This is a genomic window from Parafilimonas sp. (assembly GCF_051953455.1).
GTDB lineage: Bacteria > Bacteroidota > Bacteroidia > Chitinophagales > Chitinophagaceae > Parafilimonas.
This window is the reverse complement of sequence record NZ_JBQCIT010000045.1, coordinates 1-49379: the sequence shown is the minus strand read 5'-3', so window position 1 is coordinate 49379 and position 49379 is coordinate 1. Positions and strand designations below refer to the sequence as shown.

Annotated in this window: 44 protein-coding genes and 1 tRNA gene; 21 read left to right on the top strand and 24 right to left on the bottom strand. The window is 39.5% G+C overall.

What is annotated here, in order from left to right:
* The 3 genes from ACTHN6_RS16355 to ACTHN6_RS16345 form a co-directional block, all read right to left on the bottom strand.
* A partial coding sequence (locus tag ACTHN6_RS16355) for a carbohydrate-binding module family 20 domain-containing protein (RefSeq protein WP_440436850.1) occupies nt 1–438 on the bottom strand: 438 nt, incomplete at its 3' end.
* 118 nt (nt 439–556) lie between these two features.
* Nucleotides 557–1381, bottom strand: coding sequence for a 4-(cytidine 5'-diphospho)-2-C-methyl-D-erythritol kinase (gene ispE, locus ACTHN6_RS16350; RefSeq protein WP_440436849.1), 825 nt, complete (start codon nt 1379–1381; stop codon nt 557–559).
* 16 nt (nt 1382–1397) lie between these two features.
* Nucleotides 1398–1985 (bottom strand): bifunctional nuclease family protein, encoded by a 588-nt coding sequence (locus ACTHN6_RS16345; RefSeq protein WP_440436848.1) that lies wholly within the window; start codon nt 1983–1985, stop codon nt 1398–1400.
* 231 nt (nt 1986–2216) lie between these two features.
* Between ACTHN6_RS16345 and ACTHN6_RS16340 the strand changes: the two genes are divergently transcribed.
* From ACTHN6_RS16340 to ACTHN6_RS16330, 3 genes are all read left to right on the top strand, one after another.
* A complete protein-coding gene (locus ACTHN6_RS16340) occupies nt 2217–3203 on the top strand; it encodes an SDR family oxidoreductase (protein WP_440436847.1) in 987 nt (328 codons plus the stop codon).
* A gap of 153 nt (nt 3204–3356) precedes the next feature.
* Nucleotides 3357–4154 (top strand): SDR family NAD(P)-dependent oxidoreductase, encoded by a 798-nt coding sequence (locus ACTHN6_RS16335; RefSeq protein ID WP_440436846.1) that lies wholly within the window; start codon nt 3357–3359, stop codon nt 4152–4154.
* A gap of 64 nt (nt 4155–4218) precedes the next feature.
* Nucleotides 4219–5757, top strand: coding sequence for a S8 family peptidase (locus ACTHN6_RS16330; protein WP_440436845.1), 1539 nt, complete (start codon nt 4219–4221; stop codon nt 5755–5757).
* Nucleotides 5758–5871: 114 nt separating this feature from the next.
* Here ACTHN6_RS16330 and ACTHN6_RS16325 read toward each other — a convergent pair whose 3' ends face one another.
* The 3 genes from ACTHN6_RS16325 to hemA are packed head-to-tail and all read right to left on the bottom strand — an operon-like array spanning nt 5872 to nt 8740.
* Complete coding sequence (locus ACTHN6_RS16325) at nt 5872–6591, bottom strand: uroporphyrinogen-III synthase (protein WP_440436844.1); 720 nt, start codon at nt 6589–6591, stop codon at nt 5872–5874.
* Nucleotides 6563–7528, bottom strand: a complete 966-nt coding sequence (gene hemC / locus ACTHN6_RS16320) for a hydroxymethylbilane synthase (RefSeq protein ID WP_440436843.1) — start codon at nt 7526–7528, stop codon at nt 6563–6565. The genes ACTHN6_RS16325 and hemC overlap by 29 nt, the downstream gene beginning before the upstream one ends.
* Before the next feature lie 3 nt (nt 7529–7531).
* The gene (hemA, locus tag ACTHN6_RS16315) at nt 7532–8740 is read right to left on the bottom strand and encodes a glutamyl-tRNA reductase (protein WP_440436842.1); all 1209 of its coding nucleotides are present in this window, start codon (nt 8738–8740) and stop codon (nt 7532–7534) included.
* A gap of 214 nt (nt 8741–8954) precedes the next feature.
* Between hemA and hemH the strand changes: the two genes are divergently transcribed.
* The 7 genes from hemH to ACTHN6_RS16280 all read left to right on the top strand — a co-directional run bounded on the left by hemH (nt 8955) and on the right by ACTHN6_RS16280 (nt 15485).
* The gene (gene hemH / locus ACTHN6_RS16310) at nt 8955–10007 is read left to right on the top strand and encodes a ferrochelatase (RefSeq protein WP_440436841.1); all 1053 of its coding nucleotides are present in this window, start codon (nt 8955–8957) and stop codon (nt 10005–10007) included.
* Between the two features lie 12 nt (nt 10008–10019).
* Complete coding sequence (locus tag ACTHN6_RS16305) at nt 10020–10580, top strand: CopD family protein (protein ID WP_440436840.1); 561 nt, start codon at nt 10020–10022, stop codon at nt 10578–10580.
* A 185-nt stretch (nt 10581–10765) separates the two neighbouring features.
* Complete coding sequence (gene porV, locus ACTHN6_RS16300; protein WP_440436839.1) at nt 10766–11896, top strand: type IX secretion system outer membrane channel protein PorV; 1131 nt, start codon at nt 10766–10768, stop codon at nt 11894–11896.
* A gap of 368 nt (nt 11897–12264) precedes the next feature.
* Nucleotides 12265–12744, top strand: a complete 480-nt coding sequence (ispF, locus tag ACTHN6_RS16295) for a 2-C-methyl-D-erythritol 2,4-cyclodiphosphate synthase (protein ID WP_440436838.1) — start codon at nt 12265–12267, stop codon at nt 12742–12744.
* A 60-nt stretch (nt 12745–12804) separates the two neighbouring features.
* Nucleotides 12805–13245: a dUTP diphosphatase gene (gene dut, locus ACTHN6_RS16290; RefSeq protein WP_440436837.1), complete on the top strand. Its 441-nt coding sequence runs from the start codon at nt 12805–12807 to the stop codon at nt 13243–13245.
* A complete protein-coding gene (locus tag ACTHN6_RS16285) occupies nt 13199–14059 on the top strand; it encodes a DUF4292 domain-containing protein (protein ID WP_440436836.1) in 861 nt (286 codons plus the stop codon). Before dut ends, ACTHN6_RS16285 begins: the two co-directional genes overlap by 47 nt.
* Before the next feature lie 49 nt (nt 14060–14108).
* Nucleotides 14109–15485 carry a murein hydrolase activator EnvC family protein gene (locus ACTHN6_RS16280; RefSeq protein WP_440436835.1) on the top strand — a complete coding sequence of 459 codons (1377 nt, stop codon included), beginning with the start codon at nt 14109–14111 and terminating at the stop codon, nt 15483–15485.
* A gap of 261 nt (nt 15486–15746) precedes the next feature.
* Here ACTHN6_RS16280 and ACTHN6_RS16275 read toward each other — a convergent pair whose 3' ends face one another.
* Nucleotides 15747–18365, bottom strand: coding sequence for an MGH1-like glycoside hydrolase domain-containing protein (locus ACTHN6_RS16275; protein ID WP_440436834.1), 2619 nt, complete (start codon nt 18363–18365; stop codon nt 15747–15749).
* Nucleotides 18366–18456: 91 nt separating this feature from the next.
* Nucleotides 18457–20139: an NAD+ synthase gene (locus ACTHN6_RS16270; RefSeq protein WP_440436833.1), complete on the bottom strand. Its 1683-nt coding sequence runs from the start codon at nt 20137–20139 to the stop codon at nt 18457–18459.
* A gap of 65 nt (nt 20140–20204) precedes the next feature.
* On the opposite strand from ACTHN6_RS16270, the gene ACTHN6_RS16265 reads away from it, so the two are divergent.
* Nucleotides 20205–21212, top strand: coding sequence for a gliding motility lipoprotein GldB (locus ACTHN6_RS16265; protein ID WP_440436832.1), 1008 nt, complete (start codon nt 20205–20207; stop codon nt 21210–21212).
* Between the two features lie 97 nt (nt 21213–21309).
* Here ACTHN6_RS16265 and apaG read toward each other — a convergent pair whose 3' ends face one another.
* The 4 genes from apaG to ACTHN6_RS16245 form a co-directional block, all read right to left on the bottom strand.
* Nucleotides 21310–21696 (bottom strand): Co2+/Mg2+ efflux protein ApaG, encoded by a 387-nt coding sequence (gene apaG / locus ACTHN6_RS16260; RefSeq protein ID WP_440436831.1) that lies wholly within the window; start codon nt 21694–21696, stop codon nt 21310–21312.
* A 198-nt stretch (nt 21697–21894) separates the two neighbouring features.
* Nucleotides 21895–23532 (bottom strand): OstA-like protein, encoded by a 1638-nt coding sequence (locus ACTHN6_RS16255; protein ID WP_440436830.1) that lies wholly within the window; start codon nt 23530–23532, stop codon nt 21895–21897.
* Nucleotides 23529–24539, bottom strand: a complete 1011-nt coding sequence (locus ACTHN6_RS16250; protein ID WP_440436829.1) for an MlaD family protein — start codon at nt 24537–24539, stop codon at nt 23529–23531. The genes ACTHN6_RS16255 and ACTHN6_RS16250 overlap by 4 nt, the downstream gene beginning before the upstream one ends.
* A gap of 174 nt (nt 24540–24713) precedes the next feature.
* Complete coding sequence (locus ACTHN6_RS16245) at nt 24714–25688, bottom strand: N-acetylmuramoyl-L-alanine amidase family protein (RefSeq protein WP_440436828.1); 975 nt, start codon at nt 25686–25688, stop codon at nt 24714–24716.
* Between the two features lie 70 nt (nt 25689–25758).
* Here ACTHN6_RS16245 and ACTHN6_RS16240 point away from each other — a divergent pair, with 70 nt between their 5' ends.
* Together ACTHN6_RS16240 and ACTHN6_RS16235 are read left to right on the top strand one after the other, a co-directional pair.
* On the top strand, nt 25759–28497 hold the full coding sequence (locus ACTHN6_RS16240) for a putative LPS assembly protein LptD (protein ID WP_440436827.1): 2739 nt from the start codon (nt 25759–25761) through the stop codon (nt 28495–28497).
* A 60-nt stretch (nt 28498–28557) separates the two neighbouring features.
* Entirely contained in the window at nt 28558–28779 is a 222-nt protein-coding gene (locus tag ACTHN6_RS16235; RefSeq protein WP_440436826.1) for a YtxH domain-containing protein, read from the top strand.
* A gap of 86 nt (nt 28780–28865) precedes the next feature.
* On the opposite strand, the gene ACTHN6_RS16230 is transcribed toward ACTHN6_RS16235, so the two are convergent.
* On the bottom strand, nt 28866–29582 hold the full coding sequence (locus ACTHN6_RS16230) for a head GIN domain-containing protein (protein ID WP_440436825.1): 717 nt from the start codon (nt 29580–29582) through the stop codon (nt 28866–28868).
* 287 nt (nt 29583–29869) lie between these two features.
* Between ACTHN6_RS16230 and ACTHN6_RS16225 the strand changes: the two genes are divergently transcribed.
* Entirely contained in the window at nt 29870–31714 is a 1845-nt protein-coding gene (locus ACTHN6_RS16225; RefSeq protein WP_440436824.1) for an ABC transporter ATP-binding protein, read from the top strand.
* A 197-nt stretch (nt 31715–31911) separates the two neighbouring features.
* Here ACTHN6_RS16225 and ACTHN6_RS16220 read toward each other — a convergent pair whose 3' ends face one another.
* A complete protein-coding gene (locus ACTHN6_RS16220; RefSeq protein WP_440436823.1) occupies nt 31912–32259 on the bottom strand; it encodes a 4Fe-4S dicluster domain-containing protein in 348 nt (115 codons plus the stop codon).
* 55 nt (nt 32260–32314) lie between these two features.
* Here ACTHN6_RS16220 and ACTHN6_RS16215 point away from each other — a divergent pair, with 55 nt between their 5' ends.
* Both ACTHN6_RS16215 and ACTHN6_RS16210 read left to right on the top strand, forming a co-directional pair.
* Complete coding sequence (locus ACTHN6_RS16215; RefSeq protein ID WP_440436822.1) at nt 32315–33316, top strand: acyl-CoA reductase; 1002 nt, start codon at nt 32315–32317, stop codon at nt 33314–33316.
* Nucleotides 33317–33352: 36 nt separating this feature from the next.
* On the top strand, nt 33353–33850 hold the full coding sequence (locus tag ACTHN6_RS16210; protein WP_440436821.1) for a TlpA family protein disulfide reductase: 498 nt from the start codon (nt 33353–33355) through the stop codon (nt 33848–33850).
* 103 nt (nt 33851–33953) lie between these two features.
* Here ACTHN6_RS16210 and ACTHN6_RS16205 read toward each other — a convergent pair whose 3' ends face one another.
* The 6 genes from ACTHN6_RS16205 to ACTHN6_RS16180 form a co-directional block, all read right to left on the bottom strand.
* Nucleotides 33954–34895, bottom strand: coding sequence for an NAD(P)-dependent oxidoreductase (locus ACTHN6_RS16205; RefSeq protein ID WP_440436820.1), 942 nt, complete (start codon nt 34893–34895; stop codon nt 33954–33956).
* Between the two features lie 23 nt (nt 34896–34918).
* The gene (gene rsmA, locus ACTHN6_RS16200) at nt 34919–35674 is read right to left on the bottom strand and encodes a 16S rRNA (adenine(1518)-N(6)/adenine(1519)-N(6))-dimethyltransferase RsmA (protein ID WP_440436819.1); all 756 of its coding nucleotides are present in this window, start codon (nt 35672–35674) and stop codon (nt 34919–34921) included.
* Between the two features lie 97 nt (nt 35675–35771).
* Nucleotides 35772–37082: an ammonium transporter gene (locus tag ACTHN6_RS16195; RefSeq protein ID WP_440436818.1), complete on the bottom strand. Its 1311-nt coding sequence runs from the start codon at nt 37080–37082 to the stop codon at nt 35772–35774.
* Between the two features lie 26 nt (nt 37083–37108).
* On the bottom strand, nt 37109–38176 hold the full coding sequence (locus tag ACTHN6_RS16190; protein WP_440436817.1) for an outer membrane beta-barrel protein: 1068 nt from the start codon (nt 38174–38176) through the stop codon (nt 37109–37111).
* Between the two features lie 335 nt (nt 38177–38511).
* Entirely contained in the window at nt 38512–38904 is a 393-nt protein-coding gene (locus tag ACTHN6_RS16185; protein WP_440436816.1) for a hypothetical protein, read from the bottom strand.
* Nucleotides 38905–38968: 64 nt separating this feature from the next.
* Nucleotides 38969–39039, bottom strand: a tRNA-Cys gene (locus ACTHN6_RS16180).
* A gap of 99 nt (nt 39040–39138) precedes the next feature.
* Between ACTHN6_RS16180 and ACTHN6_RS16175 the strand changes: the two genes are divergently transcribed.
* The 3 genes from ACTHN6_RS16175 to ACTHN6_RS16165 are packed head-to-tail and all read left to right on the top strand — an operon-like array spanning nt 39139 to nt 41803.
* Complete coding sequence (locus tag ACTHN6_RS16175) at nt 39139–40017, top strand: nucleoside phosphorylase (RefSeq protein WP_440436815.1); 879 nt, start codon at nt 39139–39141, stop codon at nt 40015–40017.
* A gap of 1 nt (nt 40018) precedes the next feature.
* A complete protein-coding gene (gene dapF / locus ACTHN6_RS16170; RefSeq protein ID WP_440436814.1) occupies nt 40019–40804 on the top strand; it encodes a diaminopimelate epimerase in 786 nt (261 codons plus the stop codon).
* 60 nt (nt 40805–40864) lie between these two features.
* The gene (locus ACTHN6_RS16165; protein WP_440436813.1) at nt 40865–41803 is read left to right on the top strand and encodes a magnesium transporter CorA family protein; all 939 of its coding nucleotides are present in this window, start codon (nt 40865–40867) and stop codon (nt 41801–41803) included.
* Nucleotides 41804–41937: 134 nt separating this feature from the next.
* Here ACTHN6_RS16165 and ACTHN6_RS16160 read toward each other — a convergent pair whose 3' ends face one another.
* Complete coding sequence (locus tag ACTHN6_RS16160) at nt 41938–42522, bottom strand: RNA polymerase sigma factor (protein WP_440436812.1); 585 nt, start codon at nt 42520–42522, stop codon at nt 41938–41940.
* Between the two features lie 217 nt (nt 42523–42739).
* Here ACTHN6_RS16160 and uvrA point away from each other — a divergent pair, with 217 nt between their 5' ends.
* Both uvrA and ACTHN6_RS16150 read left to right on the top strand, forming a co-directional pair.
* Nucleotides 42740–45619 carry an excinuclease ABC subunit UvrA gene (gene uvrA / locus ACTHN6_RS16155; protein WP_440436811.1) on the top strand — a complete coding sequence of 960 codons (2880 nt, stop codon included), beginning with the start codon at nt 42740–42742 and terminating at the stop codon, nt 45617–45619.
* A gap of 361 nt (nt 45620–45980) precedes the next feature.
* On the top strand, nt 45981–46442 hold the full coding sequence (locus ACTHN6_RS16150; protein ID WP_440436810.1) for a hypothetical protein: 462 nt from the start codon (nt 45981–45983) through the stop codon (nt 46440–46442).
* Nucleotides 46443–46528: 86 nt separating this feature from the next.
* Here the strand turns inward: ACTHN6_RS16150 and ACTHN6_RS16145 are convergent, their stop codons facing one another.
* The 3 genes from ACTHN6_RS16145 to ACTHN6_RS16135 all read right to left on the bottom strand — a co-directional run.
* On the bottom strand, nt 46529–47362 hold the full coding sequence (locus ACTHN6_RS16145) for a universal stress protein (RefSeq protein ID WP_440436809.1): 834 nt from the start codon (nt 47360–47362) through the stop codon (nt 46529–46531).
* A 60-nt stretch (nt 47363–47422) separates the two neighbouring features.
* Nucleotides 47423–49003 carry a DHA2 family efflux MFS transporter permease subunit gene (locus ACTHN6_RS16140; RefSeq protein WP_440436808.1) on the bottom strand — a complete coding sequence of 527 codons (1581 nt, stop codon included), beginning with the start codon at nt 49001–49003 and terminating at the stop codon, nt 47423–47425.
* A 190-nt stretch (nt 49004–49193) separates the two neighbouring features.
* Nucleotides 49194–49379: HlyD family secretion protein (locus ACTHN6_RS16135; RefSeq protein ID WP_440436807.1), on the bottom strand; the 186-nt coding region annotated here is incomplete at its 5' end.

Below are 49379 nucleotides of genomic sequence, written 5' to 3'. Positions count from 1 at the left end.
AGGCACAGATGCTGCATCTATGTCAACTGAAGCAGCCCAGGTTTCTTCATTAAGATATTGAAGCGGTAGCGCATTTGCAATATTTTCATTGCCAAGTATCGGATGATCGCCCGTAACAAATAGCAACTGGCCAGGTTTAGTATGAAATTTTAGCTGAAAAATTATTTTTGTTGCAGCCGTTTTTTTAACTGGTTTAGCGGCTTTTTTAAGAACTTTTGCTTTGGTTGCAACAGAGGAAACCTTTTTTGGAGTTGGCTTCTTAGCTGCAGCTTTGGGCTTGATGGCTTCAGCCTGTTTGGCGGCCTTTTTAGGCCGGTCAGATTTTGCTTTTTTTTCCGCTGATTTTTTTACTGATTTCGGGGCGGATAGGCTTTCATCCGGGTTATTTATGGAAACAGCATTTTGCTGTTTGTCATTGTTTTGCTGTCCAGTTTCCAACGAATAAAATTTTAATTTTTAATAATACAAGCTATGCCATGTTTTTCAGGGGGCTTATTAACGAAAGTATGTATAGTGTAATAAATACACAAATATTAAAATAAGCGTAAAATGATTGTCACAGAACTAATTGCTTTATAAAGTAATGCGGCGGAAACATATTGTGGTTAACATTGGCCGGATTGCTGAAAATGCCATATACGCTGCTGCCGCTTCCACTCATTGAAGCAAACAATGCGCCGTTTTTAAGAAGCAGTTCTTTAATTGTTTTGACCTCGGGATATTTTTCAAAAACAGGTTTTTCAAAAGCGTTTTCCAGTTTTCCCTGCCAGTTTTCCATGGGCTGTTCAACAATGTTGCTGATATTATTTTGGCATGAATAATTAACCTGTGAAAATGCCCAGCCTGTGTTTACGTGAATACGGGGGTTAATCAACATTAAATGATATCCTGATAAATTAAGCTGAACCGGCTGCATTACTTCGCCGCGTTGTGTAGCAAAAGCAGGTTTGTTGATAATAAAGAAAGGGCAATCGCTGCCAAGCCTCAGCGCATAATGTAACAGTTTCTCTTCCGTAAGGTGCAGTTTGAATTTATCATTTAAAAGCATCAGCATAAAGGCGCCATCGGCACTGCCACCGCCCAGGCCTGCACCTGCAGGAATTGTTTTATGAAGATGAATTTTTACAGAAGGCAATTGCGGAAAATCATGTTTTAAAAGCCGGTATGCTTTTACACAGAGATTGGTTTCAGGCGGGCCTTCAATTTCAATTCCAGAAGTTATTAATGTACAATCCTCATCCTGGTGAGCATGATGAATTACTTCCAGCACATCATAAAAAGGCAAGGGATAAAAAAAGGTTTCAAGGTTATGATACCCGTCGCTTCTTTTGCCAATAATGCTTAGGCCGAGATTTATTTTGCAATTGGGAAAAACTATCAAAACAAAAAATTGAATATTACTTGCGCTTGTTTATTTCATCCCTTATTTCAATAGCGCGGATGTAATCTTCATGTTCCAAAACTTCGGAAAGCAGTTTCTGCAGGTCTTCCAGGCTCATCTTGCTTAAATCTTTATCACCGGCAGAAGCACCCGGCTCTTCAACGGTAATGTCAGATTTTTTTTGCCTTGCTTCGTCCTCCATTAAAATGCCTGCATTTTCCAGTATATTTTCATAGGTGTAAATGGGGCATCCAAACCGTACGGCAAGCGCTAAAGCATCGCTGGTGCGGCTGTCAATCTCAATGGTATCATGTTCATTTACGCATACGAGCTTTGAATAAAAAATGCCTTCCTGCAAATCGTTGATCACTATTTCCATCAACTCTATATTAAAGGCATACATAAAATTTTTCATAAGGTCGTGTGTAAGCGGGCGGCTGGGCTGCATGCGCTCAAGTGCAACGGCGATGGCCTGGGCTTCAAAACCGCCAATAACAATGGGCAAACGCCGCAACCCATTTACTTCACCCAAAACAACTGCATACGAATGCGTTTGTGTAATGCTATGCGATAATGCAACAATTTCAAGTTCTATCTTCTTCATGCAAAAAATTTCCTTTCGTAAGCAGCAAAAATAAAGATTTACAGCCCATATAAAATTTTTCAATCCTATATACTTTAGGCTTATTTAATAAGCAATGAAAATATTTTTTATATAATTTTTTTCATAATAAAAATTTTTCGATAGTCAATTACTTGCTTATCCTTGCAGCAGGGTAACAATAATAATGCTGCTTTTTTTCAAGCTCAGTATTTTATTCAGAACAATTGATTGATGAAAATTTTTATAACAGGTGCCACCGGTTATGTTGGAAATAACCTTGCTAAAAAGCTTGCCGGTGATGGAAATATTGTACATGCCTTATGCCGGGACGTAAATACCCCGGTTTTGCAGCATTCCAACATAAAAATTTTTAAGGGAGATATTACGGATGCTGCTTCAATGCATGAAGCCATGCAGGGATGCGAACAGGTTTATCACCTGGCTGCTTATGCGCGGGTGTGGGCGAAGGATGCTTCCATTTTTTACAGGCTTAATGTAGAAGGCGCCAAAAATGTGTTTGATGCTGCACGGAAAAACAACATTAATAATATTGTATTCACGTCAACCGGCGGCACGCTTGGGCCATCGGGCCAAAGGCCTGTGAAAGAAGAGGATAGAAGAATAGGCAAGCCTTTTACAATTTATGAAACCACGAAAACGCAGGCCGAAGAACTGGCAAAAGAATATTGTAACAAATATGGCCTGCGCATCGTTACAGTAAACCCGCCCCGTATTTATGGGCCGGGGATTATAACAGAAAGCAATGCTGTTACAAGGCTGGTAAAATTATATATGTCGGGCAAATGGAAAGTTATGCCGGGCGATGGCAAACGCACCGGAAGCTATGTGTATATTGATGATATTGTGAACGGCCATATTCTTGCCATGCAGAAAGGAAGGGCAGGGGAGCGGTATAACCTGGGTGGCGTAAATGCATCGTACGTTGAATTCTTTAATATGCTGGCGCAGATAACAGGTGAAAAACATACGTTGATAAAATTCCCTGTATGGACAATGATGTTTGCAGGTAATGTAATTGAATTGTATTCGAAACTAACGGGCAGGCCACCATTACTTACGCCGCCATGGATAAGAAAATATTACTACAACTGGGATGTTGACAGCAGTAAAGCGCAGCGTGAACTTGGTTATAGTTTTATATCGCTGGACGAAGGGTTAAAGAAAACGGTTGAATGGCTGAAAAATAATCCGGGCTGAGTGCTGTAATGAAAATTGATAGCTTTGAATTATACTTTTAAAGTTTATCCTGCGTTTGGGTTAATTATTCTTTCTCTTCACATTATTTATAAGAAGAATCTTATTAACCTGTTTAATTTGCTCTTAACAATATAAAATAAAGAAGCGGCAATAATGAAGATGTACACTTTGATTACAGGTGCAGGAGCTGGTATAGGTAAAGCGCTTGCTTTTGAGTGCGCTAAAAAGAATATGAATGTATTGCTGGTTGCACTACCCGGCGCTGAATTGGAAAGCACGGTTAATGAAATACAATCAACTTTTAAGCATATAGATTGCTGCGGTTTGGGTGCTGATTTAAGCAAGCCGCAATCTTTTTGTGCTGTATATAAATGGGTGAAGGAAAATAATTTCAACATTAATATCCTTATTAACAATGTAGGCATTGGCAGCAAAGGCGATTTTGAACACACCGAAACTATTTTTTACGAACGCCAGCTTGAACTAAACATTCATGCCGCCACCATGCTTACACGTTTGTTTTTACCGGACCTAAAAGCCAATGCGCCATCGCATATAATGAACACAAGCAGCATGGGCGGTTTTTATATGATTCCCGGTAAAACAGTTTATATAGCATCCAAAGCATACATTTATTATTTCAGCCGTTCCCTGCGGCTTGAACTGAAACGACATAATATCAATGTAAGCGTTTTATGCCCCGGCGGCACCGACAGTAATGCCAACACCATTGCCTGCAATAAAGAATTAAAAGGAATGGCAAAACGCTCCATCTTGCTGCCTGAAGAAGTAGCAGAAGAAGCTATTGATAAAATGCTGAAAGGAAAGGCGAGAATTATCCCGGGTTTCATCAATAAATTATCTTATCACATCAGCAGGCTTATACCGGAGTTTATTCAGCAAATGGTTATATCCAATGCTTTCAAGCATGTGGAGAACCACAAATATTAATTTGTATTAAAAACGAATACGTGTAACTTACTGCTTTATCAACTGCTACTTTAACGCAACTACTATGAAAAAACTTTCTCCTGCACTGCTTGTATGTGTATTATTTTTTGCCGCCTGTAATAAAATGTCAACTTCAAATGAGGTTAACAGCGCATCGGTTGAAAAGGTGCAAACGCAACTAATGACACCCGCGCAAATAAATGCTTTCATTACAAAAACAATTAACGAAAAAGGCGAATTTAACTGGAGCGATGCATCAGATTTAATGGCATTCAGCGCCATTATGCATAGTCCTGATCATATTGTTTCCGTGGGGTATAAACCTTTAAATGAAAAAAATGTTGAAGAGCGTCTTGCAAAAATTAATATTCATGATAATAAATGGAGCGCTGTAAAAGCGCAGGTTATACTAATGATTCTGCAGCAGGAAAGATTGCTGCATCCTGGTTTAAAAGCAGAAGATATAGAAGTTTGGAAAGAATACAAATTGCCGGTTATTGATGTGCGTATTGATAATTTCAGCACGTTTAAAATGCTGCGCAACAGTAAGCTCATCCGTTATGCTGAACCAATAGGTTACGAGCCCGGAAATTATGATGCTGATCTGGACGCGCAGGTAAGAGCTTCGCTTGGTGCGGGTTGCGGCGGTTATACTGGTGTCACCAATTTGCAGGAAGGCGACGATTATACAACCATTGCACCGGGCGCAAAACAATCGTGGAATTACAGTTATCATAACATACCGGCAGCATGGGCATTAAGCACCGGATCAGGCATTAAAATAATGGTAATTGATACCGGCCTTAGCCCTGACCAGGATAATATGAACAACGGTTTTAACCAGGGTTATTCTTCCGGCAGGACTTTAGAGAAAATAGTTACGCTTCCTAAAACAGCCAATACAAATGATAATTGTGGCCATGGCACTACAATGACGAGTACAGCAACTGCACCGCGTTGCACAAATGGCAACTCATGCGGCGTAGCTTATAACAGCAGCCTCGTTGTTTGTAAAGCCGCTAACGATGTGGTAATTGACGGCTCAGAAGTTAAAGGTGTTGCAGATGCTTATACGTATGCAGCAGATGATGCTTCCATTAAAATAATCAGTTTAAGCCTTGGCCGCGTAACAGCCGCTTCTCAAATAAAAGATGCCATTATGTATGCTTACAATAAAGGAAAACTGATGTTTTGTGCAGGCGGAACTTCAACCGATTTTACTTCATGGTTTGGCGTAACCTTTCCTGCAACTTTACCGCAGGTACAGGCGATAACCGGTGTAAAAAATACAGCTACCTTAAAAGCATGTGGCGATTGCCATAAAGGCCGGCAGATTGATTTTGTGATTGTGATGAATAAAACGAGCGACAATATGAGCCCCATCGCCAATGCCATAAGCGGCAATGTGCCAACAACAGTTGGTGGATCTTCTGTTGCAACTGCAACATCAGCTGGCGTTGCGGCGCTGGTGTGGGCCGCACATCCAACAGAAACAAGAGAGCAAATTATAGAACGGCTTACCACAACAGCGAGCGGTTATCCAAAAAAGAACAATAACTTCGGGTATGGTAAATTAAATGCGCTTGCTGCAATCAATCAATAAATTTTACACACAAAACAAAGTGCACACAGATGATGATATAACCTGTATTAGCTCTGTGTTGCTGTCTGAAGATTTTAAGCAGTTTTCCGGATGCACTGATTAACCAAAACATGGTTACTCATTAAAAAAAGCAACCAGTTTTTTAATCATTAATTCCTTCGACGGATTTTCAGTTACGATAAGCTTGTTTGAAGAATAATTTTTTATCTCGCCCGTTGTTGTGTGGCCAATGGAAAATAAAACCGTTTTTGTATTTAAACCATTATAGGCAAACAAACCTTTTACTGCGCTTGGGCTAAAAAATAAAACAGCATCGTATTCCTTCGTAAGTGTATGTTGAAAGATAGTGGTGGTATATACTTTCACTTCATGCACCGTAATGTTAGCTGTGTCAAGCAAGTGTGGTAATGTGTCCCTTCTTTTATCACCGCAGAAAAAATAAACCTCATTTATATTATTGGCGCTGGTTATTTTTTGTGAAAGATGAACCGCATCATCAGCTACACCAATAACGTTAGCACCTGTCAGCAATTTTTCAATCACTGATTTTGTTTGTTCGCCAACGCAATAAATTTTCCAGTTAATTTTTTTATTTGATAAAGATTGATGCACTGCCTCAACAGCATTGGCACTTGTGAAAATAACGGTTGCATCAAGTGTTGAGATATGCTCAACTTGCTGTTGAACGATTGCTGAATTAATGCTTGCTGTTTTGATGAATGGAATAACATCAACAGTAAAACCTTTGGAAGTAAGTTGCTCAACCAAGGCTTTGTCAATGTCGCCTGTAATTAATATGGAAATATTATTTGCCGGCATTGCGAATCTGCTCAATAATTTTATCACCGCCTTTTTTTAAAACCTCCTCACCGGCGATTGTACCAAGCGATGCGGCTTCACTTAATGGAGCGGTTTTACTTATCTCCGCTTTTTGCTTTCCATCTGTTGATAATATATTTCCATTGAACATAACAGTATTGTCTTCAACTTTTGTCAATGCACTTACCGGCGTTGAACACCCGCCCATTAAGGTTTTCAGAAAATCTCTTTCAATTTTTACACACAGGGCTGTTCCTTTATCATTAAAATTGCTGCATACATTAAATATCGCTTCATCATCTTTTTTGCAAACCACCACAATAGCGCCTTGTGCAGGCGCAGGCAGCATCCAGTCAATATCAACTGAATTTTCAGGCCTTAAATTAATACGCTCAATACCGGCGGCAGCGAAAATGGCGCCATTCCAGTTATTAGTTTTTACTTTATTCAAACGGGTATTTACATTACCACGCAGGTTTTCAATAATAGTATCAGGATAACGGTTCAGCCATTGTGCAATACGTCGAACGCTGCTGGTAGCAATAGTGAGTGGTGAATAAGATACTTGCAATGGATCGGTCCACACATTGTTTATATAACCAATCTTTTCAAGATCAGTTTTGTTTTTATAAACAAATACATCTTTATAAGAGGCACGTTTTAAAACAGCAGCCTGCACAATGCCTTCCGCCATCTGCACAGGCACATCTTTCATGGAATGAACAGCTATATCAATCCGGTTATTCAGCAAAGCTGCATCCAGTGCTTTTGTAAAAATGCCCTGAACCCCCAAAGCATATAAAGGCGTAATCAAATCTGTATCGCCTTCACTCTTTATATATACCAGTTCAGATTGTACGTTCTGTGAAGTAAGCAGGTTTTGCACCTGTGTTGCCTGCCAAACGGCCAGTGGGCTTTCTCTTGTACCTATTCTTATAATTGTATTCGCCATGATTTATGCAGTGCAAATAAAATCATTTATTGCAGCAATGTAATGGCAGCCTTTGGTATTTGTTTCTTTTATCCTGCACGCTGTTTCGTTTACCACACGCTGAATTTTAATATTGATCCTGGATTCACAAAGCGGGTTATCTGCATCAGCAATAAAAGTATAAGAGTGCAGTTCTTTTAATTTTAACTTCAGATCTTTCAGCATAGGCACATGCCTGCGCATATAATACCATTCAATAAAATCCTGCATCGATTCGGCAATAATGGCTTTTGCCTTTGGCACTTCGGCCTCACGCTTTTTAAGCGTTTCGTCTTTCAGCTTAGATAATTCATCCACATTTACCAGTTGTATATTGGATAAATGCCGAACGCTTTCTTCCACATTAAACGGAATAGAAAGATCAATTATTAATTTGGGTTGATGTGAAGTTATATGTGAAGCAAGTATTACCGGCTGTGCACCATTGGTAGCTACCACTATAATATCGGCTGCGTTCACTTCTGTTTCAACATTATCAATGGAAGCCGTTTTTAAGCCAAGCTCTGTTGCAAGCCCTATCGCTTTTTCAGGAGAACGGTTTATGAGTGTAATGTTTTTTGTGTCAAGATAATCCACCAGGTTTTTGCAGGCGCTGCTGCCAATTTTTCCGGTGCCCAGCAATAATATTTTTTTATCGCTGATATCTTTTACATGCTTTTTAATGTACTGTGTCGCAGCAAATGCAACAGAAACAGTGCCACCGCTTAATGCCGTATTATTTTTAATTAGTTTGGAAGATTGTAAAACACTGTTCACCAGGCGGTCTAAATAGGCACCGAGAAAACCATGCTGTCTTGCAAACTTGACGGCCAATTTTATCTGCCCCACAATTTCATAATCACCGAGAATCTGGGAATCGAGCCCGGCAGCCACATCAAAAAGATGTTCTATGGCTTCACGCCCTTTTTTTATATAAGCCGATTTTGCAAAAACTTCCACGCTGCCCGGCGTTTCGGCGCAAAGCAGGCTGATGAGGTCAGTAACATTTTCAGTGAGACCGTATATTTCTGTCCTGTTGCAGGTGGAAAGCACAAAAACTTCTTTCAATCCAAATGAAGGGGCATTTTTAAGAATAGAAGCATATTGATCATTATTTACAGCAAAAGAGCTGCGTAATTCAGCATCTGCTTTTTTGTAATTTATTCCTGCTACGCAAAATTTATATATATCCATCCTGTTATATCAAACGTCGCAAAATTAGTTTGCAACCATCCTATAAACATGATTAAAATCAGTTGAAGTGTCATTTATATGTCATGTTTTGATAAAATTGCGGCTGAGGCAATTTTTTCAATGGCGGCAGGTGTCATTGCTTTTGCATGGAATTTATGTTTTGAGCATACATAAAGTATTGTTTCAGCAAAACAGGGTTTACTTTTGCTGCCTTATGAACCAGCATACCCGTGCGATAATATTAATGAATCTTGGTTCGCCCGATTCAACAGACGTAAAAGATGTAAAGAGATTTCTCAATGAATTTTTAATGGACGGGCGGGTGATTGATAAACCTTTTTTATTAAGGACTTTGCTTGTAAGAGGCATTATTGTTCCTTTCAGGGCGAAAAATTCTGCCGAAGCTTATAACAAAATATGGACGAAAGAAGGCTCGCCTCTAATTGTGATAAGCAAGCAATTGCAAAAAGCGGTGCAGGCAAATTTTGAAGAGCCTGTTGAACTGGTGATGCGTTATCAAAATCCTGCTGCGGCAGCCGTATTAAAAAAGCTGCATGAAGAAAACCCGCAGCTAAAAGAAATTCTGATATTGCCTTTATACCCCCATTATGCCATGAGCAGTTATGAAACTGCGGTTGAGGACATTAAACATCAGCATAAGAAAAAGAATTATGCTTCCGTGCTGAAAGTGGTAAAACCGTTTTATAATAATGAACAATTTGTTTATGCTTTAAGCGAAAGTATAAAGCCCTATCTGCAAAAAGAATATGATAAGATTTTATTCAGCTATCATGGCGTGCCCGAACGGCATATCAGGAAGAGCGATATAACCGGCCAGCATTGCCTGCAGGTAAACCGGTGCTGTCATATAGCCTCACCGGCGCATAAATTCTGCTATCGCCATCAAACTATTGTTACAACTGAACTTGTAACAAAAACATTAAATATACCGGAAGAAAAAGTAGAGCAAACTTACCAGTCGAGGCTGGGCAAAGATCCCTGGTTATTACCTTCTACCCAGGAGCGCCTCCCTAAATTGCCCGGTGAAGGTGTAAAAAGATTGCTGGTTGTGTGCCCGGCATTTGTAAGCGATTGTTTGGAAACGCTGGAAGAAATTGCCATACAGGCCAGAAAAACTTTCTTAGATGCCGGCGGCGAATCTTTTGAGTTTATTCCGTGCATGAATACGCAGCCTTTATGGGTACAAACTGTAAGCAACTGGATAAAGGATTATTTTAACGGCAGCACAGAAATGTTGGTTGATTAATTAGGATGCATTATGGCATACCAATACTTAAAAGCAATACATATCATTTTTGTGGTAACCTGGTTTGCCGGCATGTTTTATATGCCAAGGCTTTTTATTTATAATACAGAGGCCAACGACAAAGAAGCGGCTGTAAAGCAGGCCTTGCACGATCAGTTTGCTGTTATGATGAAAAGACTTTGGTTTGGCATTACCTGGCCTTCGGCTATTCTCACTTTAATTTTCGGTTCGCTGGTTTTGCATTTTGGCGGATGGGGCCCTGTTCTTTTTACCGAATCAGGACGCTGGCTGCTGGTAAAGCTTTGTTTTGTAATACTGTTGTACGCATACCATTTTTCAATTCATAAAATATTCAAACAGCAAATAAGCGGTGTGTTTAAATACAGTTCCCAGCAACTGCGGATATGGAATGAAGTGGCTACCATTTTTTTGGTGGCTATTGTAATGCTGGCAACGGTAAAACAAAGTATCAGTTTCGTTTGGGGCCTGGTGGGGCTGGTATGTTTTGTAGTGTTATTAATGAGCGCCGTAAAAATTTACAAGGTCATACGGGAAAAAAACAAGCGGCCTTGATCTAAGCCTCCTTTGAACTCTTTTTACGTATTATTAGTAAAAAATTGAAAAATATTACATATTTGCCATACTAACCAGTTATTTTTAATCGTCTTAAATACTTCTATCGAAAAAATTATACGCATTAGTCAGTTAGCCCTAAAAGCCAATATGACGATAAAAACCAAAATGATTAAAACAAACGAATGATGCGAAAAAAATTACTGGCTCCGGCTTGTTTACTGCTGGCAGGTTGCTGCTTACTGTCTTCTGCATTTGCACAAAACGATATCATAACAACCGCAACCCCCTTTCTTAGAATTTCCCCGGATGCACGTGCCGGTGGCATGGGCGATGCGGGTATTGCCATAAGCCCCGATGCCAATGCAGCTTTCTGGAATATTGCCAAAACCCCTTTTACCACATCGCCAACAGCGGTGAGTGTAACCTATACGCCCTGGCTGCAGGACATTGCTAAAGATGTGTATATGATTACGCTGGCTGGCTATCATAAACTGGATGAAGACCAGGCTTTTTCTGCGGGTATAAGATATTTTAACCTGGGCAATATAGATTTTACAGACTTTACAGGTACACCCACAGGCTCCGGCCGCCCGTTTGAATTTGCAATAGATTTAGGGTATTCGAGAAAAATATCCAGTACCTTAGGATTAGGTGTTGCATTAAGGTATATTAATTCCGATTTGGCTAACGGCGCTCCACCCAATAACGGCGTAGCTTATAAAGCGGGAAGCACCGTGGCGGCTGATCTTTCACTATATGGCGACAATACTACAGAAGACGGACAGGGTTTCACTTATGGCCTTTCGCTCTCTAATCTTGGCGGTAAAATTGGTTATACAGATAATGCAGAAACCAAAGATTATATCCCCGCCAATATGGGCATTGGCGGTGCTTACACCTGGGCTTTCCAGGAAATGCATAAGTTTACGCTTACTGCCGAAGTAAATAAATTATTGGTACCCGCTTTTCCGGAATTAACAGGCGATTCTGCGAGAGATGAAAACGCCATTAACGATTATCATACACAAAGCGTTTTCAGCAGTTGGTTTAAATCTTTTGGCGATAATGCCTATTCAGGTTCTTTAGGTGCAGAATATACTTATGATAATATGTTTTCCATACGTGCAGGTTATTATAAGGAAACAAAACAAATGGGCAACCGCAGTTATTTTACAGCGGGGGTGGGTATAAAATACCAGATATATGGTTTCAACTTCTCTTATCTTGCTCCATCCGGCAACGGCGTTACAAGAAACCCTTTATCAAATACTTTGCGCTTCAGCCTTTTATTTGATTTTGGTGCGCAGGAATAATATTATTTCAAACGTGTTGTGCTATTAATTATATTGAGAAAGGTCGAATCGTCATTTCGACGATAGGAGAATTGCGAAGCAATCATTGAGGCAATTAAAAAATAATTATGAACGAAATAAATCTCTTGAATTATTAGCAACATAAATTTTATGAGATGTCTCGTTACCTCGACATGACGTTCGGTCAACATAATTTAATACTAACATGCTCATAATTTCAATAGCACAACACATCATTTCAACACAATTTAAATAAAGTTTAAAGCGGAGGCCGTTACCTTCGCTTTTTTCATGAGACTTTTGGCACAAAACACTTATTTAATTTTTTGTGTCTTGGAGTCTTGTGGCAAAATACAGTTGTAAATAATATGAATATAAGAATAGGCTCCGGAATAGATTTTCACAGGCTGGAAGAAGGCCGCGATTTTTGGCTGGGTGGTATAAAAGTACCGCATACAAAAGGCGCTGTGGGCCATAGTGATGCCGATGTTTTATTGCACGCCATCTGCGATGCCATGCTGGGCGCTGCCTGTTTGGGCGATATAGGCGAACATTTCCCCGATACTTCAAACGAGTTTAAAGGTATTGACAGTAAGATATTGCTGGCGAGAACAAATCAGATTATACAAAAAGAAAACTACAGGATCATCAATATTGACAGCAGCCTGTGCCTGCAGGCGCCTAAAATAAAACCTTACGTTCAGCAAATGCAAAAAACAATTGCGGATATTTTAGGTTTGACAGAAAAAGATGTTTCTATTAAAGCCACTACTACAGAAAAATTAGGTTTTGTGGGAAGAGAGGAAGGCGTGGTGGCGTATGCATCGGTGCTGCTGGAAAAACAATAATCAAAGGCTCAGCTGCATCGGTTTCATAATTGAATATTGAGTGTTTTTAAAAAATAATTCATGCAAACTATCACCGTTAAAATCATAAACAATTCTACCAACGCCTTGCCTGCCTACGAAACTATCGGCTCATCAGGTATGGATTTAAGGGCCAATCTTTCCGAACCCGTTAATCTGTTGCCCATGCAGCGGGCTTTAATTCCAACTGGCCTGTTTATTGAATTGCCTTTAGGTTATGAAGCGCAGGTAAGACCGCGCAGCGGGCTGGCCATAAAACACGGCATAACCTGTTTGAATACGCCCGGCACTATCGACAGCGATTACCGCGGCGAATTAAAGATAATTTTGATTAATCTTTCCAGTGAACCTTTTGCCATTCAGCACGGCGAAAGAATTGCACAAATGATTATTCAGCCGGTTGTAAAGGCAGCGTGGGAAGAAGTAAAAATTTTAAATGAATCCAAACGCGGCGAAGGCGGCTTTGGGCATACGGGGAAATAATATGCAGCGGATCATTTTTATTGTTTTTGTTTTTGGCCTGATGAGCGGGGTTGGTTGCCGCACTGCAAAAAAAGCACAGCATGTGGTAAGGGATTCTGCTGTAAGTTCATCGCCGGCTGTTAAGTTAAAATCCGCAGATTCAGCGGCCGTATTAAAACAGCAATTAATGAGCGTTGCCAATGCTCCATTAAACTTTAATACATTTTATGGCCGTGCAAAAGCAAGCTTTAGCTCACCGCAGGCTGCAGGTAATGCAACAGTGTATATAAAAATGCTGAAGGATAGTATTATCTGGATATCTATCACAGGCCCTTTAAACATAGAAGGTGCAAGGGTTTTGGTAACGCCTGACAGCATTAAAGTCATCAACAAACTGGAGAACACAGTTCAATTGAGCAGCATTGACCACCTGCAGAAAATAACCAAACTGCCGCTTGGTTTCAGCGATTTTCAAAATATTATTTTGGGCAAAGCTGTATTAAATGGCAATAATAATTACCAGGTTAAAAAAGATTCTATTACTGTTTCAGATTCTGATGAAGTGTTGCGTTCTGTTTATTCATTTACAAAAAACGGTTTTTTACTCGGGCAAAGTAATTATGAAACCATTAGCAGCAGCGACGTAACCGGCGCTAATATTTTTTACAACGATTATCATGTTATTGATAATTTCAACTTTTCTGCCAGCCGGGATATTGCTGTAAGCGGTAAATCGCCGGCAAGCCTTACCCTGAATTTTAAGGATTATAATTTCAATCAGCCGCTGAGCTTTGTGTTTACAATTTCAAAAAATTACCGTGTTAAATACGAATAAGCATTTCGGATCGTTAATTTAGCAGCAATCATCTCAAACGAAATTATTCATGATAAAAAAACTGTTTGCAGCTTTTATGTGCTTAAGCATAGCATTGGCAGCGGCTGCGCAGGATGAAAGTAAAGAAGACATACAGAAAAGACAGCAGCAACTGCAACGCGAAATAGCTGAATTAAACAGCACCCTTAACCAAATAAAATCAAGCAAAAAAAAATCGTTGAGCCAACTGGCGCTGGTTCAGAAAAAAATAAGAACGCGTAATGCGCTCATCAATAATATTAATAAAGATTTGCGAAGGCTTGATAATACCATTTATACCAGCCAGCTTGATATAAACAGGATGAGGCGGGAGCTTGATTCGCTTAAAGAGAATTATGCCAAGAGCCTGGTGTTTGCCTATAAGAACCGCAGTAATTACGACTATCTGAATTTTATTTTTTCCGCCACAAGTTTTAATGATGCTGTTAAACGCATAGCTTATCTCAGAAGTTACCGCGATTACCGTGAAACGCAGGTAAACACTATTCAAAAAACGCAAAGGGTTATTGAACAAAAAATTCAAACACTTACATCAAATAAGGCAGAAAAAAAATCTACCCTGGTTGAACAGGGCAAACAGCTAACCGTTTTGCAAGAAGATAGAAAAGAACAGGATGATGTTTTAAATAATTTAAAGGGCAGGGAGAGCGATGTTGCCAAACAAATAAAACAAAACCAGCGTGACCAGCAAAAACTAAAAGGCGCTTTACAGGCAATCATTAACCGTGAAATTGCTGAAGCCAAACGTAAAGAAGCTGCACGTTTAAAGGCATTGGAAGAACAAAGAAAAAGAGAAGCTGCCGCGGCTGCAGCCAGGAATAATGCGGCTTCCAATAACCCTTCCTCTTCTCCTGCAGATAATGCCAAAACACCACCTCCTGAATCGCCGTCATCAAATGCAGCAAGCGTTGCCGGCAGTGCAGCGCCAAAAAGCACCCGTGTTTATAATGTACTGGAATCAACGGAAGAAGATAAAATAACCTCCATCAATTTTGAGACAAGAAGGGGCAGTTTACCCTGGCCGGTTAGTTCCGGCATCATAAGCATTCCATTTGGATCTTATACTATTCCCGGCACTAAAATAACAGGCAATAATTCCGGTATAAATATTTCAGTTCCACTTGGTGTAACTGTTAAGTCAGTTGCCGATGGCACAGTATCGGGCATATTTGATATGGGCAGCGGGCAGGCTGTGGTGATAAGGCATGGTAAATATTTTACGGCCTATAGCAACCTTAATAATATTAAAGTGAAATCAGGTACCGAAGTGCATGCAGGCACGGTGCTTGGCACTGCCGGCCCAGGATCAGAAGGCGATGGTGAGATTGTTTTTATGGTGGAGAACAGCAGCGGTGGTTATCTTAATCCTGAAAGCTGGCTGCGCTAAAATAAACTTCAATCTATTTTCTTTATTATTCCGGAATTTGGAAGTTTTTTTATAGTTAATTTAAAGTTTGGGGGTAAGGAACAGGGGTGCACGTCATTTCGACGAAAGGAGAAATCTCCCGAATAGCAACCATCAAAAAAATCATGAGACCTCTCCTGTCGTCGAGGTGACGGCTCAGTTTCATAATAAAATTCAGCAACTTTATATTCAAAATAAATCAAACTTCTTATCCCGAACTCAGTTAGGTAAGATGTAAATGAATTATAGCTTTCCTCCATACTCACTAATTAGTTCAGCTACCAATGCCGTCCAGCCGGTTTGGTGTGAAGCGCCAAGGCCCTTGCCATTATCGCCATGAAAATATTCATAGAATAAAACAAGATGCTCATTTTCCGGCCGTTTATAAAACCAGTTATATTGCTCATATATTTTGCGATTGCCTTCCGCATCTTTCTCAAATAAACTTATTACACGGCGTGTAAGTTCATCGGCAACCTGCTCTAAGTTCATTTGGTTGCCGGAACCGGTCGGGCATTCAACCGTTAAACTATCACCATAAAATTTACCATACTTACGAATGGATTGGATGATAAGAAAATTAATGGGCATCCAGACCGGACCCCGCCAATTACTGTTGCCGCCAAACATATTAGAGGTACTATCGCCGGGGTCATATTGAATGCTATATACAATGCCATCGACCGTTGTGGAATAAGGATGCTCCAGATGATATTTTGACAATGCCCTTATGCCGCCTGGCGATAGAAATTCATTCTCATCTAATAAATAATGCAGCAGCTTTACAAGCCTTTCTTTGCGTATAAGTGAAAGCAATATTTCCGAATCGCCGCTGCGTTCTTCATTAGGCCAGAACTTGTTATTCACGATGCGGTAATGTTCAAACCACGTAATGCGTTTTTTAAAATCCCTGAGCTTATTTAATTCCCATGCATAAATATTTGATACGGCAAACAGTGGTGATAAACCTACGATTGAACGGATGCGTAAAGGCATTGGGTCGGCGCCTGCAACATTTAATACATCATAAAAAAAGCTGTCTTCCGTATTCCACAGGTTATGTTCATTCAAAGCTTCTGCTATAAATACAAAATGTTCAAAAAACTTGGTGGCCGTATCTTCAAAAGCATTATCATGTAAAGCGATCTCAATAGCGATATCCATCATGTTTAATGCATACATGCCCATCCAGCTTGTGCCATCCGCCTGCTCCAGTTGTATATTTCCCTGCTGGCTGAAGCTTCGGTTAAATACACCAATATTATCAAGCCCGAGAAACCCGCCTTCAAAAATGTTATTCCCCTTTACGTCTTTGCGGTTTATCCACCAGGTGAAATTGATAAGCAGTTTTTGAAAGATTTTTTTCAGGAACTGAACATCTTTTTTGCCTGTTTGCTTCTCTTCAATATAATAAACCTGCAATGCAGCCCAGGCCTGCACCGGCGGGTTTACATCGCTGAAATTCCATTCATAAGCAGGTAATTGGCCGTCTGGTTTCATGTACCATTCACGCATGATAAGGAGCAACTGGTGCTTGGCAAAATTAGCATCAGCCACCGCCAGTGAAATGGTTTGAAAAGCCAGGTCCCAGGCAGCATACCAGGGATATTCCCATTTATCGGGCATGCTGATAATATCCTGGTTTTTTAAGTGCTTCCAGTCGCTGTTGCGCCCATTGGCTTTAGATATGCTGGGTGGTGTAATGCCATCGCCGGTGGTTAACCATCGCTCCACATCAAAATGATAATATTGTTTTGTCCAGAACATACCGGCTAAAGCCTGCCGCTGAATATTTCGCAAATCATCATTTATTTTTTTGGGCAGAACGGAATCATAAAATGCATCTGCTTCTTTTTTGCGTTTATCAAAAATATTTTCAAAGTCTTTATAAAAAGGCTTCTTTAAAAGCAGGTTGCTAAACCTGCAATAGATGGTTTTTGTAGCGCCAGCTTCAATATTTAAATTATACACGGCGGCGAACTTTGTTCCCGTTTTTCTTTTTCTTAGCTCTGTAATATTTTTCTTTTTAATAACTGCATTGTGAAATGCATCTTTTGTAAATATTGATTTATTAGGTGTGCCTGTTATAATTTCTGTATTGGTTTCATTGTCTGTAAACCACCTGTCATCGGCGTCTAAAAAATACAGGTAATTTGTTTTAAGCCTGTAGTGATCGGTGATGACTGCGTTCCGGTTTAATAAAGTAATAGAGGGCACATCCGAATCGGGCGAATGCTGCCAGCGGTTATAAAAAAATAAAGTAGGCAAAACGGTTATGGGCGCAGCCGCATTAAAGCGGTTGGTTATATCAATCTTAATAAAAATATCTTCATCATCTTCTTTTGCATAGGTTATTAAAACATCGAAGTATTCATTGTTATCAAATATGCCTGTATCCAGGATTTCATACTCAGGATCAAGCTTTGATTTGCTGCGGTTCTCCGTTCTTAATTGTTCATAAGGAAATAATTGTTGGGGGTATTTATACAAATACTCCATATAAGTATGCGTGGGTAAATTATCAAGATAATAATAAAGCTCTTTTACATCTTCGCCATGATTGCCTTCATAGTTTGCCAAACCAAAGAGCCGCTCTTTTAGTATCGGGTCTTTGCCATTCCATAAGGCCACAAAAAAACACAGGTTTTGATAATAATCAGAAATTCCTGCCAGCCCGTCTTCGCCCCAGCGGTAAGTTCTGCAATGTGCATGATCAAAAGGAAAATAATGCCATGCATCGCCATCAGGACTGTAATCTTCCCGCACCGTTGCCCATTGCCGCTCACTTAAATACGGGCCCCATTTTACAAGCGGAACCGGTTTATCTACATTTTCTTCGAGCCTTCTTAATTCATCAATCATATATCAAACTTAAAATCAAAATGTGATAGGGAATGGGTGATGCCTGCAATTATCATGTCAGTAAACCCATATACCACAAAAAAGATAAAAATTATGAAAGATACCTGCCTACAATTGGTACGCGCCTGCCAACACCATAGGCTTTTTCTGATACGCGAATGATAGGGCAAAACTGGTTACGCTTATACTCATTGGTATTTACAAGTTTCAAGGTGCGGTCAACAGTTGCGCTGTCAAATCCCAAAACCTTTATTTCGTTGGGGCCAAGCCTGCGTTCTATGTATTGATATAAAATGGAATCAAGAATCGCGTAATCCGGCAGGCTGTCTGAATCTTTTTGATTGGGTCTTAGTTCAGCGCTCGGCGCTTTCATTAAAATATTATCAGGAATGATTTCCTTATCACGGTTGATGTATCGTGCCAGTGCATATATCTGCGATTTATAACAATCGCCTAAAACACTCAGGCCGCCGGCCATGTCTCCATATAAAGTGCCATAGCCTGTTGAGAGTTCACTTTTATTGGATGTGTTTAATAAAATATAACCAAATTTATTGGCGATTGCCATCAGCAGGTTGCCTCTTATGCGGCTTTGAATATTTTCTTCTGCCACAGAAAAAGGAAGGCCTTTGAATAATGGTTCCAGCGTTTCTAAAAACGATTCATAAATTGAATTAATGCGGATGATATCATAAGAATTATTCAGATTTTTACTTAATTGTTCCGCATCGTTTACAGAATGTTCTGTTGAATAAGGTGAAGGCATTAAAACAGCCCTTACATTTTCAGGCCCTAATGCTTCACAGGCAAGCGCTAAAACCAAAGCGCTGTCAATGCCGCCGGAAGAGCCGAGAATGGCTTTTGTAAAACCCATCTTTTTAAAATAATCACGAATGCCAAGCAATAGCGCCTCATATATCATTTCAAGGTTTAATTCAGGCTGAAATTCTTTTATTGAAAGCTCTGTGTCCGGCAAATATTCAGCGCGTTCAATAACAGGCGCATCAATCGTTCCATCATCATTCAGCACAATAGTTTCAAGCGCTTCTTTAAACATGGGCAATATTTTGCAAAGATTTCCATGCTTGTCAAATGCAAGCGAAGTGCCATCAAACACAATCTCAGTCTGGCTGCCAATCGTGTTGCAATAAAACATGGGCAACTTATACTTCAGCACATTTGATTTTATAACGGCTTTGCGGTCTTCATTATGTGTATAATCAAACGGCGATGCACTGAGGTTAAGCATTACATCAGGTGATTGTTTTATTAAAGCATCCATCGGGCAAATGCGATACAGCGGGTTATCGCCAAGGTTCCAGATGTCTTCACAAATAGTTATTGCCAGTTTTTTGCCTTTAAATTCAACAATATTCCAATCGAACGCCGGTTCAAAATAGCGGTATTCGTCAAACACATCATAAGTGGGCAGCAAAGTTTTATGTATCTCCGCTTTAACTTCTTTTTCATATAGAAAGAAAGCGGCATTAAAAAGATCCTTGCCTTCAAATTTTGGGTTGCGCGCCGGTGAACCAATCACTACGCCGATTGTATCTGCATGTTCTTTGATGATATCAACTGCGTTATAACATTTGCTGATGAAATCACTGAATTCTAAAAAATCCCTCGGCGGGTAACCGCAAACACATAGTTCACTAAATAAAATAAGATCGGATCCCTGCTGCTTTGCCTGTTTAATGGCTTCAATAATTTTTTGGGTGTTGCTTTCAAAATTGCCTATATGATAGTTTTGCTGGGCTATTGTAATTTTCATACTGTAAAGTTCGTTTAAAAAAAATATTAACAACCTGCTTGCGCAGCAAGTAATTTATTTGCAATATGAAATTTTATGCCGCCGCATTTTTTTGTTTGCTGTTATTTGCCTGTAATCAAAAAAAACCAGCGCCCGACGTTTCCAATATTAAGGTAGATGTACAATTATTGCGTTTTGATAAAGATTTGTTTTCAATTGACACAAACAATGTTGAAACCCCTTTGACATCGCTTCAAAAAAAATATGGTGCTTTCCTGAACGATTATTTATACAACATAATGGTGTTGCCGCCGCAGCCCGACAGCGTTGCGAAAAAAATTAAAATGTTCCTGCATGATTATCGTTTTGTGTATGATACAGCGCAAGAATATTTTAATGATTTCGGCAACGAATTTAAAGCGATAAAAAGCGGCCTGCAATATGTGAAGTATTATTTTCCCGAATATAAAACACCGGCAAATGTTATAACTTTTATAGGGCCTGTTGAAGGCTATGCAAATGTGCTTACTACAAGCGGACTGGCAGTGGGATTGCAGTTATATCTTGGTGAAGATTTTCCTGTGTATCACTCGGAATTCATAACGAATGTTTACCCAGATTATCAGCAACGAAGGTTTAAGCCTGCATACATTGCCGTTAATTGTATGAAAAATATTGTAAGCGATATTTACCCTGAAAAGAATGGCAGCGAACCGTTAGTATATCAGATGATTGATGCAGGCAAACGGTTATATCTTCTTGATCATTTTTTGCCTCAGGTTGCAGACAGCTTAAAAACAGGTTATACGCAAAAGCAATTAGATGGCTGTTATGATAATGAGGCCGGTATATGGAATTATTTTGTTCAGAATAATTTACTGTTTATAACTGATCCTTTGCAGGTAAGGGATTATATGCAGGACGGGCCTTTCACAGAAGTTTTAGGCCAGGCATCGCCGGGGTTTATAGGCCAGTTTATTGGCTGGCAGGTTGTAAAGAAATGGATGGACAAAAACCCGGAAATTACCTTGCAGCAATTAATTGAAACACAGGAGAAAAAAATATATGATGAGGCGAAATATAAACCGCGGTAGAAGAGAGGCTGCGAGCTGTGAGCTTCGAGCAATGCACAGTGAGCTTTTATAATCTGACTGAGCTTCCCGGCTCACAGCCCGTAGCGCAAAGCTTTCTTCAATTCATCTTAAGCGGGGCAATTAAATCGAACGGCGGAATATTTACTTTAAATATTTTTTTATTGTTGAGGTTTTCCATTTCATACGTGCCCATCATGCGGCCAAGCTCACTGCGCAGGTTACAGCCGCTTACATACTGAAACTGTTTGCCCGGCTGCAATACAGGCTGCATGCCCACCACACCTTCGCCATCCACATCGCGGTATTCACCACTGCTGTCAAATATTTTCCAACTGCGGCGCAAAAGTTTTATGCTGAAGTTATTTTGGTTTTCTATAGTAATCCTGTAAGCAAACATGAATTCACCATTGGTAGGATTGCTGTAGTCTGACTGGTAAAAACTCTCAACACTTATTTCAACGCCTTCTGAAATTTTTGATACCATTCTTTATTGTTTGCAGGAATAAAGATAGGGATTGAAAATAAATTCCGGTAAACAGGCACATGGGAAATAATATAATTACACGTTTTTCTCGCAGGCAGCCCATAATCTTAAGTGATGTAATTAATTTTCCCGCTAAACGTTAATAACGCCGATTCTGTCATTATCCACTCACAATTAACAACCCGCAACTCACAAACATCAGTTGCCAAATAAATCGTATCTTGTTTTAGGCCGGCGGTCATCAAGCCACTGAAAATTGCGCAGCCGCATTTCAAAAGGGTTCATTTGCCGCATAGGGTAGGAGGTGCCAACCACATTGCTTCTCAGCACAATTTTATCGGCCTCACGCGTTACAAAATACATATCAATCACATCAGACGTTGCCCTGTTCACACCAATAAATTTGCTGCTGTCATCCTGCGCATAATAAATGCTTTCCGAATTGCCTTTGGCTCTTATCGAATCTATTTCCCCATTGGTAAAAAACCCATTTATGGTGCGGCCTTTTACCTGGTTATAATATTCAGGGCCAACTTTTTCCACGCTTAAGGCATTTTCAAAAACATACATGCGTTTTGGTTTTTTATTAAGCGTAAATAAATAAATGGTATCGCCGGTTATCTGGCTTTCGCGGCTCCATACAACCGGGTTTTTAAACAGCCTGAATGCAGAATCTTCCGATGAATAAAATAAACTATCGCCTACGGCCTGCAATGAATCAGAAAATATTTTTACGTTGTAATAAGCCTCCACAAAACGGTCTCTTGCACTATCCTGTTTAGCTCTTGCAGAATCGCTGAGTGCAATAGCAACAGAATCTGTTGAGGGAAGTGAATCGAGTATAACAGGGATTTTCCTGTATTTTTTAATGGTGGATAACTTGCCGGAGAACAATGTATCGGCAGCGAGATAAATAGAATCTTTATCCTGCTTTATAACCATTACCGGTTTTTGCGTGGCCAACACAGAAGATTCTTCTCCTTTGCTTTTAAGATTATTGGCAAAAACGGTTACGCCCTGCGCGGTGTCTTTATAAATAACATTGCCACTGGCTTCACTTTCTTTGGTTGAATCGTTGGAAGCAACTACATCTGCATCAAGCATTGTTGTGCTGTCTTCTATATGAGGCCGCTTGCCGAAATAGGAGTTCTTGTTTTTCAGGTCATAAAAACCATCGCTGGTAAATATCTTTTTCTTGTCACCGCTTTTTATAATGGTGGGAACGGTGAAGGTGGCCACATTCGTGTAAGTGTTAAACAGTAATGTATCTGTTGTAATATTATAGTCAGGGTTTACCAGCACTACATCTTTCTTAAAATAAACATCCTTGGTTTCGCCATAATAAAAACCTTCTTTACTGGTGAGCACTGTTTTTTCGCTTGTTACTTTTCCATTCTTTGTATAAATGCCTATATGTGTGTTCAGGTCGTAATCAAGATCGGGCGTGGTAAGCGTTCCCTTGCCATCGGTTAATTTTACGTTGCCTTTAAGGTAAGCTTTTTTTTCATTGCCGAGATACCGCAGGTAATCGGAATACGTATGTATGCTGTCGTTATCATTTATATGCACGTGGCCAAAGGCCTCCAGCATATTCAGTGTTTTATTCAACACAACACTATCTGTATAAAACAAAGTGGAATCCTGTTTTATCTGTACGTTGCCGGCTGCAGATTGAAATTCGGCTGAATCTATTTTCTGATAATTAAGCCTGTCTGCATTAAGAATGATGATCTTTCTCTTTGATGCTGTATCAGCAGGCTGTTGTGCAAAAAGCGATGAGCATATAAAAAGGAAAGCTGCGCTGAGAAAAAAAACTATCGCTTTATATTGTATCATGGTTTTACCGCAGATGAATCTTTTACCGGAAGCGGTTCTGTAAGATAATCGCCTTTATCTTTTTTGCCAAAAACGGAAATGTTTACATAACGCTTCGGGTGCACACGAAGATCATCAAGTAAAACATTTAAACTGCGCGTAATGTTGTTAAGGTTATTATATAATGCCTTGTCGTTTATTAAAGCGCCGATGGAACCATCTGTTGAATTAACGCGGTTGATGATAGACGATAAAGAATCTGCACTTTGCTTAAAACCATTTACCAAACCATCAACATCGGCCTGTGATAAATTTCTTGTGGTTGCCTGCAGGTAAAAAAGCGTGCTGTCTATCTTTTGGTTATTCTTTGCAAGATTTGCGGTAAACTCGTTGATGTTTGCAAGCGACTGTGCCAGGGCTCCGGTTTGTACATTTAATAATTTTTGCAACGCTATGGTAGATTCTGAAATATGACCGGTAGCATTATTGAGATTGGTTATTACGCTGCGGATATTTCCCTTGGTAGTAGTATCAAGCAAGGTATTAAAATTCCTCATTAATGAATCTAATGTTACGAGCGATGCAGTTAGCTGATCGGACAGCGGGCCAAGTTTCGTGGAAAGCGAACCAAGAAACCCATTGCCTTCGAGGGTGTGCATTGTATCGCCGCTGTTGAAATACTGCGTACTTCCGCCGAGCTGGATATTCAACACCGGAGAGCCTAACGGGTTTGATTCAATGGTGGCAACAGAGTTTACCGGTATCTTATAATCCTGTGCAAGCTTTATTTCAACAACCAAATCTTTTAATGAAGGATCGGATGTGGTGCTGTAAACAGTGCCTATCTGGAAACCATTTGCATAAACAGCATTGGATGATGAGAGCTTTTTAAGGTCGGAATATTTAGCATATAAAAAGAAACCCGTTTTTAATACGCTTTTGCCTTTTAAAAAATTAAAACCAAGAATAAGAAAAGCTACAGCGATTGCAGTTAAAGCACCTATTTTAGTTTCATTCGAAATTTTCATGTGTGGAATTTGTCTTTTGCACCTGAGGCTATTCCTATAAATATACAATCATGCCAAAGATGTTATGAAGGCAAAACTAAAAGATATTACTTACCGAGCAAAAGTGCATAAAGTTTTCCGTATCAAATACACAACTTTTTGAGTGGCAAATATGTCTTATAACGCATAAAAAACTTATTGCAACGAATCCTGTGAAAAGCTTTGAAAGCTGTTTGTTTCGAGGTTGTTTTTATAATTCATTACAGCATTGGTAATGGCATTGCAAATCTCCTGCTGCCCGCTGGTGCTGTTAAGGTAATCTTCATCTTCAGGATTGGAAATAAAACCCGTTTCTACGAGAATGCTTGGCATGGCTGTGGCCTGTAATACCCAAATGCCAACACCTCTTTGCCTGGCCTCGCGGCTCGTGCGGCCTATTTTAATAAACTCGTTTTCCACATCGCGGGCAAGGTTAGCGCTACGCTGAAAATACTGTTGTGTTTTAAGTGTGTAATACATTTTCCTGGTTGGATCACCCGGATCAAAGTCGCCAAGCTGCTGTGCAAGAGAGCTATCCATATACAATGATTCATTCTCCATCATGGCAACTTCTTTATTGTCATTCCTGTCTGCGGCCCATATATAAGTCTCGGTTCCTTTGGCGGGGTTTGGCGTAGTCCAGTAACGGCGCACGGCAACTTTTCTCGTATGTTTTTTCCTTTTTTTTCCCTTGCCTGTGTAATATGTCTGCGTTTTGTAGCCTGTTACTTCACTATGTGTAATGGGTTTGGCAGAGTTGCAGTGAATGCATATAAATAAATCGCCCTTGGCTGCATTGGCTTTATTTGCTTTTATACGCGGGTCATCAAAAATGTCTGTTGTGCGGGTCATTATAATTTTTACATCAGGTAAGGCCTGCTGTAAAGTTGCCTGCAGTTTTAATGCTATGGCGAGTGCAACATTTTTCTCATAAGAATATTTTCCTCTTGCCCCGATATCTTTACCGCCATGGCCGGCATCAATTACAATAGTGCGTAATTTATTTTGCTGTTGTTGCTGTAAATTATCTCTAATGGCAGGCGCAGTATTTGTGGCCAAAGCAAACCTGAAGGAAGTACAACAAAAAACGATAACAATAAGAAAAGAAATGGCTGCAATTTTTCTTTGCATGATTTAGTACGTTAAAAAGGTTTCTTTACAAATCTTTTATGCTATTAAACTATATTTTTGTTCCGGCTGTATGCAGAACCAATATAAACTGTACGCAAATATAAAAACCGCAATAATCTTTTTATGCGTATTAACTTTTATAACGTTCCCATTACTTGCTAACAGTAGGTGTATAAATAAATTTCAACAATTATTAACAATACCCGCTGATACAATACCGGCCCGCACAGATTCGGGTATATCCGGCGTAGTTGATACACTTCCTGCAAAGAAAGCTATAAAAAAGCCGGTAATTTCTGATTCGATTTCTTTTGTTGAAACAGACTCGCTTTCCGATTCTTCCCGCAGGATTGTGGTTGATACTACCTTGTTTTCCAAAGATTCACTCGATGCACCGATTAGTTATACGGCAGAAGACAGCGCTGTTTTGCACATACCTACCAAACAGTTTTTGCTGTATGGAAAGGCCAATACCACTTATACCGATATGAAGCTTGATGCCAATACCATTGAGTATGATCAGAATAAAAACCTTATAAAAGCATATGGCGGCACTGATACTTCCAAGGGCGCGCTTAACCTGCCCACCTTTGTGCAGGGCGATCAGACTTCCATAATGGACACTGTTTTTTTCAACCTCAAAACACAAAAGGGGCTTACTAAAAATACTTATTATAAAGCCGGTGAGATGTTTGTAAATGCGCAGCGGGTTAAGAAAGTGGAAAAAGATGTGGAATATGCTTACCGCGGAAGGTTTACAACGTGCAACCTTGATACGCCACACTTTGATATACGGGCAAGAAAAATTAAAATTGTTAACGATAAAATAGCCGTATCAGGCCCGGCTTTTCCCGAATTTGAAGGTGTACCTATGCCCATTGCCATACCTTTTGGCATTTATCCGTTACAGCGTGGCCGCCATTCCGGGTTGTTGCCACCACAGTTTACCACAAGCGATGTATTTGGTTTGGGGCTTGAAGGCCTGGGCTATTATAAAGTAATTAATGATAACTGGGATTCGCGCATACAGGGAAATTTATATTCTTATGGCGGATGGCAGGCCGATGCCACTACCAATTATTACAAGCGCTATAAATACCGCGGCACATTTGCGCTCAGCGCTATACATACAAAAAGATTAAATAACGATTTGTATTCTTTATCCAAAGAAGAATTTTACACCAGCAATACTTACCAGATAAGGTGGAATCATTCGTCCGACAGCAAGGCAAGGCCGGGAACAACCTTTAGCGCCAGTGTGCAGGCAGGCAGTACGCAGTACAATCAAAACCTGACCAATAATGCCATGCAAAATTTTAATAATAACCTTGCTTCATCCATAACCTATAGCAAAACCTGGGGACTTGGCAATAACCTGAGTGTTTCTTTAAATGAAACGCAAAACAGCGTAAGCCGTCTTATAAATATGAACCTGCCAACGGTAAGTTTTACCACCCCTACTATATATCCATTTCAGAAGAAAGAGCAGGTGGGTTCGCTTAAATGGTACCAGAAGTTAGGTATTGGCTATTCCGGTAATTTACTTAACGTGATTTCTTTCTATGATTCAGCTATGAATTTTAGAAAAATACTCGATACCATGCAATGGGGTGTTACCCACCGCATACCTATCACGCTTACATTACCGGCTTTAGGACCGCTTGTATTGGCGCCTTCCATCAACTACCAGGAAAACTGGTATGCGCAAAAAATAGATTATTCAAACTGGAATAAAAAAAGCGGTAAAGTTGATACCTCTATCGAGAGAGGTTTTTATGCAGCGCGGGAAATGAGTTTTGGCATGAGCATGAACACCCGCATTTTTGGCACATACAATTTTAAAAATTCAAAACTGCGGCATGAGATTGACCCATCAATCGGGATAAGTTATAAACCTAACCTGGTGAGCAAGTACTATAAAAATGTTATTGTTGATTCAAACAACCAGGTGAGACGTATTTCCCAGTTGCAGGGTAATGTGCTGGGTGGCTTTAGCGAAGGGCGTTTTGGCGGCATTACTTTCGGTATAAGCAACCTGCTTGAAATGAAAAAGCGCAATACAGATTCCTCTTCTGCCGACAGCGTAAAAAAGGTGCGCATACTTGATAACCTGAGCATTACCAGCGGTTATAACCTTATTCCCGACAGTGCTAATAAAGAAACGCCCATAAGCCCAATAAGCATAAGTGCCGGTACTAATCTTTTTAATAAGATTAATATTACGGCCAACGCCACCATTAACCCATACCGGCAGGATACTTCCAATCACTATCATTTGCTTTGGAAAGAAGGAAAGATAGGGCAGTTTCAGCAGGGTAATTTATCGTTGTCAACATCACTGAAAAGCAAGTCGAAAAAAGATGACCGCACGGATGAAGAAAGGTTGGATGATTACAATGAAACCCTTACGCCCGATGAGCAGCAGTCACAGCTTGATTATATACGAAGCAATCCCGCTGAATTTGTAGATTTTAATACACCATGGTCGCTGCAATTATCTTATTCGCTTGGGTTTACAAGAATGCTGCAATCAGACCTGATACATTATAAAAATAATCTTTCCACTAACGTAAATGTAAATGGCACCATAAGCCTTTCCCCTAAATGGCAGTTAGGGGGCGGTTTTTATTTTGATATCATCACCCGAAAACTACAGGCCTCCAATTTCTTCCTCACAAGAGATATGCATTGCTGGCAAATGACCATTGATATAAACGTTGGCCTGTATAAATCTTTCACCATTACGCTTAACCCTAAATCGGGTATTCTGCGCGATCTCAGGATAAACAAGCGCTTCATGCAGCAATAATTATTTTGGCAAGGTTGTTGGGCAAAACCTCGTATTACATCATCATTAAAAAAATGTTCTATGAGTGCACAAAAATTATTAATTGCAACTTTATCTGGTTTTGTAGCCGGTGTGGCAGTTGGCTTAATGGTTGCTCCTGCAAGCGGCAGCGAACTTCGTCAGCGCATTGCAGATTCAGCTACTGACCTGGCCGGTAACGTAAAAGATAAAATCCGCAATTTTAGAAATAAAGCCGAAGAAGATTTAAATGACCTGGCTTTTGATACGGGTGATGATGAATAACATTTGGCTTATGCTTGTTCGATAATAAAAAATCCGGGAGTTCGTACTCCCGGGTTTTTTATTATAAACTTCAGATGATTATTTTATCAACCCTGCTTTTTAATTTTTCCGCCGCTGCTGTTTGATACATTGCTTATTACAGCATTGCCCTTATACTTAATGCCACCGCCACTGCTGGCGGAAGCATTCAATGTTTTATTCACTGTAATTTCAATGTCACTGCCGCTGCTGGCATCAGCTTTACAGCTTTCTGATATAAGGTCGTAACCATTAAAATCGCTGCCGCTGGTAGTGGTTATGCTCACTTCATTTACTTTACCTTTTACATCCATATCGCTGCCGCTGCTTTGATCAACTGAAAGTTTTACCCCTGTAATACTGCCTTTAAAATCGGCGCCGGATGATAAATTAATATTTAATGTATTTACATTAATATTTCCATCTGTAGTAACATCTGCACCAGAATTTACTTCCAGGGCATCCAGGTTTTTAAAGCTTACATAGGCTTTTAATTGTTTTTTTACATGCCAGCCTTCCATTCCTTTATTGTCAAAATAAATCTTCAGTTTTCCATTAGATACCTCAGTTTTTATATGGTCTCTTATTTCGGAGGATGCAGCGCTTACCGCCACAGCTTCATCATTACCTTGTTTTATAATAAGATCAATGCCGTTGGAAACTTCTATTGCATGAAAGCTGCTTATTTTCCTGGCCTGTGCATTGGCATCCCGGATAACCGTAGATTGAGCGTTTAATAAAACAACGCTGCATAAAAAGGAGAGGAGCGCAAATAATTTTTTCATTGTATGGTTTTTAATGTTTGGTGCGTTTAATGTAAACCATCCTTATACGCACCTGTATTCAAAATGTTACAGCCAGCTTTTATATTTTTTGAATTTGATACACTCATAATTCAATACACCGTGCATAAAAAACGTTATTGACTGCAGGAGATGTAGCTCTGTGTTACTCACGGGCCGGTACCAAAATAAAAAATATCATTTAGAAAATGCATACCGTTTTTGTTGAGCGGCAAATAGGTTAGACGGCTGAAGTATTTGATTTTTACCTTTTACCTTTGGCGGGCATTATGAGCGGAGCTGAACAAAAAAAACATTTTGATTTTTCGGTACTGAGACGTGTTTTCGCATTTGTAAAACCTTATCGCTGGCGCTTTATTATAAGTATTGTGCTGGCTGTTGTTCTCTCATTTTTTACACCCGTGCGCCCATTCTTCATTCAGTTAACAGTTGATAAGGCCACCGGTAAAAATGTTCATACGCCCTGGATAATAGAGCTGCTTTTTCCTAACCGTGATTTAAGCGTTGCCTGGCAGTTTATTATTGCCGTAACCATATTCCAGGTAGCATTTATTTTTATTGAAACAACTGCAAGGTTTTATTTCAGTTTTATTACATCATGGCTTGGGCAGAGCGTGGTGAGAGATATGCGTACCGCTGTATATAAAAAAATCCTTGGCCTTAATTTAAGGCAGTTCGACAGAACACCCATCGGTACACTTACCACAAGAACCATTAATGATATTGAAAGCATCAACGATATTTTTTCTGATGGGCTGGTACCCATTTTTGCCGACCTGCTTTCTATCATCATTGTGCTGGTTACCATGTTTGTTACCGACTGGCAGCTTACGTTAATCGCTTTGATACCCTTTCCTTTTCTTATTATCGCTACATATTATTTTAAGGAGAGCGTAAACAAAAGTTTTATACAGGTGCGTAACGCTGTGGCTGCATTAAATGCTTTTGTGCAGGAGCGTATTACGGGCATGCAAATCGTGCAGGCTTTTGCGGCCGAAGACAGGGAACTTGAAAACTTTAAAAAAATTAACCGGCATCATCGCAATTCGAACATTCGCTCCATATTTGCTTATTCAATTTTTTTTCCCGTTGTTGAAATTGTGCTTGCCGTATCAACGGGTCTGCTCGTTTGGTGGCTTGCAGGCCAGGCCGCTTCCAATCCCATAAAAAATAAAGAACTGGCCGGTGAACTGGTTGCTTTTATTCTTTATCTCAACCAGATATTCAGGCCGCTGCGTGTAATTGCCGATAAATTTAATGTGATACAAATGGGCGTGATTGCTGCAGAACGTGTATTTAAAGTGATGGATAACCCGGATACATTGCCACCATCGCCAAAAGATGCATTTGCGCCAACAGAAAGATTAAAAGGAAAGGTTGAATTTGATCGTGTTTGGTTTGCATACATAGAAGAAAATTATGTTTTGAAAGATATTTCCTTTAAAGTTAATGCAGGCGAAACGGTGGCAATTGTTGGGCATACGGGCAGCGGTAAAACTTCGATCATCAGTTTAATGAACAGGTTATACCAGATAAAAAAAGGAACAATAAAACTGGATGATGTAAATGTGGAGCATTACGATGCGGACATTTTAAGAAAGAATATTGCGGTTGTATTACAGGATGTGTTCCTGTTCTCCGGCTCTGTGATGGATAATATAACCCTTCATAATAATGAAATATCACGGGAAGAAGTGATTGAAGCTGCAAAACTCATCGGTGTACATAATTTTATTATGCAACTGCCCGGCAATTATGATTACAATGTAATGGAACGCGGCAATACGCTTAGCCTGGGCCAGCGCCAGTTAATATCATTTATCAGGGCCATATTATCCAATCCTGCGGTACTCATTTTAGATGAAGCCACTTCCTCCATTGATTCGGAAAGTGAACAGCTTATTCAAAAAGCCATTGATACTTTGATAACCGGCAGAACGGCCATTGTAATTGCGCATCGGTTATCAACCATACGCAAAGCAGATAAGATTATTGTACTGGATAAAGGAGAAATAAAAGAAACCGGCACACATGAAGAACTGCTGGCATTAAACGGCTATTATGCAAAACTGCACAGTATGCAGTTTGAAAAAACGAAAACCATATCAGTTTAAAATAAAAAAGGTGAGCGTTTTTTACCCTCACCTTTTGTAAACGGGAAATATCACCCGCCTTTTTAATGTTGCTTTTCGCAACAGTTAGAATCGTGTTTTCCTGGTTAGTATATCTTCAAAACTTTCAAAAACGTTGCCATTTTTTATAAGGGTATAAAACCTTCGCTTAAAGTTAAGAATTTAATGATACCAATTAATTAAACATGCAATTTATCTTTTTTCGCCAATAGTTCTTCAATTGTTTCCTGGTACATTTCATCGGGCACACAACAATCAACCGGGCAAACCGCTGCGCACTGCGGCTCTTCATGAAAACCCTGGCATTCCGTGCATTTATTGGGCGAAATATAATATGTGTCAACCGCCAGCGGCGCCATGCGCTGTTCGGCATCCACAGCAGTTCCATCCATCATTATCACTTCTCCACGTACTGTTGTACCATCTGCAAAAGCCCATTCTACGCCGCCTTCATAAATGGCATTATTGGGGCATTCAGGCTCACAGGCTCCACAGTTTATACATTCATCTGTTATTTTAATAGCCATAACTTTTATTTTATATCTGGTTAAATACTTTTGCGTGTAAAATTAAGCATCAATAATGAATATTAAAGAACGAGTTGATTTGCTGGTAAGGCTTGGTGAATACTTTTCGGAAGACAATGAAACGCTACAATATGTAAAGCAAAGGGCAAATGCGCAGAACCCCTGGTTTAGCAGGGAGTTTATTGGCCTGGCGCTGCAGAATATTGAACAACATTTTTTGCAACGCCATTTGCTGGAAGAATGGGTAAAAAAATATGGTTTAGAAAATAACCCTGTTATTCCCAAAAATATAGGCATTGTTATGGCCGGCAATATACCGCTGGTAGGCTTTCATGATTTTTTATGTGTATTTATAAGCGGCAACAGGGCTATTGTAAAACCTTCTTCAAAAGATGAAGTTTTAATTAAACATATTGCCGAAAAGCTTATTGAATTTAACAAGGAAACTGCGGCTTATATAACCTTTGCAGAAACGCTTAAAAACTGTGATGCCTATATTGCAACAGGGAGCAATAACAGCAGCCGTTATTTTGAATATTATTTTTCAAAGTATCCAAATGTTATTCGGCGTAACAGAACTTCTGTTGCTATTTTGAACGGCGATGAAACAGAAGAAGAATTAAATTTACTGGCAGATGATATTCAGCTTTATTACGGTATGGGTTGCAGAAATGTAACCAGGCTCTTTGTTCCCGAAGGCTATGACTTTATTGGTTTGCTTGATGCCTTAAGAAAATATAACCATTTTTCAGATTTTCATAAATACAAAAACAATTACGATTATCAACTGGCATTGCTTATCATGAATCACAAATATTACATGACGAATGATTCTTTGATATTAACAGAAGGCGACAGCGTGTTTGCTCCGGTAAGCCAGGTTAATTACAGCTTTTATAACGAGCCTAAAACATTGGCTGAAAGTTTGCAAAAAAATGAGGATGTTCAATGTATAGTTGGAAAAGGTTTTATTCCTTTTGGTAAAGCGCAGTCCCCGTCGCTCACAGATTATGCAGATGGTATTGATACCATGCAATTTTTAAAGCAATTAAATTAATTCAATATTCAGAAGTCCAAACTCAAAAGATATAGAATGAAAAAGTTATTGTTTCTTTTCATCGCCAGCCTTAGCCTTTATTCAGTTCATGCGCAGCAGGCAGATACCATTCCGCCTTATCAAAAAGATTCTTTGCATATACCTGCATTTACGGTTTTAAAAGTTGACAGCACTTATACAAATGATAAGGCTATTCCAAAAGACAAACCGGTTGTTATTATTTACTTCAGTCCTGAATGCGGGCATTGCCAGATAACTGCCGATGAGTTCAGCAAAAAGATGAAGGAAATGAAAGATATTTATTTTGTTTGGGTGAGTTATTATCCTTTACCTGAAGTAAAAGAATTTGCCAGGAAATTTAACCTGCAGCAGTTTACCAATATTATTATTGCCCGGGATGAAAATTATGCCATTCCATCTTATTACCGTGTAAAGTTCACGCCGTTTATGGCCTTATATAATAAAGAACATCACCTGGTAAAAACCTGGGACCAGGGCACGGATGCGGATACGCTGATAAAACTGGCGAAGTAAATATTATTGAAAGATAAACAGCGGTCAGACGCTTCCGGAAACATGTAATCTTACTACATGAAAAGCGTCAGACCGATAGCTGAGAGTTATTTTTTAAAACAATCTATAAAACTTTTTGCGCGTCTAATTTATCCAATACAACTTTTGCCATTTTAAAAAACGCTTCATGGCTGTAGCCCGCAATATGCGGCGTAATAATTACATTCTTTTTGCTGCATAAGTTTTGAAGCGTGCTTTTTTCCTCATCGGAATAAGAAGCCAGGTTTTCATTCTCCAAAACATCTATGCCTGCAGCTTTAATAAAGCCACTGTTCAGTGCATTTAATAAGGCTTTGGTATCGGTTACTTTTCCGCGGCAACAGGAGAGAAAAACGGGTTTGCGTTCAAAGCATTTGAAGAATGCTTCGTCAGCATAATGAAATGTTTCTTTTGTAAGCGGTAAATGAAGACTTACCACATCCGCATAACGTGCTATCTGTTCGGGCTCGGCTTCACGAACATACCCTTTCGCGTAGCCAAATTTATATTTATCATGCGCTAAAACGGTACAGTCAAAAGAGGACAACAATTTAGCAAAAGCTTCACCGGTATTTCCATAACCAATTATGCCAATGGTTTTACCCGTTAATTCCGTTCCCCGGTTGGCATCGCGTATCCATTCGCCATGCTTTACTTCTTCAAAGCTGCTTGTAATATTATTCAGTAAATTCAACACCAGGCCAAGTGCATGTTCGGCAACGGCATTACGGTTGCCTTCAGGGCTGCTTACACAAACAATTCCTTTTGATTCGGCATAAGCAACATCAATCAGTTCCATGCCGCTGCCCAGTCTTCCGATCCATTTTAAATTGTCGGCTTTATCAATTATAGCTTTATCAATTTTAAGCCTTGTTGTAACAATTAAGCCGGTGGCATCTTTAATAAGCGATTCAAGTTCCTGGTAGGTTACAGCCGGTATATGTAAAACTTCGTAGCCTTTTGTTTTTAATTCATCCAGTAAATATGCATGAACCTTGGCGGTAATAATTGCTTTTTTATTTGACATGTTTTGTCCAAAAAATTTATAACTTATTTCATTTTAAAGGTAAGCGCGGCAAATTCTTCAATGCTCAATTGCTCGGCACGCTTATCAAAAATTCCGGCCTGCAAAATATCTTCATTAAATAAATTACGAACAGCATTGCGCATTTTTTTTCTGCGCTGATTAAATGCTGTTTTCACGAGCAGGAAAAAAGTTTCTTTACTGCTTACATTTAATGGCTCCTTTTTGAGCGTTAATTCAATAACGCCACTCATAACTTTTGGTGGCGGATTGAATGCAGCAGGCGGCACATCAAATAAATAATCAACGTTGTAAAATGCCTGTATTAAAACGCTTAGAATGCCATAAACTTTTGTATTTGGCTTTGATGCTATGCGCTGCGCCACTTCTTTCTGAAACATACCTATTACCAGCGGCACATGTTCTTTCCATTCAAGCATTTTAAAAAGTATCTGTGATGAAATATTGTAAGGAAAGTTTCCAACCACGGCAAAGCTGTCTTCAAAAGGCATACTGGCTTTTAAGAAATCCTCGTGAATTAATCTGCCTTTTAGTGAGGGGTAAGTATGCAGCAGGTATTCCACTTTTTCAGCATCAAATTCTATTGCTTTAAAATTGATATTATTTAAGTGAAGCAGGAATTTGGTAAGTGCACCACCACCGGGCCCTATTTCCAGCAGGTTTGTTATCTGATGCTTGGTTAATGCGGTAACTATATTCCGGCTAATGTTATCATCCTTTAAAAAATGCTGGCCCAGCGATTTCTTCAGCGTGTATTGCATGAAGCAAATTTAACTGAAGGAAATATTTGTAAAAGAAAAAGCCCCAAAAACGGGGCTTTTCTACAGTAATGGTATGGTATCCGGGAAACATTGCTGCTTATAAACTCTCATCGTGCTGGGTAACATCAAGCCCGAGCATTTCATCTTCTTCGCTCACACGCATGGGGCTAATGATATCCACTATTTTGAAAAGAATAAAACTCATTACGAGGGCAAATACCACCACAATAAAACAACCTAAAACCTGGTGAGCAAAGAAACTTGTGCCGCCATAAAGCAGTCCATCGGCCCCGGCGGGGTTAATGGCTTTGCTGGCGAATACGCCGGTTAATATCATGCCCACAATGCCGCCAATACCATGACAAGGGAAAACGTCCAATGTATCATCAATGGTTGTTTTGCCTTTCCAGAAAACAGCGATGTTGGAACAGATAGCTGCGATAAATCCTATAAAAATGCTTTGCGGCAAACCAACAAAACCAGCTGCCGGTGTAATGGCAACGAGGCCAACTACTGCGCCAATGCAAAAGCCCAATGCAGATGCTTTTTTGCCTTTCAACATATCAAAGAATATCCAGCCAAGACCTGCAGCGGCTGCGGCAGTATTAGTGTTGGCAAATGCATCAACAGAAAGGCTGCTGGCCGCAACAGCGGAACCGGCATTAAAGCCAAACCATCCAAACCAAAGCAAGCCTGTGCCCAATAAAACATAAGGAATCCGTGCAGGTTTAACATGCTCGCCGGTTATAGCCACTTTACGTCTTTTTAAAACAATGGAACCTGCCAGGGCGGCGCAACCGGCAGAAATATGTACAACGGTACCGCCTGCAAAATCCAGTACGCCCATTTTAAATAGCAGCCCATCGGGGTTCCAGGTCCAATGTGCAAGCGGAGCATAAATAAAAAGGCTGAATAAAACCATAAAAATCACATACGACATAAAACGGATTCTTTCAGCCGTGGCGCCTACAACCAATGCCGGGGTAATTACGGCAAACTTCATTTGGAATAATGCAAACAATAAAATGGGAATAGTTGGTGCACCGCCCCAGGGCGCATGTCCGTTTATTCCTTTCATCATAAGAAATTCCGACGGGTTGCCTATAACGCTTCCAATAGAAGGCCCAAAGGCAAGGCCAAAACCAATAACCAGCCACAAAATGCTTATAAGGCCCGTAGCAATAAAGCTTTGAAACATGGTAGAGATAACGTTCTTTTTGCCAACCATTCCACCATAAAAAAATGAAAGCCCGGGCGTCATTAATAAAACAAAGGCAGTAGATACAAGTATCCAAGCAATGTCTCCAAAATTGTAGCCATCAAAACTGTAGTCCGCAACGAGCGGAACAAAAATTCCCCAAACAGCAAAGATGCCCAACAGGATGAACGGAACTGGTTTACTTTTCATAACAGATTTTAGTTTTGATTAAAAAATTAGAAATGATAAGTTGCTGCAAGAATGCCTGTAAATGTTGATTTTGTGGGATCGCCATTATTTTTAAAGAAGACTTCGTCTTTGGCACTTTCAAACCTCAGTTCAGGAATTATTGTAAGGTTGCCAATTTTTATATTAGGCGACAGGGTGATGTCGAAAATACTCGTGCCGGGTGCTGCCACAACAGCTTTTTTGTTATCGAAGTATTCGCCACGAAGTGTTATTCCAAAGGTGCTTGACGGATCTACATTAAAATATAATGCAGAACCCCACCAGCTATTGGAACTGCCGCCGTCTGGCTTCACAGATTGAACCGTTCCGTTATAACCAATGCTGAACTTGTCTGAAACAGTTCCAAGAAGCACCAGGTCAAACTGTGTTAAACCATAACTGCCGCCATAACTTCCCTGGTAATTAATATAAGCACTTAATTTATCATCAGCCGTGGCAGTACTGAATTGCGCCAGGCCGAAAAAGCGGGAGTTATTTTGAGAAACATAATCTGTGGTATTGGCCACACCAAGCATAAGGTTGCTTTTTTTGCCTAACCCGATATCTGCTTTCAAACCGGTATGTGAAAAGGGACCATAAGAAAACATATAATCCATACTGTAGTTGCGGTTGAGGTAAGCATCTGTAAGTTCATAACCGATGTGGGTAGCCCATTTGCCCATTGTTAACTTAAACCTGTCGGAAACCGCATAACTTAAAAATGCCTGCTTTACAGCAAAAAGTGTTGAATGATCCGGATTAGCGTAGGAAAATTCTTCAGCCCTTCTGCCAAAGCCTAAATCAATGGTTGCACTGGCTTTGCCAAAACTATGATCGGCCCGCAGGCTTGCCATGCCTAACTCAAATGAATTCTGAGAATTGCTGAATGCCGTGTAGTTGTTGGTGTATTTTTCACCGGTTCCGGCATCTTTGGCATTGGCGAAATTGTAGCGATAATAAACATCTACTGAACCTGTAATTGTAGGCCAGGGAGATGTTTTTGCTGAGTCTTCCTGGCTAAAAGCAGCCATACTAATAAGCAGAAAAGAAATGGAAGAAGTGATCCGTTTAGTCATAACAGTTTATAATTTGAGTTAGAGAAAATAGTTCTCCCACAGCAAGCATTGGTAATTTAAGATCGTTAACGTTTTAAATTTAAATTATAATATATAATAATATTAAAATTTATTTCACAATTGTATAATAATATTTGCGTAATTACAATAAAAAAATAAATATTTATTTTTTTAATATGAATTCAACCTGCAAATAAACCTATTCTGGGAAACTCCGGATAGGATTATTTGACTAAAGATGATGGGAGAATAAAAGGTATAAGAGCAGGCTTAATGAAAATAAGTGAAAGGGTAGAAATTGAGTATATATTAATATATGTAATATTAGTACGGGACTATTTTTTTTCAATCTTTTTAAGCTCAGGCAGGAAAGTCATAATTAAAATTCCTATACATAATAGTAGTTCTACATACAGGCCAATTTTTTTTTCAGGGCATTCACCCATATAACAGGTTGAAAGTAGCATAAAGTTGCGTATGCTCCATGCAAGATTAATTGCACCTATAAAAACGTTGGCCCTTTTTACCCATACTCTTGGTATTATAAAAAACAATAGAAGTACTACGCCCAGCACCATGTGCATAAGGCCAGGCTTACCATACATGGTACCTGGTGCCTGCATTCCTGTAACCAAAATATTCCTTTCCGGTATAAAACTCCAGGGTAAATAACAAGCACCTGCTAATAATAACACGAGAATACAGCCTATCGTTTGCGAGTATTTCATTTGGAATTATTTCATTACCAGTTTATTAATTAAAAAACCCTCTCCGCTGAGGAGAGGGTTTCAGAGGTTCCGAGCAGATTCGAACTGCTGTAAAAGGTTTTGCAGACCTCTGCCTAGCCACTCGGCCACGGAACCATAAATGGGGTGCGAAAATAAAGCAAAGCATTCAAGCGTCAAAACAAATCCTAACTCACGAAATAAATTTTAATATTTGCTAAAATCTAATAACCGGTTATGCAAATTGCCGAAAGCGAATTTATCCTGAATGAACGGGGTGCAGTTTATCACCTTAATTTGTTGCCGTCAGAAATTGCCTCAACAATAATGACTGTTGGCGATCCGGAACGGGTACCATTGATAACTAAATTCTTTGATGAAATTGAAATAAAGCAATCACACAGGGAATTTGTTACGCATACCGGCAGGCTTGCAGGAAAAAGAATTTCTGTGGTTTCCACCGGAATTGGCACTGACAATATTGATATTGTAATGCAGGAACTGGATGCACTGGTTAATATTGACTTTAATGAGCGCCAGGTAAAAAAACAATTACATCAGTTAAATATCATACGTATTGGCACTTGTGGTTCGCTGCAAAAGGATGCGCCCGAAGACAGCTTCGTGGTTTCCACGCATGGCCTTGGCATAGATAACCTGCTTAATTTTTATGTTGCCGATAATAATGAAGAAGAAAAAAACCTGCTGCAGCAGTTTATTTTGCATACGCAATTAAGCAGCAGGTTTGCGCAGCCATATATCGCCACGGGTGCTGCATCTTTGCTTAAACATTTTGTTGATGGTTTTCATCACGGCATTACGGTTACCTGCCCGGGATTTTATGGCCCGCAGGGGCGCATGCTGCGGCTGGGGCTGGCTTATCCGGAACTGATAGACCGTTTAACAACATTTAATGCGGGCAATTACCGAATTATGAATTTTGAAATGGAAACGGCAGGCATTTATGGTTTAGGTAAATTGCTCGGTCATAATTGTATTAGTTTAAGTTCGGTGGTAGCTAACCGCGTGGCGGGAACTTTCTCTAAAGACCCGGGCAGAACAATGAACAGTTTAATTGAAAAAACCTTGAATATAATCACGTCAATCAATCTTTGATATGAAGCTTACTTTTTATAAATACCAGGGAACCGGAAACGATTTTATAATTATCGATAACAGGAATGGTAAAAATATCAGCTTAACCAATTCCCAGGTTAAACAATTGTGCGATCGTCGTTTTGGTATTGGTGCAGATGGTTTAATGCTCATGAATGATAAGGAGGGTTTTGATTTTGATATGCAATATTATAATGCTGATGGCCACACCAGCACTATGTGCGGTAACGGCGGGCGCTGCATGGTAAAATTTGCCTATAATAAGGGGTTAAACAAATCGGAATATTTGTTTAATGCAGTTGATGGGCCACATAAAGCTGCCGTTGAAAATAATGGTTGGGTTGATTTAAAAATGAAAGATGTAAATGCAGTTGAAATATCTATGTTTTCCGATTATATTCTTAATACCGGTTCCCCGCATTATGTAAAACCGGTAAATAATGTGATGGATATTGATGTGGTGAAACTTGGCCGCGAAATACGCTATAATAAACGCTTTGCAGATGAAGGCATTAATGTAAATTTTGTTGAGCAGGAAGATGAAGGTAAAATTTACGTGCGTACTTATGAGCGCGGCGTTGAAGATGAAACATTAAGTTGTGGTACGGGCGTAACGGCGGCGGCGCTTTCATTTGCCCATAACGATAATGGTTTTAATCATGTGAGTGTTAAAACACCCGGTGGCAGCCTTGCCGTTGATTTTGATAAAACCGGTGAAGCAAGTTTTGAAAATATCTGGCTTTGCGGCCCGGCAACTTTTGTTTTTAAAGGTGAAATTGAAATATGAAAATTCAAACGGTAACTTCACCCGCTTTATATCTTCCTTTATCATTCATAATTCACCAAAATGGTTCAGCTTTTTAAGATTTTAAACAGTGCTGCAATAGAGATAGAAAAACCGGCTGATGCAGTTTGGGTGAATCTCGTACCGCCCTTTAAGGAAGAGGAATTCCAGGAGTTAAGTAAAACCCTTGAAATACCCATAGAATTTTTGCGTGATTCTCTGGATATTGATGAACGCCCGAGATACGAGGTGGAAGATGATGTGCGCTTTATTGTAATAAAAACACCGGCTGAAAATAATTCGTTTAATGACAGCGATGCTTATTATATAACCATTCCCATTTGTATTATTCTTACAAAGCGCCAGATTATAACGGTAAACTCGTTTGACAATGATGCTATAAAAAAATTCCTCGGCACTTTTCAAAAACGCAATCCCGATAAGCGGAATATTATGGTGCTGAAGATTTTTGAGAAAGTGGTACAGAATTTCATGGATTTTTTGAAAGAGATCAATAACCGCCGCAATACTTATGAGCAAAAATTATACGACAGCAACCGTAATGAAGAGCTGCTTAATCTCATGCGTATTCAAAAAAGTCTGCTGTATTTTGTAACGGCTTTGCGCAGCAATGAATTACTGATGATAAAACTGGAACGGACAAACTTTTTATCGCTGAATGATGATGAACGTGAAATCCTAAATGACCTTATTGTAGAAACCAGCCAGGCGCTTGAAATGGCCAATATTTATACTAATATATTAAGCAGCACGCTCGATGCTTTTGCAAGCATCATCAGCAATAACCTCAATAATGTAATGAAGCGGCTTACATCCATCACCATCATACTTTCATTCCCATCTTTAGTGGCCAGTATTTATGGTATGAATGTGGCTATTCCCTATGCAAATGTGCCGCATGCTTTTTATACACCCGTTATTTTATCCATCGTGGTATCTGTAATAATAGCCTGGTATTTTATGAAGAAGAAATGGTTTTAGGTTGATATAAAAACAATAAAGGCTGTTAATTCAAACAGCCTTTATCATCTTGTTGTTAATCAGTTTAAGATACGGTAAGCATTAAAGGGGAAACATCACACCGGCCATCTTCCTCACTGTCTAACAACAATATCTTACAAATTTATTTGTTTTTCCAACATCATTTTCCTAAGGTTTATCAACCCGTAACGCATTCTTCCCAAAGCCGTGTTAATACTGCAGTTGGTGGTTTCGGCTATTTCCTTAAAACTCATATCGCCAAAATGCCTTAACACAATCACTTCCCTTTGTTCTTCCGGTAATTTATCGAGCATTTGATGAATACGGTCATAATTCTGGTTGCGGATGATCCGGTGCTCTGCATTGTCGTTTACAACCACATGTATTACATCAAAAATGTCTTTTTTATCCTGGGTAAGAATGGTAGGCGTACGTTTTACTTTACGGAAATAATCAACGCAAAGGTTATGGGCTATGCGCATGGCCCATGGTAAAAATTTACCTTCTTCATTGTAGCGGCGGCTGCGCAAAGTGTCAATAATCCGCAAAAAAGTTTCCTGAAAAAGGTCTTCGGCCAGAAATTTATCCTTCACCAAAAATAAAATACTGCTAAAAAGTTTATCCTTATAGCGGGAAACAAGCATTTCAAGAGCGCTGCAATCGCCTTCCTGAAAACTAAGAATTAACTGGGTATCAGTTAGTGATTTATATAATTTCATAATCGTGCCTTTAATGCAATTGTAACTGTTAACAGAAATTAATTACTTGAAAGAAACCGGGTAAAAGTGTAAGTATAGGCAACGATTTTTTTTGAATGGCTTAACTATTGTTTGCAATATGTAAAAAAAAAGTGAAATCCCCAAATCATATTTGCTGAAAAAGTTTTTGAAGGGTGTAATTTCGGCGTTTAGTAAATTAAGCAGCAAAGGAAATTATATGAGTTTAAGCGAGGCAGGCATTAAAACAGATAAGCTGATCCAAAAGAAAAACCTACCTGAAAATATTTTCATAAAAGGAGCAAGGGTTCATAATCTTAAGAATATTTCGGTTTCATTTCCACGTAATAAATTTATTGTGGTTACAGGTGTTTCCGGTAGTGGCAAGTCATCTTTAACCATGGATACATTGTTTGCCGAAGGCCAGCGGCGTTATGCAGAAAGCCTCAGTGCATATGTGCGCCAGTTTATGGCAAGAATGGTTAAGCCCGATGTAGATTTTATTAAGGGCCTTTGCCCGGCCATAGCCATTGAACAAAAAGTTATTACCCGCACGCCGCGCAGTACTGTGGGCAGTATGACGGAAGTTTATGATTACCTGCGTTTGCTTTATGGCAGAACCGGTATCACCATTTCTCCGGTAAGCGGCAGGGAAGTGAAGAAAGATGATGTGCCCGATGTTTTAAAAGCCATTCAGCAATTGCCGGAGGGCAGCAAGGCTTATATTCTTGTTCCGTTTAAACAACATGCAAAAAGAGATGTACGGGAAGAACTGAATATCCTGTTGCAGAAAGGGTTTTCAAGAATTTATTTTACTGAAAAAAAAGCTGCAGCCCGCCCGTCTAAAAAAAATACGGAAGCACCTTCTGAAATTGTACGCATTGAAGATTTATTGGAAGAAGATGATAAAACACTCAGGCAAAGATTCAAGGCAGCAGGTTCTGTTTACCTGCTGGTTGACAGGATTATTACAAAAGAATTTGATGAAGACGATATACACCGTTTAAATGATTCCATAGGCATTGCCTTTTATGAAGGGGATGGTGAAATGCTGCTTGAAATTGATGAATCCAAAACTATCCCATTCAGCAATAAATTTGAACTCGATGGAATTGTATTTGAAGAGCCGGTTCCAAACCTCTTCTCATTCAATAATCCTTATGGCGCCTGTCCCACCTGCGAAGGTTTTAGCCAGGTATTGGGTATTGATCCTGAACTTGTAATTCCTGACCGGCGCATGAGTGTTTATGACGGCGCCGTTGCACCCTGGAAAGGGGAGAAGCTTGGCTGGTGGCGCGAACAATTTGTGAAAGGAGCACGCTCCATTAATTTTCCGGTACATAAACCTTTGGCTGATTTAACAGATGAGCAATACAGCATTTTGTGGACAGGACAGGAGGGTGTATATGGCATAGATGATTTTTTTAAAGAAGTTGAACAAAATCTTTATAAGGTTCAATACCGCGTTTTATTAAGCCGTTACCGCGGCCGTACCAAATGCCCTGATTGTAAAGGTTATCGTTTGCGCAAGGAAGCTTTGTATGTAAAAGTTGGCGGTAAACATATTGGTGAACTTTGTGAAATGCAGGTGAGCGATTTAAAAAAATGGTTCGATGGTTTGCAGCTAAGTGATTATCATAAAAAAGTAGCTACCCGTATTTTAATTGAGATACATCAGCGCCTGCAAACCTTATTAGATGTGGGTTTGGGATATTTAACCTTGAACCGGTTGGCCAATTCTTTAAGCGGTGGCGAAAGCCAGCGTATTCAGCTCACACGCAGCCTGGGCAGCAATCTTACCAATTCACTATACATTCTTGACGAGCCTTCCATCGGCCTGCATGCAAGAGATACAGAACGCCTGATAAGTGTTTTGAAGAGGTTGCGCGACGAAGGCAACACCGTTGTTGTGGTTGAACATGATGAAATGATGATGCGGGAAGCGCAACATATAATCGATATGGGGCCGCTGGCTTCGCACCTTGGCGGTGAAGTAGTAGCTGAAGGTGATTACGATGCCATCATTAAAAACCCTGAAAGCCTTACCGGTAAATATTTGCGGGGTGATTTAAATATTCCCGTTCCAAAAAAGTTGCGTACATCAAAACATGCCTTAAAAATAACAGGCGCCAGGCAAAATAATTTAAAGAATATAGATGTTGAATTTCCGCTGGATATTTTGTGCGTTGTAAGTGGTGTAAGTGGAAGCGGTAAAACAACGCTGGTAAAACAAATTTTATACCCGGCTTTACGCAGGTTAAAAGGTGAATTTGGCGAAAAGGCCGGCTTTCATAAAAGCCTTGAAGGTGATGTTGATTATATATCGCAGGTTGAAATGGTTGACCAGAACCCAATTGGAAGAAGCAGCCGCAGCAATCCTGTAACTTATATTAAAGCTTACGATGAAATACGCGATTTGTTTTCCAAACAACATTTAAGCAAACTGCGGGGCTTTCAACCCAAACATTTTTCTTTTAATGTAGATGGCGGCCGCTGCGATACCTGTAAGGGTGAAGGCGAGCAAATAGTTGAAATGCAGTTTTTAGCCGACGTGCATTTAACCTGTGAAGTTTGCGGTGGTAAAAAGTTTAAGGAAGAAGTATTGGAAGTAAATTATAAGGGCAAGAATATTTATGATGTATTGGAGTTAAGCGTTGATGACGCTATTGAATTCTTCTCTGCTGATAAAGACGGTGCCGCTATTGCAAAAGCCATAAAGCCTTTACAGGAAGTAGGTTTAGGTTATATAAAACTTGGCCAAAGCAGTGATACACTCAGCGGCGGCGAAGCGCAGCGCGTAAAACTTGCTTCCTTTTTAGGAAAGGGCAAAGGTGCGGGGCATATACTATTCATCTTTGATGAACCAACAACAGGTTTGCATTTTCATGATATACAAAAATTATTAGGTGCTTTCAGCGCATTGATTGACCAGGGGCATTCTGTTATTGTAATTGAACATAACACAGATGTACTTAAAACTGCCGACTGGATAATTGATATGGGCCCTGAGGCCGGTGATAAAGGTGGTAATGTCGTGTATGCCGGTATTCCTTCCGGTATAAAAAAAGCTAAGGAAAGCATTACAGCAAAATTTCTATAATAAATCCCTGAAAAAATAAACAACCCGGATTAATTAAATGAACTTATAAGGGCCTGATTAAATCTTAACTGAACTTAATCAACTTCATAACACCTGTCTTTTTAATAAAGCGTATTAATAGCTATTAAAAAAAAAAGAAAACTGGCAACATAAACCTGCCTTCTTTTTTATTAACTCTTCTGTACAAACGCTATAGTATTATCATTTTTATAATTTTTAACGAATGCTGCGAAAACTTACAAGTGTTTTTTCCATCTCATTATAAAGTGTAGCGGTTATAAAAACAGCAGTTGTTTATAGGAGGTGAATGTGGATTTTTAACGCTGGTACACGATATGTAACTAACAATAAACACACAAGTATGAAAAGAATTTTATCCCTCACATTAATCATCGCTGCAATCTTCAGTTTAACCTCCTGTGTTAAAACAGTGGAAACAGTTCCCAGGCCCGTTGTTAATCCGATTGCTGGTTCATGGTACCTATATGATGCATCCGAATTGTATGGAAATAGCTGGTATTCGTTTGATGCAGGCATTGATGGTGTATTAACCTTTTATGAAAACGGTAACGCTCAGTATGATGATGGATATTCTTTTATGCAGGGCACCTGGTATACATCTTATATTTCTGACGGCTATTATGATCAATACGGCAATTATTATACGGATATGCACCAGGATTTCCAGGCATCCATGAGTAACAGGAAAGGCTATTCGCTTGATCTTTATTTTGATGATATAAGCTTTGCAGGCAATAATACTTTTATAGGCACTTATTACACCGGCAAAAGCATTGAGCGTTATACATTCAGGCGTTATTAAGTTTGTTATAAAGGCCGGTGTTTTCGCAAATCAACCGGCCTTTATTAATGCCTGTCTATATATTCATAATCCGCATAAATGTGAATTTAAATAAAATCCTTTTTTTGTCTTAATGATAAAACGGGCAAGCGGTTCAGATTTACAATGCCTGTTGTATGATCCTGCTGAAAAATCTTATGCCATAAACCATGACGTGTGGGTATTACAAGCAGCATATCTATATTTTCTTCCGCGGCAAAATTATCGATGGCAGTAAAGATGTTTTTAAATTCGGGTTCAAAATATACGGGTGATAATTCAGCCAGATCATCCTGCACCATCTTTTTATAACCTAAGGCAGTTTCATCAACCACTTCCTTGGGTGATACAACATTTATAACATATAACTGTGCTTTTGTAAAATTGATAAGACGCTTTATCATAGCCACTGGCATTTCCAGGTTTTTTCGGTAATAATTTACGGCAAATGCAATTTTTTTTACCGGCTTATAACTTATGGTTGATGGCACAACCAGTACCGGAACATCAAGATCAATAAACGCATCCACAATATTTGCATCCCACGCAAGCAATTCATTGTACCGGCCATCTGCGCCGAGTATAATAAAAGAGGTGTTTTCTTCTTTTGCCTTTGCATATAATTCATCAATAAAAACACCCGTAACCATTTCAGCTTTTATATTTATTTCGGGGTAATTATTTTTTACCCATTCATATTCCTGCTGCAACTTTCTTTCATCATTCAATAATGTTTCACTCATGGCTGCTATTGCAATGGCATCGCCTGCTAATGATGCAGGGAAACTAAAAATATTCAGTAACAAAACACTTGTTGTGGGGTTATGTAAAAACCTGCACGCATACTCCAGTGCATTGCGGGATGATGCTGAAAAATTTGTAACCACAATAATCTTTGCCATAAATTAAAAATATCAATTTGAATGGTTGGGGCTGCAGATGATTAAGAAGCAGCAACAGTTTTAATGCCCTGCATCTGCCAGGCTTATTTTGGTTTTTGCATTTCTTATAAATATCAACACTATTGGTACAAATACAAGAAACATAAAACCTATGTACAGGAATATATCCATATAAGAAAGCACGGTAGCCTGTACTGAAACGGAACCATCCAGCATTTTATAAGCTGTTCCTAAAGCAATATTTGGCGGCATGCCTTTGGCCTGTAAACCCGCAGCCATAGTCTGCACCCTCGATTGTACAGCAGGGTCATATATATTAAGGCTATCTACAAGGTTACCCCTGTGATGAACAATATCCCTTGTTAAATAAGTTGAAATTAAGGCCACGCCAAATGAGCCGCCCAACTGGCGCATCATGCCTGAAAACGCAGCGCCCTGGCCTATTTCGGCGCCTTTTAATGTAGAAAGTGCCAGGGTTGAAATAGGTACAGACAATAGTCCCAGGCCAACGCCGCGTACCATTAAAGGCCAGAAAAAATCTTCGCCGGCAGTATGTGGTGTCATTACTTTATAAGTCATTAAACTATAAATAAAGAAGATAGCCATGCCCAAAGAAATTAATATTTTTTGCGGAACACCGCGTTGTATCAATTGTCCTATTATCGGCATCATAAACGCAACAGTTAATGTACTTGGGATCATTAATAAGCCTGATTGTGTGGCATCCCATCCCAAAATGCTTTGCGTATATAATGGGATAATAAATGTGGAACCAAACAGGCCAAAACCTTGTACAAAAGATAATATAACACCCATCCTTAAATTAGGATTTCGTAATACCCTTAACTCAACTATCGGGTATTTATAAACCAGTTGTCGCCATATAAAACCATAAAAGCCAAAACAGGTGATAACCGTTAATACAATAATAAGTTTACTATTGAACCAGTCGTCTTCCTGCCCTTTCTCCAATATATATTGTAAAGAGCCAACTGCAACGGCTAAAAGAAAAATACCTAACCAGTCAACCTGGCTTGCAGGGCGTTTTTCGCCATACTTAGGACTTCTTACATACTGCAGTGTAAGCAAAGTGGCAATAATCCCAACAGGAATATTTATGTAGAAAATATACGGCCATGCATAATGGTCAACTATATAACCGCCAAGCGGCGGGCCAAGCGTAGGGCCAATAATTACACCCAATACATATATAGCCTGGGCCATAGCCCTTTTTTCCGGCGGATAACTTTCTGTAATAATTGTTTGCGATGTTACTAATAAAGCACCGCCGCCAAGGCCTTGTATAAAACGAAAGATAACAAGCTCTCCAATGCCTGATGCATTACCACATAAAAAAGAAGAAGCTGTAAATATGATGATGGAAGCGGCAAAATAATTTCTTCTTCCAAACTGCTGTGATAACCAGCTTGTCATTGGTACGATAATAACATTAGCTATTGAATAGGCTGTAATTACCCAGCTCACTTCACTAAGCGTAGCGCCAAGGCTGCCGCGCATATCATTCAATGCCACGTTTACAATGGTTGTATCAATGATTTCAAGCAGCGCACAAAATACTGCCGTGATGGTAATAATAACCCGCCGTGAACCATATTCAACCAGTGATTGCTGTTGTTCCATTTAATTATTTTTTTCCATGCGGAAGATTAGCAGGTTATTGTTTTTAAAATGGGTATTGTTGCGCTAACGGCCAAACATTTTTGAAAGCGGCTGAATACTTATACATTGTATAAATGAAGAATGCAGTCGATAAAATAAAAACTTAAATAAATCCTGTTAATCACTTAATATTATAAATCCAGGTTATGTATTAATCCAAATGCACATCTACATATACATTCATGCCTGCCTTTAATTGCTTTACCAGTGAATCCTGCGGATTGGCAAATTCAATTCTGACCGGTAAACGCTGCACAGTTTTTACAAAATTTCCGCTGGCGTTATCCGGTGGCAATAGAGCGAAACGCGAACCGGTTGCAGGAGAAAAAGAAGCAAG

Excerpts from the sequence above, each read along its gene's own strand:
- ACTHN6_RS16280 (WP_440436835.1), top strand. The coding sequence starts at position 14,109 with ATGATAAAAAAACTGTTTGCAGCTTTTATGTGCTTAAGCATAGCATTG.
- ACTHN6_RS16270 (WP_440436833.1), bottom strand. The coding sequence starts at position 20,139 with ATGAAAATTACAATAGCCCAGCAAAACTATCATATAGGCAATTTTGAA.
- ACTHN6_RS16285 (WP_440436836.1), top strand. The coding sequence starts at position 13,199 with ATGAATCCAAACGCGGCGAAGGCGGCTTTGGGCATACGGGGAAATAAT.
- ACTHN6_RS16250 (WP_440436829.1), bottom strand. The coding sequence starts at position 24,539 with ATGAAAATTTCGAATGAAACTAAAATAGGTGCTTTAACTGCAATCGCT.
- ACTHN6_RS16215 (WP_440436822.1), top strand. The coding sequence starts at position 32,315 with ATGAATATTAAAGAACGAGTTGATTTGCTGGTAAGGCTTGGTGAATAC.
- ACTHN6_RS16265 (WP_440436832.1), top strand. The coding sequence starts at position 20,205 with ATGAAATTTTATGCCGCCGCATTTTTTTGTTTGCTGTTATTTGCCTGT.
- hemA (WP_440436842.1), bottom strand. The coding sequence starts at position 8,740 with ATGGATATATATAAATTTTGCGTAGCAGGAATAAATTACAAAAAAGCA.
- ACTHN6_RS16330 (WP_440436845.1), top strand. The coding sequence starts at position 4,219 with ATGAAAAAACTTTCTCCTGCACTGCTTGTATGTGTATTATTTTTTGCC.
- ACTHN6_RS16275 (WP_440436834.1), bottom strand. The coding sequence starts at position 18,365 with ATGATTGATGAATTAAGAAGGCTCGAAGAAAATGTAGATAAACCGGTT.
- ACTHN6_RS16340 (WP_440436847.1), top strand. The coding sequence starts at position 2,217 with ATGAAAATTTTTATAACAGGTGCCACCGGTTATGTTGGAAATAACCTT.
- ACTHN6_RS16235 (WP_440436826.1), top strand. The coding sequence starts at position 28,558 with ATGAGTGCACAAAAATTATTAATTGCAACTTTATCTGGTTTTGTAGCC.
- ACTHN6_RS16255 (WP_440436830.1), bottom strand. The coding sequence starts at position 23,532 with ATGATACAATATAAAGCGATAGTTTTTTTTCTCAGCGCAGCTTTCCTT.
- ACTHN6_RS16210 (WP_440436821.1), top strand. The coding sequence starts at position 33,353 with ATGAAAAAGTTATTGTTTCTTTTCATCGCCAGCCTTAGCCTTTATTCA.
- ACTHN6_RS16140 (WP_440436808.1), bottom strand. The coding sequence starts at position 49,003 with ATGGAACAACAGCAATCACTGGTTGAATATGGTTCACGGCGGGTTATT.
- ACTHN6_RS16335 (WP_440436846.1), top strand. The coding sequence starts at position 3,357 with ATGAAGATGTACACTTTGATTACAGGTGCAGGAGCTGGTATAGGTAAA.
- ACTHN6_RS16190 (WP_440436817.1), bottom strand. The coding sequence starts at position 38,176 with ATGACTAAACGGATCACTTCTTCCATTTCTTTTCTGCTTATTAGTATG.
- ACTHN6_RS16220 (WP_440436823.1), bottom strand. The coding sequence starts at position 32,259 with ATGGCTATTAAAATAACAGATGAATGTATAAACTGTGGAGCCTGTGAG.
- apaG (WP_440436831.1), bottom strand. The coding sequence starts at position 21,696 with ATGGTATCAAAAATTTCAGAAGGCGTTGAAATAAGTGTTGAGAGTTTT.
- dapF (WP_440436814.1), top strand. The coding sequence starts at position 40,019 with ATGAAGCTTACTTTTTATAAATACCAGGGAACCGGAAACGATTTTATA.
- ACTHN6_RS16150 (WP_440436810.1), top strand. The coding sequence starts at position 45,981 with ATGAAAAGAATTTTATCCCTCACATTAATCATCGCTGCAATCTTCAGT.
- ACTHN6_RS16305 (WP_440436840.1), top strand. The coding sequence starts at position 10,020 with ATGGCATACCAATACTTAAAAGCAATACATATCATTTTTGTGGTAACC.
- ACTHN6_RS16185 (WP_440436816.1), bottom strand. The coding sequence starts at position 38,904 with ATGAAATACTCGCAAACGATAGGCTGTATTCTCGTGTTATTATTAGCA.
- ACTHN6_RS16245 (WP_440436828.1), bottom strand. The coding sequence starts at position 25,688 with ATGCAAAGAAAAATTGCAGCCATTTCTTTTCTTATTGTTATCGTTTTT.
- hemC (WP_440436843.1), bottom strand. The coding sequence starts at position 7,528 with ATGGCGAATACAATTATAAGAATAGGTACAAGAGAAAGCCCACTGGCC.
- ACTHN6_RS16160 (WP_440436812.1), bottom strand. The coding sequence starts at position 42,522 with ATGAAATTATATAAATCACTAACTGATACCCAGTTAATTCTTAGTTTT.
- dut (WP_440436837.1), top strand. The coding sequence starts at position 12,805 with ATGCAAACTATCACCGTTAAAATCATAAACAATTCTACCAACGCCTTG.
- uvrA (WP_440436811.1), top strand. The coding sequence starts at position 42,740 with ATGAGTTTAAGCGAGGCAGGCATTAAAACAGATAAGCTGATCCAAAAG.
- ACTHN6_RS16225 (WP_440436824.1), top strand. The coding sequence starts at position 29,870 with ATGAGCGGAGCTGAACAAAAAAAACATTTTGATTTTTCGGTACTGAGA.
- ACTHN6_RS16230 (WP_440436825.1), bottom strand. The coding sequence starts at position 29,582 with ATGAAAAAATTATTTGCGCTCCTCTCCTTTTTATGCAGCGTTGTTTTA.
- ACTHN6_RS16195 (WP_440436818.1), bottom strand. The coding sequence starts at position 37,082 with ATGAAAAGTAAACCAGTTCCGTTCATCCTGTTGGGCATCTTTGCTGTT.
- rsmA (WP_440436819.1), bottom strand. The coding sequence starts at position 35,674 with ATGCAATACACGCTGAAGAAATCGCTGGGCCAGCATTTTTTAAAGGAT.
- ACTHN6_RS16345 (WP_440436848.1), bottom strand. The coding sequence starts at position 1,985 with ATGAAGAAGATAGAACTTGAAATTGTTGCATTATCGCATAGCATTACA.
- ACTHN6_RS16165 (WP_440436813.1), top strand. The coding sequence starts at position 40,865 with ATGGTTCAGCTTTTTAAGATTTTAAACAGTGCTGCAATAGAGATAGAA.
- porV (WP_440436839.1), top strand. The coding sequence starts at position 10,766 with ATGATGCGAAAAAAATTACTGGCTCCGGCTTGTTTACTGCTGGCAGGT.
- ACTHN6_RS16175 (WP_440436815.1), top strand. The coding sequence starts at position 39,139 with ATGCAAATTGCCGAAAGCGAATTTATCCTGAATGAACGGGGTGCAGTT.
- ACTHN6_RS16205 (WP_440436820.1), bottom strand. The coding sequence starts at position 34,895 with ATGTCAAATAAAAAAGCAATTATTACCGCCAAGGTTCATGCATATTTA.
- ACTHN6_RS16240 (WP_440436827.1), top strand. The coding sequence starts at position 25,759 with ATGCAGAACCAATATAAACTGTACGCAAATATAAAAACCGCAATAATC.
- hemH (WP_440436841.1), top strand. The coding sequence starts at position 8,955 with ATGAACCAGCATACCCGTGCGATAATATTAATGAATCTTGGTTCGCCC.
- ispF (WP_440436838.1), top strand. The coding sequence starts at position 12,265 with ATGAATATAAGAATAGGCTCCGGAATAGATTTTCACAGGCTGGAAGAA.
- ACTHN6_RS16145 (WP_440436809.1), bottom strand. The coding sequence starts at position 47,362 with ATGGCAAAGATTATTGTGGTTACAAATTTTTCAGCATCATCCCGCAAT.